The 57,671-nt window shown below is 66.9% G+C and carries 49 protein-coding genes (1 of these 49 running past the window's edge); 19 read left to right on the top strand and 30 right to left on the bottom strand.

The window, feature by feature from the left end; genetic code table 11:
- Together M3C25_RS03420 and recO are read right to left on the bottom strand one after the other, a co-directional pair.
- Positions 1–27, bottom strand: the beginning of a protein-coding gene (locus tag M3C25_RS03420; protein ID WP_259855067.1) for an isoprenyl transferase. 747 nt of this gene lie to the left of the window's left edge; only the first 27 of its 774 coding nucleotides appear in the window; it begins with the start codon at positions 25–27; its stop codon lies off the left edge, out of view.
- A complete protein-coding gene (recO, locus tag M3C25_RS03415; protein WP_165882767.1) occupies positions 24–812 on the bottom strand; it encodes a DNA repair protein RecO in 789 nt (262 codons plus the stop codon). The genes M3C25_RS03420 and recO overlap by 4 nt, the downstream gene beginning before the upstream one ends.
- 164 nt (positions 813–976) lie before the next feature.
- Between recO and M3C25_RS03410 the strand changes: the two genes are divergently transcribed.
- Positions 977–1,468, top strand: coding sequence for a hypothetical protein (locus M3C25_RS03410; protein ID WP_102160452.1), 492 nt, complete (start codon positions 977–979; stop codon positions 1,466–1,468).
- 66 nt (positions 1,469–1,534) lie between these two features.
- Here M3C25_RS03410 and leuA read toward each other — a convergent pair whose 3' ends face one another.
- A complete protein-coding gene (gene leuA / locus M3C25_RS03405) occupies positions 1,535–3,322 on the bottom strand; it encodes a 2-isopropylmalate synthase (protein WP_102160454.1) in 1,788 nt (595 codons plus the stop codon).
- Between the two features lie 218 nt (positions 3,323–3,540).
- Positions 3,541–4,833 carry a DUF6636 domain-containing protein gene (locus tag M3C25_RS03400; RefSeq protein ID WP_259855066.1) on the bottom strand — a complete coding sequence of 431 codons (1,293 nt, stop codon included), beginning with the start codon at positions 4,831–4,833 and terminating at the stop codon, positions 3,541–3,543.
- A gap of 100 nt (positions 4,834–4,933) precedes the next feature.
- On the opposite strand from M3C25_RS03400, the gene M3C25_RS03395 reads away from it, so the two are divergent.
- From M3C25_RS03395 to M3C25_RS03385, 3 genes are read left to right on the top strand one after another with little or no spacing between them, the layout of a single operon-like run.
- On the top strand, positions 4,934–5,836 hold the full coding sequence (locus M3C25_RS03395) for a L,D-transpeptidase family protein (protein WP_102160458.1): 903 nt from the start codon (positions 4,934–4,936) through the stop codon (positions 5,834–5,836).
- A 12-nt stretch (positions 5,837–5,848) separates the two neighbouring features.
- Positions 5,849–6,646, top strand: a complete 798-nt coding sequence (locus tag M3C25_RS03390; protein ID WP_102160460.1) for a dihydrofolate reductase family protein — start codon at positions 5,849–5,851, stop codon at positions 6,644–6,646.
- Between the two features lie 25 nt (positions 6,647–6,671).
- A complete protein-coding gene (locus M3C25_RS03385; protein WP_259855065.1) occupies positions 6,672–7,661 on the top strand; it encodes a malate dehydrogenase in 990 nt (329 codons plus the stop codon).
- Positions 7,662–7,685: 24 nt separating this feature from the next.
- Here M3C25_RS03385 and M3C25_RS03380 read toward each other — a convergent pair whose 3' ends face one another.
- Complete coding sequence (locus tag M3C25_RS03380; protein WP_259855064.1) at positions 7,686–9,068, bottom strand: alpha/beta hydrolase family protein; 1,383 nt, start codon at positions 9,066–9,068, stop codon at positions 7,686–7,688.
- 147 nt (positions 9,069–9,215) lie between these two features.
- On the opposite strand from M3C25_RS03380, the gene msrB reads away from it, so the two are divergent.
- On the top strand, positions 9,216–9,635 hold the full coding sequence (gene msrB / locus M3C25_RS03375) for a peptide-methionine (R)-S-oxide reductase MsrB (RefSeq protein ID WP_102160467.1): 420 nt from the start codon (positions 9,216–9,218) through the stop codon (positions 9,633–9,635).
- Positions 9,632–10,144 (top strand): GNAT family N-acetyltransferase, encoded by a 513-nt coding sequence (locus M3C25_RS03370; RefSeq protein ID WP_259796362.1) that lies wholly within the window; start codon positions 9,632–9,634, stop codon positions 10,142–10,144. Before msrB ends, M3C25_RS03370 begins: the two co-directional genes overlap by 4 nt.
- Positions 10,145–10,239: 95 nt before the next feature.
- Here the strand turns inward: M3C25_RS03370 and hemQ are convergent, their stop codons facing one another.
- The 3 genes from hemQ to hemE all read right to left on the bottom strand — a co-directional run bounded on the left by hemQ (position 10,240) and on the right by hemE (position 13,545).
- A complete protein-coding gene (hemQ, locus tag M3C25_RS03365) occupies positions 10,240–10,950 on the bottom strand; it encodes a hydrogen peroxide-dependent heme synthase (RefSeq protein ID WP_102160471.1) in 711 nt (236 codons plus the stop codon).
- A gap of 76 nt (positions 10,951–11,026) precedes the next feature.
- Positions 11,027–12,490: a protoporphyrinogen oxidase gene (gene hemG, locus M3C25_RS03360; protein WP_259796364.1), complete on the bottom strand. Its 1,464-nt coding sequence runs from the start codon at positions 12,488–12,490 to the stop codon at positions 11,027–11,029.
- Entirely contained in the window at positions 12,487–13,545 is a 1,059-nt protein-coding gene (hemE, locus tag M3C25_RS03355) for a uroporphyrinogen decarboxylase (protein WP_259796367.1), read from the bottom strand. Before hemE ends, hemG begins: the two co-directional genes overlap by 4 nt.
- Positions 13,546–13,643: 98 nt before the next feature.
- Between hemE and M3C25_RS03350 the strand changes: the two genes are divergently transcribed.
- Entirely contained in the window at positions 13,644–14,171 is a 528-nt protein-coding gene (locus M3C25_RS03350) for a HutD family protein (RefSeq protein ID WP_102160476.1), read from the top strand.
- 4 nt (positions 14,172–14,175) lie between these two features.
- Here the strand turns inward: M3C25_RS03350 and M3C25_RS03345 are convergent, their stop codons facing one another.
- Together M3C25_RS03345 and M3C25_RS03340 are read right to left on the bottom strand one after the other, a co-directional pair.
- Positions 14,176–14,652, bottom strand: coding sequence for a TspO/MBR family protein (locus M3C25_RS03345; RefSeq protein ID WP_102160478.1), 477 nt, complete (start codon positions 14,650–14,652; stop codon positions 14,176–14,178).
- 51 nt (positions 14,653–14,703) lie between these two features.
- Positions 14,704–15,195 carry a flavin reductase family protein gene (locus tag M3C25_RS03340; RefSeq protein ID WP_102160480.1) on the bottom strand — a complete coding sequence of 164 codons (492 nt, stop codon included), beginning with the start codon at positions 15,193–15,195 and terminating at the stop codon, positions 14,704–14,706.
- 144 nt (positions 15,196–15,339) lie between these two features.
- Between M3C25_RS03340 and M3C25_RS03335 the strand changes: the two genes are divergently transcribed.
- Together M3C25_RS03335 and M3C25_RS03330 are read left to right on the top strand one after the other, a co-directional pair.
- The gene (locus M3C25_RS03335) at positions 15,340–15,954 is read left to right on the top strand and encodes a DUF3000 domain-containing protein (RefSeq protein WP_259855063.1); all 615 of its coding nucleotides are present in this window, start codon (positions 15,340–15,342) and stop codon (positions 15,952–15,954) included.
- Positions 15,951–17,162 (top strand): ribonuclease D, encoded by a 1,212-nt coding sequence (locus M3C25_RS03330; protein WP_257994998.1) that lies wholly within the window; start codon positions 15,951–15,953, stop codon positions 17,160–17,162. Before M3C25_RS03335 ends, M3C25_RS03330 begins: the two co-directional genes overlap by 4 nt.
- A 48-nt stretch (positions 17,163–17,210) precedes the next feature.
- Here M3C25_RS03330 and dxs read toward each other — a convergent pair whose 3' ends face one another.
- The 4 genes from dxs to M3C25_RS03310 form a co-directional block, all read right to left on the bottom strand.
- Positions 17,211–19,151 (bottom strand): 1-deoxy-D-xylulose-5-phosphate synthase, encoded by a 1,941-nt coding sequence (gene dxs, locus M3C25_RS03325; RefSeq protein WP_259796385.1) that lies wholly within the window; start codon positions 19,149–19,151, stop codon positions 17,211–17,213.
- A 230-nt stretch (positions 19,152–19,381) separates the two neighbouring features.
- Entirely contained in the window at positions 19,382–22,066 is a 2,685-nt protein-coding gene (gene acnA, locus M3C25_RS03320; protein ID WP_102160486.1) for an aconitate hydratase AcnA, read from the bottom strand.
- A gap of 174 nt (positions 22,067–22,240) precedes the next feature.
- The gene (locus tag M3C25_RS03315; protein ID WP_259855062.1) at positions 22,241–23,635 is read right to left on the bottom strand and encodes a class I SAM-dependent RNA methyltransferase; all 1,395 of its coding nucleotides are present in this window, start codon (positions 23,633–23,635) and stop codon (positions 22,241–22,243) included.
- A complete protein-coding gene (locus M3C25_RS03310) occupies positions 23,632–25,656 on the bottom strand; it encodes an APC family permease (RefSeq protein ID WP_311200491.1) in 2,025 nt (674 codons plus the stop codon). The genes M3C25_RS03315 and M3C25_RS03310 overlap by 4 nt, the downstream gene beginning before the upstream one ends.
- A 65-nt stretch (positions 25,657–25,721) precedes the next feature.
- Here M3C25_RS03310 and M3C25_RS03305 point away from each other — a divergent pair, with 65 nt between their 5' ends.
- Both M3C25_RS03305 and M3C25_RS03300 read left to right on the top strand, forming a co-directional pair.
- On the top strand, positions 25,722–26,393 hold the full coding sequence (locus M3C25_RS03305; RefSeq protein ID WP_259855061.1) for a potassium channel family protein: 672 nt from the start codon (positions 25,722–25,724) through the stop codon (positions 26,391–26,393).
- Positions 26,390–27,103, top strand: a complete 714-nt coding sequence (locus M3C25_RS03300; protein WP_259855060.1) for a potassium channel family protein — start codon at positions 26,390–26,392, stop codon at positions 27,101–27,103. The genes M3C25_RS03305 and M3C25_RS03300 overlap by 4 nt, the downstream gene beginning before the upstream one ends.
- On the opposite strand, the gene M3C25_RS03295 is transcribed toward M3C25_RS03300, so the two are convergent.
- Genes M3C25_RS03295 through dut form a run of 3 tightly spaced genes read right to left on the bottom strand, consistent with a single transcriptional unit; the run spans position 27,081 to position 28,834 of the window.
- Complete coding sequence (locus M3C25_RS03295) at positions 27,081–27,449, bottom strand: single stranded DNA-binding domain-containing protein (protein ID WP_102160494.1); 369 nt, start codon at positions 27,447–27,449, stop codon at positions 27,081–27,083. The genes M3C25_RS03300 and M3C25_RS03295 overlap by 23 nt on opposite strands.
- Positions 27,450–27,460: 11 nt before the next feature.
- The gene (locus tag M3C25_RS03290) at positions 27,461–28,309 is read right to left on the bottom strand and encodes a DUF3710 domain-containing protein (protein WP_102160496.1); all 849 of its coding nucleotides are present in this window, start codon (positions 28,307–28,309) and stop codon (positions 27,461–27,463) included.
- Positions 28,310–28,357: 48 nt separating this feature from the next.
- Positions 28,358–28,834, bottom strand: a complete 477-nt coding sequence (dut, locus tag M3C25_RS03285; protein ID WP_102160498.1) for a dUTP diphosphatase — start codon at positions 28,832–28,834, stop codon at positions 28,358–28,360.
- 111 nt (positions 28,835–28,945) lie between these two features.
- Here dut and M3C25_RS03280 point away from each other — a divergent pair, with 111 nt between their 5' ends.
- A complete protein-coding gene (locus M3C25_RS03280) occupies positions 28,946–29,410 on the top strand; it encodes a DUF3093 domain-containing protein (RefSeq protein ID WP_102160500.1) in 465 nt (154 codons plus the stop codon).
- A 93-nt stretch (positions 29,411–29,503) separates the two neighbouring features.
- On the opposite strand, the gene M3C25_RS03275 is transcribed toward M3C25_RS03280, so the two are convergent.
- The gene (locus M3C25_RS03275; RefSeq protein WP_102160502.1) at positions 29,504–29,803 is read right to left on the bottom strand and encodes a DUF4193 domain-containing protein; all 300 of its coding nucleotides are present in this window, start codon (positions 29,801–29,803) and stop codon (positions 29,504–29,506) included.
- A 257-nt stretch (positions 29,804–30,060) separates the two neighbouring features.
- On the opposite strand from M3C25_RS03275, the gene M3C25_RS03270 reads away from it, so the two are divergent.
- Entirely contained in the window at positions 30,061–30,288 is a 228-nt protein-coding gene (locus tag M3C25_RS03270; protein ID WP_102160504.1) for a hypothetical protein, read from the top strand.
- A 164-nt stretch (positions 30,289–30,452) separates the two neighbouring features.
- On the opposite strand, the gene M3C25_RS03265 is transcribed toward M3C25_RS03270, so the two are convergent.
- The gene (locus tag M3C25_RS03265; protein ID WP_259855059.1) at positions 30,453–31,574 is read right to left on the bottom strand and encodes a ferrochelatase; all 1,122 of its coding nucleotides are present in this window, start codon (positions 31,572–31,574) and stop codon (positions 30,453–30,455) included.
- Between the two features lie 149 nt (positions 31,575–31,723).
- Between M3C25_RS03265 and sepH the strand changes: the two genes are divergently transcribed.
- Positions 31,724–33,016 (top strand): septation protein SepH, encoded by a 1,293-nt coding sequence (sepH, locus tag M3C25_RS03260; RefSeq protein WP_259855058.1) that lies wholly within the window; start codon positions 31,724–31,726, stop codon positions 33,014–33,016.
- A gap of 81 nt (positions 33,017–33,097) precedes the next feature.
- Here the strand turns inward: sepH and cydD are convergent, their stop codons facing one another.
- From cydD to M3C25_RS03245, 3 genes are read right to left on the bottom strand one after another with little or no spacing between them, the layout of a single operon-like run.
- A complete protein-coding gene (cydD, locus tag M3C25_RS03255) occupies positions 33,098–36,484 on the bottom strand; it encodes a thiol reductant ABC exporter subunit CydD (protein ID WP_259855057.1) in 3,387 nt (1,128 codons plus the stop codon).
- Positions 36,481–37,518: a cytochrome d ubiquinol oxidase subunit II gene (gene cydB / locus M3C25_RS03250; RefSeq protein ID WP_170274281.1), complete on the bottom strand. Its 1,038-nt coding sequence runs from the start codon at positions 37,516–37,518 to the stop codon at positions 36,481–36,483. The genes cydD and cydB overlap by 4 nt, the downstream gene beginning before the upstream one ends.
- Before the next feature lie 9 nt (positions 37,519–37,527).
- Positions 37,528–39,102: a cytochrome ubiquinol oxidase subunit I gene (locus tag M3C25_RS03245; protein ID WP_170274282.1), complete on the bottom strand. Its 1,575-nt coding sequence runs from the start codon at positions 39,100–39,102 to the stop codon at positions 37,528–37,530.
- A 320-nt stretch (positions 39,103–39,422) separates the two neighbouring features.
- On the opposite strand from M3C25_RS03245, the gene M3C25_RS03240 reads away from it, so the two are divergent.
- On the top strand, positions 39,423–39,782 hold the full coding sequence (locus tag M3C25_RS03240) for a BlaI/MecI/CopY family transcriptional regulator (protein ID WP_170274283.1): 360 nt from the start codon (positions 39,423–39,425) through the stop codon (positions 39,780–39,782).
- A 16-nt stretch (positions 39,783–39,798) separates the two neighbouring features.
- Positions 39,799–40,680 (top strand): M56 family metallopeptidase, encoded by an 882-nt coding sequence (locus tag M3C25_RS03235; protein ID WP_259855056.1) that lies wholly within the window; start codon positions 39,799–39,801, stop codon positions 40,678–40,680.
- A gap of 10 nt (positions 40,681–40,690) precedes the next feature.
- Here the strand turns inward: M3C25_RS03235 and M3C25_RS03230 are convergent, their stop codons facing one another.
- Positions 40,691–42,811: a DNA gyrase/topoisomerase IV subunit B gene (locus tag M3C25_RS03230; protein WP_259855055.1), complete on the bottom strand. Its 2,121-nt coding sequence runs from the start codon at positions 42,809–42,811 to the stop codon at positions 40,691–40,693.
- A 135-nt stretch (positions 42,812–42,946) separates the two neighbouring features.
- Here M3C25_RS03230 and M3C25_RS03225 point away from each other — a divergent pair, with 135 nt between their 5' ends.
- Positions 42,947–43,801: an N-acetylmuramoyl-L-alanine amidase gene (locus M3C25_RS03225; protein ID WP_259855054.1), complete on the top strand. Its 855-nt coding sequence runs from the start codon at positions 42,947–42,949 to the stop codon at positions 43,799–43,801.
- Between the two features lie 87 nt (positions 43,802–43,888).
- Here M3C25_RS03225 and M3C25_RS03220 read toward each other — a convergent pair whose 3' ends face one another.
- Together M3C25_RS03220 and M3C25_RS03215 are read right to left on the bottom strand one after the other, a co-directional pair.
- On the bottom strand, positions 43,889–45,550 hold the full coding sequence (locus tag M3C25_RS03220) for an RNA polymerase sigma factor (RefSeq protein ID WP_259855053.1): 1,662 nt from the start codon (positions 45,548–45,550) through the stop codon (positions 43,889–43,891).
- Positions 45,551–45,786: 236 nt separating this feature from the next.
- Positions 45,787–47,070 carry a DUF4192 family protein gene (locus M3C25_RS03215; protein WP_259855052.1) on the bottom strand — a complete coding sequence of 428 codons (1,284 nt, stop codon included), beginning with the start codon at positions 47,068–47,070 and terminating at the stop codon, positions 45,787–45,789.
- A gap of 139 nt (positions 47,071–47,209) precedes the next feature.
- Here M3C25_RS03215 and M3C25_RS03210 point away from each other — a divergent pair, with 139 nt between their 5' ends.
- Positions 47,210–48,019, top strand: coding sequence for a spermidine synthase (locus M3C25_RS03210; RefSeq protein ID WP_170274289.1), 810 nt, complete (start codon positions 47,210–47,212; stop codon positions 48,017–48,019).
- A 90-nt stretch (positions 48,020–48,109) separates the two neighbouring features.
- Positions 48,110–50,353, top strand: a complete 2,244-nt coding sequence (locus M3C25_RS03205) for a HelD family protein (RefSeq protein ID WP_259855051.1) — start codon at positions 48,110–48,112, stop codon at positions 50,351–50,353.
- A 209-nt stretch (positions 50,354–50,562) separates the two neighbouring features.
- On the opposite strand, the gene nrdR is transcribed toward M3C25_RS03205, so the two are convergent.
- From nrdR to lspA, 5 genes are all read right to left on the bottom strand, one after another.
- The gene (nrdR, locus tag M3C25_RS03200) at positions 50,563–51,021 is read right to left on the bottom strand and encodes a transcriptional regulator NrdR (protein ID WP_102160528.1); all 459 of its coding nucleotides are present in this window, start codon (positions 51,019–51,021) and stop codon (positions 50,563–50,565) included.
- A complete protein-coding gene (gene hisD, locus M3C25_RS03195; protein WP_259855050.1) occupies positions 51,021–52,361 on the bottom strand; it encodes a histidinol dehydrogenase in 1,341 nt (446 codons plus the stop codon). Before hisD ends, nrdR begins: the two co-directional genes overlap by 1 nt.
- A gap of 67 nt (positions 52,362–52,428) precedes the next feature.
- Positions 52,429–55,956 carry a DNA polymerase III subunit alpha gene (gene dnaE, locus M3C25_RS03190; protein ID WP_375545093.1) on the bottom strand — a complete coding sequence of 1,176 codons (3,528 nt, stop codon included), beginning with the start codon at positions 55,954–55,956 and terminating at the stop codon, positions 52,429–52,431.
- Between the two features lie 149 nt (positions 55,957–56,105).
- On the bottom strand, positions 56,106–57,035 hold the full coding sequence (locus M3C25_RS03185) for an RluA family pseudouridine synthase (protein ID WP_259855049.1): 930 nt from the start codon (positions 57,033–57,035) through the stop codon (positions 56,106–56,108).
- On the bottom strand, positions 57,032–57,586 hold the full coding sequence (gene lspA / locus M3C25_RS03180) for a signal peptidase II (RefSeq protein WP_243743507.1): 555 nt from the start codon (positions 57,584–57,586) through the stop codon (positions 57,032–57,034). The genes M3C25_RS03185 and lspA overlap by 4 nt, the downstream gene beginning before the upstream one ends.
- Positions 57,587–57,671: the final 85 nt, after the last annotated feature.

Here is a 57,671-nt window from a genome sequence, read left to right as displayed (position 1 = left end):
GTGGGGCGGCGGTGCGGGATAGGTCATGTGGTCTCCACAGAAGCTGACGGGGCGGGCGGGTGTGAGGCCGGCTGGACGGGTGCCGGCTGGCTGGCGAGCACGGCCAGGGACTTGACCTTGCGCTCCAGATGCCATTGGACATAGGTGACGATGAGGCGGGAGGCCTCCGCCTGCTGGTAGGCGCTGCTGGCCTCGACCCGCTGCCAGTCACGGGACATGAGCGCGGTGAGGTGGTCCATCGTCTCCGAACTCGGCAGCGCAGTGCCGTGCGGGCGGCAGGAGTGGCAGACAGCACCGCCGAGGGCTGGTGAGAACGCCCGATGCGGGCCAGGTGTCCCGCACTGGGCGCAGTCATCAAGGCTCGGCGCCCAGCCGGCCAGCGACATCGCCCGCAGCAGATAGGCATCCCGGCTCAGGCCCGGGGCGTGCTCGCCGTTGCACAGGGAGCGGATGGCGGCCAGAAGCAGCAGGAACTGGGCGCGAGCCTGCGGTTCGTCCTCGGTCAGGCGGATCGCAGTTTCGGCCATGCCGGTGGCTGCTGCGTAGGTGTCGTAGTCGGACATGATCCCGCGGGCGAAGGGCTCGAGCAGCTCGACTTGGGTGATGATGTCGAGGCTGCGGCCGATGTGGCACTGCACGTCGACGAACATGAACGGCTCCAGCCGGGAGCCGAACCGGGATTTGGTGCGGCGGATGCCCTTGGCGACCGCGCGGATGAGGCCGTGGTTGCGGGTGAGGATGATGACGATGCGATCAGCCTCGCCGAGCTTGTGCCCGCCGAGGACGATGCCGACATCACGATAGAACCTCACCAGCCGATTATCTCACTCCCGGCCCGCTGCCGCTGCGAGGTGCTGTCTGGGCGTGCCGCCAGCCCACACTCCACCGATGTCTCTCATCTGCGTCTCAGGATCGCCTCAGAAGCCAGATCTACGATGAAAGTTCGATCTCTGATGCGAACACCTGGAGCCCCGTCATGATGACCGCTGTTCATCCCACTCAGACCCATCAGCCGGCTGCCTCGAATCCTGCCCGCGGGGTCTTCTCCGCCCTGCCGGCCACCGCATGGATCGCAACCGTCCCCATCGCAGCGGCCACCCTTGCCGTCGTCTCCCAGGCGCTGGCCTTCCGCCCGGAGTATCCGGGTCTGAGCACCGCCTTGGATCTCTACGCGATCGCCTTTGCCCTTGGTGGCATCTCTGCTGTCGCGTGTGCGGCTGCACTCGGCATCGCCCTGCGCGCCTGTGCCCGTGATCGCACGGGTTCAGCGGCTGCAGCCGTGCGCATCGCGGCACTGGCGGCGGCGGTGACGACCGGCATTGTGGCGCTCATGCTCCTCTCGGCATTCTTCGTCCCCGGCGGCGGGCCGCTGTTCGCCCCGGCCCTGCTGTGCCTGACGCTCATCGGCACGACACTGACGACAGCGCTGCGCCGCTGGGCGCGCCTGCTGCATCAGCAGGCTGGCTGAAGCACGACTGAAGACGGAACAGGGCGCTGGGATGATCGTCCCAGCGCCCTGTCGGCTCTCAGCGTGTCACTGCTGTCCGTCGAAGCTCGTCTCATCCCGCATATAGCGGTTGATCGCCGAGATGACGGCCTTGAGTGAGGCCTTCGTGATATTCGGGTGGATGCCAGCACCCCACAACACGCGGTCGCCGATAGCGATCTCGACGTAGGCCGCTGCGGTCGTGTCTGCTCCGGCGCCGATCGCGTGCTCGGTGTAGTCCTGGACTCGCACGTCGACGCCGAAGTTCTCGTTCATGACGTTGACGAGTGCGTTCAGCGGGCCGGTGCCGTGGCCTTCGTAGGAGCGCTCTTGGCCATCGGTCTCCAGGGTCACTTCGAGGCGCTCGGCGTTCTTGCCAGCGGCATCGTCATCGACGTGAGCCGATTCGGTGCGCAGTGCTGTGACTCGGAAGCGGCCCCAGCTCTTGCTGGCCTCTTCTGCCGGCAGGTACTCATCGGAGAAGATCTGCCAGATCTCCGATGCCGGGATCTCGCCGCCGGATTCGCTGTGCTGCTGGACGACCTTGGAGAACTCCACCTGCATGCGCCGGGGCATGTCGAGGCCGTACTCGCTCTTGAGCAGGTAGGTGACCCCGCCCTTTCCGGACTGGGAGTTGACGCGGATGATCGCCTCATAGGTGCGGCCGAGGTCCTTGGGGTCGACCGGGAGGTAGGGCATGTCCCATTCCATCTCGTCGGTCGGCACGCCGGCCTCTTTGGCCTTCTTCTCCCGGTCGGCGAAGGCCTTGTTGATCGCGTCCTGGTGCGAACCGGAGAACGAGGTGAACACGAGATCGCCGCCGTAAGGGTGGCGTTCGTGCACACCGATCTGGTTGCAGTACTCGACGGTGCGGATGACCTCGTCGATGTCGGAGAAGTCGAGTTCGGGATCGACTCCCTGGGAGTACAGATTCAGTGCGGTGGTGACGAGGTCGAGGTTGCCGGTGCGCTCGCCGTTGCCGAACAGGCAGCCTTCGATGCGGTCGGCACCAGCCATGATGCCGAGCTCAGCGGCTGCGACACCGGTGCCGCGGTCGTTGTGCGGGTGCAGGGAGATGGCGATGGCCTCCCGGTAGGGCACGTGACGGCAGAACCATTCGATCTGGTCGGCGTACGTGTTCGGGGTGCCGCGTTCGACGGTGGCCGGCAGGTTGACGACGGTCTCGCGGCCGTCTGCCGGCTGCCACATGTCGAGGACGTTGCCGACGATGTCGAGGGCGAACTCCGGTTCGGTGTCGACGAAGATCTCCGGCGAGTACTGGTAGCCGAAGTCGGCATCCCCGAGCAGCGACTCGGCGTGCTTCATGACCGCCTGGGTGCCGCGCATCGCGATGTCGCGGGTCTGGTCGTAGCCTTCGCCGTCGAAGCCGAAGACGACCTTGCGGAAGACCGGGGCGGTGGCGTTGTACAGGTGCACCGTCGGCTTCTTGGCGCCGACGAGGCTCTCGACGGTGCGCTCGATGAGGTCCTCACGTGCCTGGGTCAGCACCGAGATGCGCACATCATCAGGGATCGCGTCCTCTTCGATGATCTGGCGGACGAAGTCGAAGTCCGGCTGGCTGGCAGCCGGGAAGCCGACCTCGATCTCCTTGAACCCGAGGCGGACGAGCAGGTCGAACATCGCGCGCTTGCGGTCGGGTGTCATCGGGTCGATGAGTGCCTGGTTGCCGTCGCGCAGGTCGGTTGAGAGCCAGCGCGGGGCCTTGGTGATCCGCTGGTCTGGCCAGGTCCTGTCGCGCATGTCGAGGGAGATGCGGTCGAAGAAGGACTTGTACTTCGCAAAGGGCATGGGGGTCGGCTGTTGCAGTTTCGCCATGGTGTTTCATCCTCTGTGGTGTGCTCAGAGCCCGGGAGTATCGCAGGTGGGCGAGTGACCCGGCGGGTGTGTCAGCGACCGGCAGCACGGACTCCGCGGCGAGGATGCGGCCTGTGTCAGGCCTCGCCGCGGCACGGAAGGAGGAGGATGTGCCTAGCCATGCTCCCACCCTAGAACGCAGCTGCTGGCATCCATAGCCGCGTCCGAGGTGTGAGATGTCAGTTCGTGAAGTTTGCTGCAGCCCGGGCGATCTTGAAGCCCTTGCCCGACTCCATGTGCGAGCATTCGACGCCGTCCTCGTTCGAGGTACAGCGCATCCCGTGAGCCTCGAGGCTCTGGCCGTAGGCGAGCTCCTGGGCCTCACCGCTGCTCGGCGGTGCTTCGGCACACGAGAAGCCGGCACCCTCGGCATTGGCAACGACAACGGATCCCCACGGGTCGACCTTGCAGTTCTCGGGCTTGTCGGCCGGTGGGTCGTAGTCGAAGCTGGCGATCGCGCAGCGGGCGCGTTCGTTGCTGATCGTGCACGAGATGTTGCCCGAAGGCGTGGTGAAGGACTCAGCGACCTGCTCACCGGAGGTCTCGGTCGGCTCCTGGCTCGCCTCGCCCGTCGGCTCGGTGGTGTCAGCCGGTGGCGGCGGGGGCGTGTCTCCCTGGACGTCGTCGCTGCGGGTGCTGACATCCCAGACGATGTAGCCGATGCTGCCGGCGACGATGAGCGCGGCGAGGATGATGGCGATGATGGCCGGGACCGGCAGGCCGCCCTTCTTGCGCGGCGGCTGTGCCGGTGGCTGCGGGACCGATCCGGTCGGCACGCCCGGCGGCTGCCCGAAACCGGCAGACTGTCCGGGGCTCGGCGCTCCATGCCCGGGCGCATAGCCAGGTGCCGCTCCATGGCTCTGCACGGGGCTGTGACCCTGGGCGGCGGCGTAACCGGGCTGGACTGCACCGTAACCGGGCGGGGTGGCGCCGTAGGCCTGCGAGGCGGCCGGGCTGACGACCGGCGGCTGTGCCGGCGGTGGCGGTGCATCGGACGGCTGACGTGCCGGCCACACCGAGGGTGCTGCCTGCTGTTCGGCGAATGCCTCATCAGCCTTGGTCGCCTTCGGCAGGTGATCGCGCGGGATGTCCTGCTCACGGGTGCCGTCGAGCCGGTCGTCGCGGGTCTCCGCAGCGAGTTCGCGCAGCTCTTCGAGGCTGAGCATCTTCGTCGACTCCGCACTGTCTCCGGCGGCGCCGACAGGCTCCGGCGAAGGCTGGCCGGCAGGCGCTGCCTGCGGCTGAGATGGGGCGGTTGGTGTTCCGGTCACCGGCGGCATCGCAGCGGTGGCATCGGCCTGCGGCTGGTTTCCGGAGGGCCCGCTGGCTCCCGGGCCGGCGGGGTCGGCAGAGCGGTCGGCGCCCGGCTTGGGCTGGCCGACGAAGAGCTGGGTCGTCAGCGACTCCTCGGGTTCGGAGTCGGCGCGGCGGCGCGGCTGCGGCCGGTGCGACGGCGGTGGTGGCAGGGTCATAGTGCTCCCAGTTTAGTCTGCTGCTCACAGCCGCGTACTCAGGAGGTGGCCAGGCGCGCCGGATCCTGCACTGCCTGCTCAAGCATGGAATAATGGCAGTATGCCCATCGCGCCGAAGACAGTCCTGCCGGCTGCTGTGCTGACAGCGGCCGCACTGCTCGTCTCCGGATGCGGCGCAGCCGGCAGCGCCAACGCGCAGGCAGCCGGTGACGGCGCTCCGGTCGCTGCCGAGAGTGTCGGCTCCAGCCTCAGCGCTCCGCAGCTGCAGGCTCCCGGTGATTTCCCGGCCCCAGCCGTCCAGGCGCCCATCGAGCCCAACGCCGCCGATTCCACCGCAGACGACGAAGCGGCCAGCACCCCGGATGCTGACAAGGTCATGCCTGCCGATGACATCTCCGCCGGTCAGACGTTCCCATCCCTGCCCGGTGTCGGACCCGAGACGCGCAGCGATGTGCCCGATTCGGCCCGCCAGGTGCTGGTGGCCATCGGTGAGGACGAGAAGGACACGCAGAACCAACTGGTGCTCTACCAGCGTGCTGATGCCGACTCCGAATGGGAGGCGGTCAAGGTCTTCACCGCCCACAACGGCCGCAGCGGCTGGGCAGAGGAACGCCGCGAGGGCGACGGCACCACGCCGGTCGGCGTGTTCGCTCTCACCGACGCCGGTGGGGCCAAGGCAGACCCGAACTCGAAGCTGCCCTACACCCAGGACAGCGGCCTGCGCGATGGCGCCGCCCAGGTCTACGGTGAGGACTGGCGCGATGTGTTCGACTACGTCATCGCCATCAACTACAACCGCAAGCCCGGCACTGCCCCGACGGACAACACCCGCCCGATGGGCTGGGACGCAGGCGGCAAGATCTGGCTCCACGTCGACCACGACTCCCCCACCCGCGGCTGTGTGACCGTGCCGACCGATGAGATGCAGTATCTGCTGCAGACCATCGATCCTGAGCTCGATCCGCACATCGTCATGGGTCCTGCGGACATCCTCGGCCGGTGAGTCGGGCAGCGCATGGCGGCACGAGCTGACTTCCCCACCCGCACGACACTGCGCGAGCTGACCCCGCAGGCCCGGCTGCTGCCCTATGAGCTCGGCGAGCCGACGCTGACCGCTCTCTATGATTCCGGCCCGCTGACTGGCCCGCACGGCATGCGGGTGCAGGCGAACATGGTCACCACTCTCGACGGGGCGGTCACCGGCGCCCACGGCAGCTCCCGGGAGATCTCCTCCCCTGCCGATATGCGGGTCTTCTCCGTGCTGCGCGCCCTGGCCGATGCCGTCGTCGTCGGAGCCGGCACCGCCCGCGCCGAAGGCTACACCCGGCTTGCCGCCAAGCGCGCCCACCTCGCCCAGCGCCGCCGCCGCGGCCAGGCCGACGTTCCCGCACTCGTCCTCATCACCGCCTCCGGAAACATCGACACCGACCGTCTCGATGCCGCCGGCAACTCCGATGTCATCGTCCACACCTCATGTGCGGATGAGGCGACGCTGGATCGCCTGCGCGGCTACTTCGGGGACGGCAACGTCGTCACCCATGCAGACGATGTCACCCCAGCAGCGGTGCTCGCTGACCTCCGCGCCCGAGGGATGCGCCGGGTGCTGTGCGAAGGGGGGCCCGCCCTGCTCGGCACGTGGCTCCAGGCCGGTGTCATCGACGAGCTGTGCCTGACCGTCAGCCCCCTCATCACTGGCACGGGCCCAGGCCTGGTGTCCGGGCCCACCTTCGACCCGCCGCTGCGAGCCCGCCCGCTGTCCCAGCTGACCGACGGTTCGGCGACCATCCACCGCCTGCAGCTGGACTCTCCCTGAACCACCCCACCGATAGGAGCACATCATGACCCGCACCATCGCCGTCACCGGGGCCGCCGGACAGATCGGCTACAGCCTCCTCTTCCGTCTGGCAGCAGGATTCGTCTACGGCGATGAGCCGATCCGCCTGCGCCTGCTCGAGATCCCGCAGGCGATGCAGGCCCTCGAAGGCGGCGTGATGGAACTCGACGACTGCGCCTTCACCCAGCTCGAAGCCGTCGAGATCACCGACGACCCCGCTACCGCGTTCGACGGTGTCGATGCCGCGCTGCTCATCGGTTCGATGCCGCGGAAGAAGGGCATGGAGCGTGCTGATCTGCTGCAGAAGAACGGTGAGATCTTCTCCACCCAGGGCCGTGCGCTGGAGAATGCCGCCGGCCATGTCAAGGTCGTCGTGACCGGCAACCCGGCCAATACGAATGCGCTCATCGCCTCCCACCACGCCCCGGATATCCCGAAGACGCAGTTCACCGCTCTCACCCGGCTCGATCACAACCGGGCGCTGTCCCAGCTGGCGGCAAAGGCCACCGAGGTCACCGGTGAGCCGGTGCAGGTCCAGAACCTTGAACGGGTCGCCATCTGGGGCAACCACTCCGCCACCCAGTACCCCGACATCTCCCACGCCCGGCTGACCGGCCGGCCGCTGGCCGAGGTCATCGGCGATGAGGCGTGGGTGGCAGATGAGTTCGTGCCGACGGTCGCCAAGCGCGGCGCGGCGATCATCGCCGCCCGCGGAGCCTCCTCAGCAGCCTCGGCAGCGCACGCGACGCTGGAGCACCTGCGCGACTGGGAGCACGGCAGCAACGGCGGCTGGGTGTCGATGGCGGTGCATTCACAGGGTGAGTACGACGTGCCGGCAGGCCTCGTCTCCTCGTTCCCCGTCGTGTGTGCCGACGGCGGCTATGAGATCGTCACCGGCCTGGAGGTCGATGCGTTCTCCCGCAAGCACATCGATACCTCGGTCGCTGAGCTGCAGGCCGAGCGGGAGACCGCCCAGGAGCTCGGCGTCCTGTGAACCGGTGGCCTGCCGGCCGCTGAATCAGCGGTCGACAGGCAGGTCCAGGCAGCCGTCGCCGCGCCCGAGCTGCCGGTTGCTCAGATCGAGCAGCCGCGAGTTCTCCTGCGCGACAGTGTCACCTGATGATGCTGCGTGAGTCGGCTGCGTCGGTGACGCGCTTGCCAGTCGGGCCGGTTCTGCTGGCTGCCGGCGGCTGGGCAGCGGGCTGCGCAGCACCTTCGATTCGAGGAAGTTCGCCACATCATCCGACCAGCGCTCCGGGTCGGTGTTCCACTCCTTGGTGTGCCGGCCCTTGGTGTAGCTGGGCATCGTCACGAGGTCGCGGCGCACATTCGCCAGGGCATGTGAGGGACCGGTGGGGACGAATTCGTCGCTTTCGGAGTGGATGAGCAGCAGCGGCTTGTCCAGTTCGGCGGCTCGGGTCAGCCAGTCCATCCGGTCGAGGTCGAGCGGGGTCTCCAGCCCGGTGATCCGCCGGGCCCACGGGCGGGTGATCATATCGAGGGTCAAACGTGCGATCGGGGTGGGCAGGAAGTTGAGCTTGGCCTGATGGTCGAGCACGTTGTACCAGTCGACGACCGGCCCGTCGAGGACGAGGGCGCGGATGTGGTCGCGGTTGCGGCCGCGGGAGGCGGCCTGGAAGGCGATCGCCCCGCCCATCGACCAGCCGAAGAGCACGACGTTCTTCGCACCTCGGGCCAGGGCGTAGTCGATGGCGACATCGACGTCGAGCCACTCGGTGTCTCCCAGCCCGTAGCGGGCAGACCGGCCGACCCGCACCTCGGCGTCGTTGCGGTAGGCCATCGCCAGGGCCGGCATGCTCAGCGAATCGAGCACGGGGCCTGCGCGCAGGCATTCGGCGCGGGTCGCACCGCGACCGTGGATGAGGATCGCCCACGTGTCACTGGGCTTCTCAGCGGTCGTCGGCAGATACCAGGCCGGCAGCTCGCCGACATCGGAGACGAGCGCGATGTCCTCATACGGTAGGTTGAGCTGGTCGGGATGTGAGTAGAACTGGCCGGTCCAGCGGCCCCAGCGGGCGGTGCGCAGGTTGCCGGAGGTGACGGCGAGGACTTCCCGCGAGACGGTCTGGGAGACTGGGTCGTATTCGATGATATCGCCGAGCTGGGCGTGGCCGGTCGCCGAATCGAAGTACAGGCCGTAGCGGCCGTTGACGAGGGTGTCGTCGGTGGCCGGCAGGTGGACGCGCATATCGTCGTCGAAGCCGTCGACGTGCAGGATCTCCAGGTCCTCAGGGGCGTGTTCGGGGACGACGATGCGGCGGGCGAAGTAGGCGGCCAGCCCTGATGAGGCGACCGAGACGACCGCCCCGGCGGCCAGGCCCGCCCCGAGTCCGGCCACGGTGGCCCGCAGCGCCCGGTTCTTGAAGTCCGCGTGAGTCATCTGTGTCCCTCCTGGCTCTCATCCTACTCATCTCACCTGGGGTGGGATTCCAGGAAGCACGGAGGATTTCAGCTGGTGTTCACCTGGCTCACGGAGCCTGCGTGCCTGGTAGCGTGAGCACATCCGCATCAGGGAGGAGCCAGACGCATGACCGAACCGACCCACGCTCCCGGCGCTGCCGAGCGCAGCGAACGGCAGTGGCAGGAGATCCTCTCCCCTGCCGAATACCAGGTGCTGCGCAAGGGCGGCACCGAACGGCCGTTCACCGGCGAGTACACCGACCACACCGCCACCGGCGTCTACTCGTGCCGGGCCTGCGGGGCCGCGCTGTTCCGCTCGGAGACGAAGTTCGACGCCCACTGCGGGTGGCCTGCCTTCTACGCACCCCTGGCCGAGGACCGGGTGCGCTACATCGAAGACCGGACGCTGGGCATGGTGCGCACCGAGGTGCGCTGCGCAGCCTGCGACTCCCACCTCGGGCACGTGTTCTACGGGGAGGGCTTCTCCACCCCGACCGACGCCCGCTTCTGCATCAACTCGATCTGCCTGGACTTCGACGACGCATGAGCGGCGACCTGATCGTCAAACCCTTTGCCGAGCTGACGACGACAGAGCTGTACGGGATCCTGCAGTTGCGCTCAGCGGTCTTCGTCGTCGAGCAGGACTGCGTGTTCCTCGACCTCGACGGCGTCGACACTGTGCCCGAGACGCTGCATGCGTTCTTCCCGCAGCCGGCTCGCGCCTCCCGCGACTCCCACGGCAACGACACCGGTGTCTCGGTCATGCCGGCCGCCTATGCGCGCGTGCTGCCGCTGGGCTTCCCGGATGGCCCGGCAGGTGCCGACGACGCCTATTCTATCGGCCGGGTGGTGACCGATCCCGAGGTGCGGGGCACCGGTGCAGGCGGGCGCCTGCTGGCGGCCCTGGTCGCGCAGCTGGGCCGTGAGCCGCTGGTGATGAATGCGCAGAGCCACCTGGAGGGCTTCTACGGCCGGTACGGATTCGTGCCCTCGGGCCCGCGGTTCATGGAAGACGGCATCGAGCACACCCCGCTGCGCCGCGAAGCAGGACTGTGATCAGATGACTGTGCCGGCCCACGCGGATGCGGGGGCCGGCACAGTGTCGTTTCAGGCGCTCAGCGCCGCTCAGATGGTGAGCGCTACTCAGCCGGTCAGCGCCACAGGGCGATGATGTCGGCCAGGTCCTTACGCGGGCCGGTGAAGAACGGGATCTCCTCACGCACGTGCAGGCGGGCCTCGGTGTCGCGCAGGTCGCGCATGAGGCTGATGATGCGGTCGAGGTCGTCGGCTTCGAAGCCGAGCAGCCACTCGTAGTCGTTCAGCGCGAAAGCGGCGATGGTGTTGGCCTTGACGTCCTTATAACCGGCGGCGGCCTTGCCGTGGTCGCGCAGCATGGTGGCCCGTTCCTTCGGATCGAGCAGGTACCAGTCGTAGGAGCGGACGAACGGGTAGACGCACAGGTAGTCGCCGGGGTTCGGGTCGGTGAGGAAGGCCGGCAGGTGGGACTTGTTGAACTCAGCCGGTCGGTGCTGGCCGATGCATGACCAGACCGGTTCGAGCAGTCCGCCCAGCAGCGAGCGGCGCACAACGGAGTAGGCCTCCTGCAGCACCTCGACTGAGGGGGCGTGCCACCAGAACATCAGGTCGGCATCAGCGCGCATGGCAGAGATGTCGTAGGTGCCGCGAACGACGAGGTCCTTATCAGCCAGTGCTGCCAGGCCCTCGTTCAGCTCGGCTGCCAGTTCGGCCCGGTCGGCTTCGCCGAGCTCACCGGCGACGGCGAAGACGCTGTAGCCGGCGTAGCGGATCTCGCTGTTGTACTTCTCGATCTGTTCGGGAGTGGGCTGAACGTAGTCAGACATTCCTTCGTTCCTCTCTGCGGCCGTGGCGGCCATGTCTGTTCGGGGTGGGTGGTCTCAGGGTCGGCGGGTCATCGGTTCAGGTGCTGGTGGCGGCGGTGAGGCCGGTGGCGATCCGGTTCGCCTCTGCTGCTGCGCGTTTGAGGCACACCGGGATGCCGACGCCGTCATAGGCGGCACCGGTGAGTCCGAGACCGGCGTGCCGGGTCAACGCGGTGTCGATGGCGGCGCTGCGGTCCAGGTGGCCGGGCCGGTACTGGGGCAGCGACTGGGTCCAGCGCTGGACTTCCATGTGCCGGCATTCGGCGTTGCTGCCCGTGATGTCACGCCAGTCGGCGAGCGCCCGGGCGGCGAGCTGCTCGTCGTCGAGGACGGCCCAGGTGTTCGGGTCATCGCCATAGCGTCCGACGCTCATCCGCACGACAGCGGTGCCGGCTGGCAGTGCGTCTTTGAGCCACGGCCATTTGTTCGAGGCGAAGGTCGAGGCCTTGATGAACCGGCCTTCGGTCGGCGGGATGAGGAACCCGGAACCGGACATCGGCTGGTCACCGGTCTCAAGCACGGCAGTGACGACGGCGGAGTCGGCGTAGTCGAGGTCGCTGAGGATGCCTGCGATCTCAGCATCGATGTCAGCGAGAATCGGTGCGGCTGCATAGGCCGGAACGGCAAGGACGACGGCCTCAGCCGGCAGCAGCTGCTCCCCTGCCGCCACCGTCCAAGCAGCCTCACCGCAGGCCTCATCGCCGGCAGCCGTACCCGGCTGCAGAGCGGTGACGGGGGTGTTGAGGTTGATGCGCACGCCATGGGCGCGCAGGTCATCGGCAAGGGCGGTGATGAGGCGTCCGATGCCGCCGGGCAGGGTCATGAACACCGGCGGGGCGTCCTTCGACTTGGTGCCGGGGATGTTGGCACCGGAAGCCGCACTGCGCTGGGCGCGCACCTCGCTCACCGCCTCGAGCACAGACGTGCCGGCGTGGGCGGCTGGCAGCAGCGCGGGAATGGTGGCAGCCATCGACAGGTCGCGGCAGCGCCCGGCGTAGACTCCGCCGAGCAGCGGGTCGACGATGACATCGGCGACCGCATCGCCTAACCGGGAGGCGATGAACTCACCGACCGACACGTCGCCGTCGGCAGGATCGGTGAGCGTCTCTGCCTGGGCGCGGTCCACCTCGGGCGCGGTGAGGATCCCGGCCAGGCTGCCCGGGTCGCTCGGCACGCCCATGAGTGTGTCCGTGGGCATCGGGTGCATCGCATCGCGGACGAACAGCTGCGAGGAGTGCTCCCGGGAGGGGAACTCCAGATCGAGGCCGAGCTCAGCGCACAGCTCCTTCGTCTCAGGCCGAACGAACAGGCTGGCCTCAGCACCGACATCGGCGCCGAAGGGCGCCTGCCCACCGAGAGTCGAGGTTTTGAGGCACCCGCCGAGCCGCTCGGAGGCCTCGCACACCGTGATCTGGGCATCCGGCAGCGCCCGGGTCAGCCGGTAGGCGGTGGCGAGCCCCGAGATCCCGGCCCCGGCGATGACGATGCGCGGGGCCCTCACTTCGGGTCGTCTCCGCTCAGCAGCGCGGCGGAGATGCGGTGGACCTCGTCGACGATGCGGCCGGGCACCTCGGGGTCGGTGGCCGGCAGCACGCCGTGGCCGAGGTTGAAGATGTGGCCGCCGCTGTGGGCCAGGCCGTCGCGCACGATCTGCTCGATGCGCGGCTGGAGGGCCTCCCAGGGGGCGAAGAGCAGGGCTGGGTCGAGGTTGCCCTGCAGCGCCTGGCCGGGCTTGATGCGGGTGGACGCGTCAGTGAGTTCGACTCGGAAGTCCGCACCGACGACGTTCGAACCGGCCTCGGACATCGCCGGCAGCAGCTCACCGGTCTGCACGCCGAAGTGGATGCTGGGCACGTCGTGGTGAGCGAGGTCTGAGAAGACGCGCTGGGAGTGCGGCAGCACATGGGTGCGGTAGTCGCGCGGGCTGAGGTAGCCGGCCCACGAGTCGAAGAGCTGGAAGGCCTGAGCACCAGCCGACAGCTGCACGTCGATGAACGTCGTCGACATGGCCGCAAGCTTGGCCAGCAGTTGGGAGAACATCTCCGGGGCGCCTGCCATCATCGCCTTGGTCTTCTCATGATTGCGGCTCGGGCCGCCTTCGATGAGATAGCTGGCAAGCGTGAACGGGGCGCCGGCGAAGCCGATGAGGGCGGTGTCCTCGCGGGTGGCGAGCTCGGCTGCGATGCGCGAGATCGACTCGGTGATGTCGGGCATCGTCTCTGCGGTGAGCTCCGGCAGGTTGTCGATATCAGCCTGCGTGCGCACCGGATGGGCGATGACCGGGCCGACGCCGGGTTCGATGACGACGTCGATGCCGGCGGCCTGGAGCGGGACGACGATGTCGGAGAAGAAGATCGCGGCGTCGACGTTGTGGCGGCGCACCGGCTGCAGGGTGATCTCGGTGACGAGGTCGGGTGTGCGGCAGGCTTCGAGCATCTGGTTGCCCTGACGCAGTTCGCGGTACTCGGGAAGGGAGCGGCCGGCCTGACGCATGAACCAGACAGGGGTACGGTCTACCGGCTGAGAGCGCGCTGCACGCACAAGAGTCGTCGTCATGGACCTATCGTCTCATCTGTGGCTGGCGGGGAGAAAACCGTTCGCCCTCCAGAACAGCCCGTCTCACGGGCACCGGTACCGGCGTCTAGGCTGGCGGTATGACACGTGAGCTGACACCGATCGCTACCTATGCCGACCAGCCGGCCGCCCCCTGGGCCAATGGGGCCGGTTCGACCGTCGAGCTCGTCTCCCTCGATGCTTCCGCGGCACTGACGCCCGGGCTTCCTGCCTGGCGGCTGTCGATCGCATCCTTGGAGCGGCCCGCTGCGTTCTCAGCGCTGCCAGGCATGCGCCGGATCTTCCGGCCGATCGGCGCCGATGTCGTCCTCGACATCGACCGCACCCGGTTCGCCCTAGCCGACGGTCAGGCGTGCGTCTTCGACGGTGCCGCAGTGACGGAGCTCGTCGAGCTGCCCCGACCGTGTCACGCCGTCAACCTCATGATCACCACCGCCGAGGCGGTGGCCGCCTCCGCTGGCGAGCCACCTGACCCCGTGGTCGACGGGACCTTCCTCCTCACCCTCGGTGGCTCCCGCCTCGGGCCCGGTTTCACGCTGCTGCGCACAGACGAACCGGCACCCAGTGGCATGACGGATCATGCCGGGGTGCAGGTGCTGCGGTTCTGAGAGTTCAGTCGTTGCGGGCGGCGACCGAGGCGCACAGCACGGTGGCGAAGGCGCACCACGCCGGGTACGGGGCCAGCGCACAGCCAGCTGCCGGTTCCTGCTTGCCGACCTGGCGGGCGAGGGAGACCGAGGATGCCGTGAGCGCGACAGCGACACCGGTGGCCGTCCAGCGGCGCTTGCCGCCGAAGAACGCCATCGACCAGCCGGCGTTGAGCCCGAGGTTGAAGACCAGTTCGCCGACGAGACGGCGGCGCTCCTTCTCGGTGCGGGCCTTCTTCAGCGCGTGGGCGGTGGTGGCGGCGATATCGGCGTACAGCGTCGTCCAGGCGATCGGGAAGACCTCACTGGGCGGAGTGAAGTCCGGCTTGTCGAGCTTGTCGTAGTCATCGAGACCGGCGCGTGTCGCGACCGAGCCGGCGACGGCGGCGGCAGCGGTGAGTGCACCGGTGAAGGCGAGCTGGGGCAGGAACTTCCGGGACATGGTCCCCTCCCTGCAGTGGCGGTGTCAGTGACGGGTCGTGCGCAGGTCAGTTCAGATCCGGTCGGCGGCGTCGAGGGCGTAGAACTCGCGGTCGACGTAGACGAGTGCCCGGCCGGGCTCTGCGGTGATGATGTCGGTGATCTCTCCGACGCAGACGGTTGAGTCGCCTGCCGGCGTCTGGGAGGCGAAGCGGCAGTGCAGCACAGCGTGGGCGCCGGGCAGGTACGGGTCGCCGCCTTCCAGGGTCGCAAAGCCCTGTTCAGGGGTGAAGCGCGGGCCATCGGAGCGGGCGAAGGCGCGGGCGATCTCGGCGTGTTCAGCACCGAGGGTGTTGACGACGAAGGTCTCGGCACCGAGCAGCCGGGAGGCTGAGTAGCGGGCGGTGGAGACGGAGAAGTGCAGCATCGGCGGCTGCAGGGTGACGCTGGCGAGGCTGGAGACCGTCAGGCCGATCGGCCCGTCTGGTGACTGTGCGGTGATGACGGCGACTCCGGCGGGGTGGTGCCGGAAGGCGTGCTTGAAATCCTCAGGGTCTGCGCTCATCGGCAGCGGTCTCCTTTCGTCCTGTCTGCCGTAACATTCCTTGCCGCCACTTTAGTCCCGGCTCCGGTGGTCGATGCCATTCAGCCGCGACGTGCCCGGCGTGGACGCTCGCTGTTGTCAGTGCCTCGACCTACAGTGTGAAGTGTGATAGCCCCATCACCGCTCAACCGGATCCCGCAGGTCTTCGCCCGCGCAGCCGATGTGCTGCGCTCACCGCGCGAGGATGCGCGCATCGAAGTCAGCGAGATCCCCGCCCCCTCGAAGCTGGCCCCCTACGCGATCGCCCTCGGTGCCGAGGTTCGTGCCGATGAGGCCTTCCAGGCGGCCACCGGCGAGGACATCGAGGAGCTGGCCACCGGCCGGATCGTGCTGCTCTACGACCCCGCCCGCCCTGAGGAGTGGGAAGGGGAGTTCCGGCTGGTGAGCTACATCCGCGCGGAGCTTGAGGCTGAGATGGGCAATGAGGCGATGCTCGGCCCGGTCGCCTGGTCATGGCTGACCGAGGCGCTGGAGACCCACGACTGCGAGATCGCCAAGGCAGGCGGCACCACAACGCGTGTGATGTCCGAGAGCTTCGGAACCCTGGCCGGCCGGCCGTGGACGGTCGATCTGGAGCTGCGCGCCTCCTGGACCCCGGTCGTTGAGGATCCCGAGGAGATGGGCAACCACGTCGATGCCTGGATCGACCTCATCGGCATGGTCGCCGGTCTGCCCCCTGTTCCCGAAGGCGTGACGCCGCTGCCGGGGCGACGCCGGTGAGCTCACGCCACGTCGACGAGAATCTGCCCCTGCTCGCCCGCCCTGCCGGCGGTGTTCCTGAGGTCATCGACACCACGACCTCCCTTGACGAGGTCGCCCATCTGCTGGCTTCGGGCACCGGACCGGTGGCTGTCGATGCCGAACGCGCTTCCGGCATCCGCTACGGGGATCGGGCGTTTCTCATCCAGCTCAAGCGCACCGACAGTGGGATCGTGCTCATCGACCCCGAGGCGCTGCCGGACCTCAGGCAGGTCGATGCCGCGCTCAGCGGTGTCGAGTGGATCCTGCATGCTGCGACCCAGGACCTGCCGTGCCTGGCCGATCGCGGGATGACGCCCTCGGCGCTGTTCGACACCGAGCTGGCCGCCCGGCTGCTCGGTGCCGAGCGTTTCGGGCTTGCCGCGCTGGTCGGCAATGAGCTCGGTGTGCGCCTGGCCAAGGAGCACTCCTATGTCGACTGGTCGAAGCGCCCTCTGCCCTTGGATTGGCTCAACTATGCCGCCCTTGATGTCGAGGTGCTCATCGAGCTGCGCGAATCTCTGGCGCGCCAGCTGCGTGAGACCGGCAAGGACGAGTTCGCCCGGCAGGAGTTCGAGCATCTGCTCGGTTTCCAGCGGCGCGTCCATGCCGAACCGTGGCGGCGGATCAGCGGTCTGGGAACGGTGAAGTCACGCCGCGCTCTCGCCCGGGCCCGGCAGCTGTGGCTCGACCGGGATGCGGCAGCCTCCAGCCGCGACATCGCACCGACCCGGCTGCTGCGCGATCGGCTGCTCGTGGCCCTGACGGATCCGAAGGTGCGCACGATCGATGACATCTACCGGCTGCCTGGTGGCAAGGAGCTCTCCGGACGGGCGGCGGCGAATGTGCTGCATTCCCTGCAGCGTGCCGATGCGCTGCCGGATTCTGAGCTGCCGCCGCGCCGTCAGCCGCAGCCCAAGACGGGTCCGCGCGCCGACCGGGAGGTCGCCAAGGCGCGATCGGAGAAGATGCGCGCTGCCGTGGGAGCTGTCGCAGATGAGCTGGAGATGCCCCATGACGTGCTGCTGACCCCGCGGATCGTGAAGTCGCTGGCGTCTGAGCGGACGGTCGGCGATGTCACCGATGTCGAAGCCTATCTGGCGGCCAACTCAGCTAGGCCGTGGCAGATCGAGCGCACCGCCGAGGTGCTCGCCGAGGCGGCACACGCAGCCGGCAACGCCACCAGCTGAGATCTGACTCAGCACAACCCGTCATCTGATGCGATGACGGCTGGTTCCTCACATGGCGCGGCGGCTGGCCCGATGGGCGCGCTCAGCCAGATGCGGGGGCAGCATGTGCAGAGTGTTGTCGAGCATGTCCGGCACCGACAGGCCGGCGTATTCGAGGATCTCTTCACGCGTGCCGTGCGGCAGGAACTCATCGGGCACACCGAGTTCGACCACACCGGTGCGCGAATCCTCATCGCGCAGATCCTGGCGGATCTGCGAACCGATGCCGCCGATCTTCACACCGTCCTCGACGACGGCGACGAGCGCATGGTCCTTGCCCATCGTCAGTACCGAATCCGGTACCGGCAGCACCCAGCGCGGGTCGATGACCGTCGCGCCGATCGCACGCTGCCGCAGCTCCTCGGCCAGCGCCAGGGCACGATCGGCCAGCGCGCCGACAGAGACGATAAGCACGTCGCGATCAAGGCCGTCAGCGGGTTCGGCGAGGATGTCGACACCGTCCTCGGTCCGCGACAGCGCCTCGATGTCGTTGCCGACCGAACCGCGGGAGAACCGCACGACGGTCGGGGCGTCTTCGATCGCGACTGCTTCGTTGAACTCCTCGACGAGCCGGGTGGCATCGCGCGGAGCGGCCAGCTGCAGGCCGGGCACGACCTGGAGCATCGCGATGTCCCAGATGCCGTGGTGGCTGGCACCGTCAGGGCCGGTGATGCCGGCGCGATCGAGGACGAAGGTGACTCCCTGCTTGTGCAGGGCCACATCCATGAGCAGCTGGTCGAAGGCGCGGTTGAGGAAGGTGGCATACAGGCACACGACCGGGTGCAGTCCGCCGTAGGACAGTCCGGCGGCCGAGGCGACGGCGTGCTGTTCGGCGATGCCGACGTCGAAGACACGCTCGGGGAACTCCTCAGCGAAGCGCTTGAGGCCGACCGGGATGAGCATGGCCGCGGTGATCGCGACGATGTCCTTGCGCTCGCGGGCGATGCGGGTGATCTCGTCTCCGAACACCGACGTCCACGACGTCGACTTCGACGGCTGTGAGCGGCCGGTCTCGGCGTCGATGACGCCCACGGCATGGAACTGATCGTCCATGTCGGCCATCGCCGGGGCGTACCCGTAGCCCTTCTGGGTCAGTGCGTGGACGATGACCGGGCCCTGATCGTAGTCCTTGGCCTTGGCCAGGGCGCGTTCGAGGCTGTCGAGGTCGTGCCCGTCGACAGGTCCGACGTATTTGATGCCGAGTTCGTCGAACATGCCGGTCTCGGCTGGGGCCATCATGTCTTTGAGGCCCTTCTTCATGCCGTGCATCGCCGAATAGGCGGCCCGGCCGGGAGGCCCGGACTGCTGCAGGCGCTCTTTGCCCCAGGAGAGGAACTTCTCGTACTGCGATGAGGTGCGCAGCGAGTCGAGATGCTCGGCGAAGCCGCCGACGGTCGGGGCATACGAGCGGCCGTTGTCGTTGACAACGATGATGAGCTTGCGCGGCGGCTGGGACTTATCAGCCGCGATCGTATTCAGCGCCTCCCAGGCCATGCCGCCGGTGAGTGCACCGTCGCCGATGACGGTGACGACGTGCCGGTCCTGCTCCCCTGTCAGCTGGCGGGCCTTGGCGATGCCGTCGGCCCAGGACAGCGAGCTGGAGGCGTGCGAGTTCTCGATGACGTCGTGTTCGGATTCGGCTCGGGACGGGTAGCCGGAGATGCCGCCGCGCTGGCGCAGTGTGGAGAACTCCGGGTAGCGGCCGGTGAGCAGTTTGTGGACGTAGCTCTGATGGCCGACGTCGAAGAGGATCGTGTCACGCGGGGACTCGAAGACCCGGTGGATTGCGGTGGTCAGCTCGACGACGCCGAGATTGGGGCCGAGGTGGCCTCCGGTCTGCGCCACGGTGGTGATGAGGCAGTCACGGATCTCCTTCGTCAGCACCTGGCACTCGGCGGTGCTGAGCTGTCTGACATCCGCTGGCGAAGTGATGTTCTCCAGGAAGGTCATACGGTTGTCGGCTCCTTTACGCTGCTCCTCATCGGCAGCTGACACACATGCGTCATATCCGATTTCATACGGTCAGAACGTCAAGTCTACTCTTTTGGACGCTCGTATCCAGGTGGACACGAGACGCGTTCACACAGAACGGCCGGAGCACCTGGTGGTGCTCCGGCCGTTGCTGTGCCGGTTCAAGCGCTGCAGGTCAGGCCTGCTGCACTGTCATCCTGCGGTTGGCGTCACTGACGCACGAGCGAGCGCAGCACGTACTGCAGGATGCCGCCGTTGCGGTAGTAGTCGGCTTCACCCGGGGTGTCGATGCGCACGACAGCGTCGAAGTCGACGGTCTCGCCGCTGTCCTTCTTCGCGGTGACCTTGACGGTCTTCGGGATGTCGCCGTCGTTGATGGCCGACACTCCGGAGATGTCGTAGGTCTCGGTGCCGTCGAGTCCGAGGGACTCTGCCGACTCACCGGCCGGGAACTGCAGCGGCAGCACGCCCATGCCGATGAGGTTCGAGCGGTGGATGCGCTCGAAGCTCTGGGCGATGACGGCCGAGACGCCGAGCAGCTTGGTGCCCTTGGCAGCCCAGTCGCGCGAGGAGCCGGTGCCGTATTCGGCGCCGCCGATGACGACGAGCGGGATGCCCTGCTCTTGGTAGTTGACCGAGGCGTCGTAGATCGTCGTCTGCGGTCCGCCCTCCTGGGTGAAGTCGCGGGTGAATCCGCCCTGCACGCCGTCGAGCAGCAGGTTCTGCAGACGGATGTTGGCGAAGGTTCCGCGGATCATGACCTCGTGGTTGCCGCGGCGCGAGCCGTAGGAGTTGAAGTCCTTGCGCTCAACACCGTGCTCCTGCAGGTACTTGCCGGCCGGGGTGTCGGCCTTGAAGGAACCTGCCGGGGAGATGTGGTCGGTCGTGACCGAGTCGCCGAGCAGCGCGAGCACGCGGGCACCGGAGATGTCCTCGATGGGCTCCGGGTCCATCGTCATGCCGTCGAAGTAGGTCGGCTTGCGCACGTAGGTGGACTCGTCGTCCCACTCGAACAGGTCGCCCGAGGGGGTCTCGAGCTGCTGCCAGCGCTCGTCGCCATCGAAGATGGTGCCGTATTCCTTGGTGAACATGCTGGTGTCGATCGACTCGTCGATCGTGCGCTCGATCTCCTCGGGAGTCGGCCAGATGTCCTTGAGGAACACGTCGACGCCGTCTTCGTCCTTGCCCAGCGGCTGGTTCTCGAAGTCGAAGTCCATCGTGCCGGCCAGCGCGTAGGCGATGACGAGCGGCGGCGAGGCCAGGTAGTTCATCTTGACGTCAGGGCTGATGCGGCCCTCGAAGTTGCGGTTGCCCGAGAGCACTGCGGTGACCGAGAGGTCGTTGTCCTGGATCGCCTCGGAGATCTCCGACTCCAGCGGACCGGAGTTGCCGATGCAGGTGGTGCAGCCGTAGCCGACGGTGTAGAAGTTCAGCGCTTCGAGGTCCTCCATGACGCCGGACTTCTCGTAGTAGTCGGTGACGACCTTCGAGCCCGGTGCGACCGAGGTCTTGACCCACGGCTTGGTGTTGAGGCCGCGCTTGCGGGCGTTGCGGGCCAGCAGGCCGGCAGCCATCATGACCGACGGGTTCGAGGTGTTGGTGCACGAGGTGATCGACGCGATCGCCACGGCACCGTTGGCCAGCTCGAAGTTGCGTCCGTCGCCCATGGCGACACTGGCGGACTTGTCCTCTTCGCCGGGCTTGGCGTAGTTGTGGATGTCCTTGCGGAACTGCTCCTTCGAATCCGACAGCTCGATGCGGTCCTGCGGACGCTTCGGGCCGGAGATCGAGGGCACCACCGTCGAGAGGTCGAGCTCGAGGTACTCGGAGTACTCCACCTCGTTCGACGGGTCGTGCCAGAGTCCCTGCTCCTTGGCGTAGGTTTCGACGAGGTTGATCTGGTCCTCGTCGCGGCCGGTCAGGCGCAGGTAGTCGACGGTGACCTCGTCGATCGGGAACATCGCAGCAGTCGAGCCGAACTCGGGGCTCATGTTGCCGATGGTCGCACGGTTGGCCAGCGGCACAGCGCCGACGCCCTCACCGTAGAACTCGACGAACTTGCCGACCACGCCGTGCTGGCGCAGCATGTCGGTGATCGTGAGGACGACGTCGGTGGCGGTGACACCGGAGGGGATCTCACCGGTGAGCTTGAAGCCGACGACGCGCGGGATGAGCATCGAGACCGGCTGGCCGAGCATCGCGGCCTCCGCTTCGATGCCGCCCACACCCCAGCCGAGCACGCCGAGGCCGTTGACCATCGTCGTGTGCGAGTCGGTGCCGACGAGCGTGTCGGGGTAGGCGCGGGTGACACCGTCGACCTCGCGGGCCATGACGACGCGGGCCAGGTACTCGATGTTGACCTGGTGGACGATGCCCATACCGGGCGGGACGACCTTGAAGTCGTCGAAGGCGGTCTGGCCCCAGCGCAGGAACTGGTAGCGCTCACCGTTGCGCTCGTACTCGATGTCCATGTTGCGCTCGATGGCGTCTTCGAAGCCGAAGGCGTCGATCTGCACGGAGTGGTCGATGACAAGCTCAGCCGGGGCGAGTGGGTTGATCTTCGACGGATCGCCGCCGAGGTCCTTGACGGCCTCGCGCATGGTGGCGAGGTCGACGATGCAGGGCACACCGGTGAAGTCCTGCATGACGACGCGTGCCGGGGTGAACTGGATCTCGGTGCTCGGCTCAGCCGAGGCGTCCCAGTTGGCCAGTGCGTTGATGTGGTCCTTGGTGATGTTGGCGCCGTCCTCGGTGCGGAGCAGGTTCTCCAGCAGCACCTTGAGGCTGAACGGCAGCTTCTGAGAGCCCTCGACCGAGTTCAGGCGGTAGATCTCATAGGACTTGCCGCCGACCTCCAGGGTGCCCTTCGAGCCGAAACTGTCAACGTTACTCATCGTGACTCTCCTCTTCCGTGGCACACGACTTGCTGATCCGCGGCGAGCCGCACGGACTGGCCCGCCACGCGATTACGTCACAGAACTGTGCCGTAATTTATCTTGATATCAAGATAAATCTTACCGCATCCGCACACGCGTTTCCACCAGCTCGGAGGCTTTCCGGACACCTGCTCACCGGGTGAAGACGGAGACGAATTCGGCGTGCGCGGTCAGCGGGAACAGGTCGAATCCGCGGCAGCTGGCCAGTGTGAACCCGCCGGCGGTCAGCGCCCGGGCGTCGCGGGCGAAGGTGCCGGCGTCACAGGAGACGTAGACGATCCGTTCCGCGCCCGAGGCGGTCAGCGCGTCGGTCACGGCAGGTCCGGCCCCGGCGCGGGGCGGGTCGAGGACGATGACGTCGGCCGCGGGCAGTTCGCGCAGCCGATCGATGCGGGCGACGGCGAAATCGGCGTCGAGGTCGGCGCTGTTGGCCCGGGCGGCGGCGATCGCCTCCGGCGAACCCTCCAGACCGGTGACCGGGACGTCGTGGGCTGCGCCGACAGCGCAGGCGAGCAGGCCGGCGCCGCAGTACAGGTCGAGCACCCGGCTGGCGCCTGCGGCAGCCTCGACGACCTGACCGGCGAGCACGGCTGCGGCATCGACGTGGACCTGCCAGAACCCATCGGCGCGCAGCCGGAAGTCCCGCCTCAGCCTCCCGCCGGGCGTGTCGAGGTGCAGGCGCTCGGTGACTTCACCGCTGCCGGTGAGCACCTCCAGCCGGCTGCCGCCACCGCGGTTGCGGGCCGACTTGCTGCCAACCCGCCCACCGCGGCGGACCGGCTGGCCGCTGCGGTGCAGCAGCGACCACTGCCCGTCCTGCTCCCCCAGCCGGGCGGCGACGGATTCGACCGCGCGCGGGTCGAGTTCGGCTCCGGGCCGGGTGTGCAGGACGACCGCGCCTGAGGCGTGGGAGGCAGTGAGTTCGATGCGCTCGAGTCCCGGCAGGCGCAGGGTGTGCAGTCCGAGGTCGTCGAGGACCGGCACGGCAAGGGGCACCGTGTCCACCGGGATGACCGTGTGGGAGCCGGCCGCCCGCATGCCCGGTGTGCCATCGGCTTCGACGGCCAGCTGCACGCGGGTCCGCCAGGCGGTGCCGGCCGTCGTCGCCGCCGCACCTGGATCGGCTGCTTCGGCTGCCTGTTCACTTGGGGCTGCCGCGATGCTCAGCCCGGTGTCCTCAAGCCCGCCGAGGCGGGCGAGCTGCTCGGCGGCGGCATCGGTCTTGAGCTGCCGTGAGTGGGGCAGGTCGACGTGGGCGAACTCAACGCCGCCGACCCCGGCGGCACCCCAGGCCAGCCGGCGGTCGGGAACCCGGTGCGGGCTGGGCTGGAGCACCTCGGTGGTGCGGGCGTAGGCCATGCGCTTCTTGACCTGGGTGAGTTCGGCGCGGACCTGTTCGCCGGGGATGGCACCGGAGACGAAGACGACGCGGCCGTCGTGGCGGGCCAGCCCGTAGCCCTCCCCCACCTGCTTGTCGACGGTGAGCTCGACTGCATCGCCGGCCACCGACTCGGCGGCGGGGCTCATCGCTGCTCCCGGCCGATGACGTCGTGGTCGATGTCGCCGACCCGGCGGATGAGGACGTCCTGGTTGCGGGTGAAGGAGCGCAGCCGCCAGGGCACGATCGAGACGACGACATTGGGCACGATGAGCAGCCGCGACTTCAGCCGCAGCACCGTCTGGTTGTGCAGGATGTTCTCCCAGCGGCGGCCGACGATGTACTGCGGGATGTAGACGTCGATGAGGTCGTTGGGGTGGTGCCGGCGCATGTCGGCGATGTGGTTCATGACCGGGCGGACGAGTTCGCGATACGGCGAGTCGAGGATCGTCAGCGGCACCGGCAGGTTCATCTCGTCCCATTCGCGCTGCAGCGCCTCGGCGGCATCCTCGTCGACGGCGACGGTGATCGCCTGCACCGAGGTCGGGCGGCTGGCCCTCGCATAGCTGAGCGCGCGCAGTGCCGGCTTGTGGATCTGGGTGATGATGACGACCGCGCGGGTGTTCGGCGGCAGGGTGGTGTCCGAGGCGTCCTCTTCGGGGGCGAGTTCGGAGGCGACACGGCCGTAGTGGCGGTGGATGAGGCCCATGAGCGCGTAGAGCACGGCGATCGCGGCGACGGCGATCCAGGCGCCGCCGGCGAACTTCGTGATGATGACGACGACGAGGACTAGGGTGACGAGGACGAATCCGACGGTGTTGATGACGCGGTTGGCCTGCATCCGCCGGCGCGTCGGGGAGGTGACCATCGTGCGGATCCGGTCGGTCCAGTGCCGGATCATGCCCAGCTGGCCGAGGCTGAAGGCGAAGAACACGCCGACGAGATAGAGCTCGATGAGGTCGGGCACCCGGGCGCGGAAGGCGACGACGAGGACGATCGCAGCCCCGGAGAGCAGCAGGATGCCGTTGGAGAAGGTCAGCCGGTCACCGCGGGTAGCCAGCTGGCGGGGCAGGAAGCTGTCTCGGGCCAGCCGCGAGGCCAGCCCGGGGAATCCCTCGACGGCGGTGTTGGCTGCCGCCATGAGCACAAGCGCTGCCACTGCGGCCACGATCGAGGGCAGCACGGGCACGTCGTCGAACACCGCGTGGGCGAGCTGGCCGAGAACCGGGTCCTGGACGTAGTCGGCGCTGATGGGGGTGCCGGCCCGGTTGAGCAGGTAGATGTGGGGTTCGGCGACGAATTTGATACCGATGACCGAACTGAGCCAGGTGATGCCGATGAGCATCGTGGCCGACAGCGCACCGGTCAGCAGCAGGGTGCGGCCGGCATTGTGCCCGCGCGGGGAGGTGAAGCGGGGCACGGCGGTGGCGACGGTCTGCACACCTGCCAGGGCGACCGAACCGGAGGTGAAGGCACGCAGCACGATGAACACGGCAGCCAGCCCGAACAGCGGCGTGTCGAAGTCCGTCCGCGGCAGCACCCAGTAGTCACTCGTGACAGCGATCGGCGTGTCGCCGGTGAGGACCCGGTAGGCGCCGACGATGAGGGTGAGGAAGACTGCGGCGAGGAAAAGGTAGGTTGGGATGGCAAGCAGCTTCGGGGCGGTGCGGGTTCCGCGCAGGGCCAGCACGGTGACGACGACGATGCCGATGACGGAGACGATGATGCGGTGAGGTTTGAGCTCCGGGACGATCGAGCCGACATAGGAGGCGAACATCGTCATCGACACCGCCAGGGTCAGCACGTAGTCGATGAGCAGGGAGGCCGCGACGGCCCGGCCGGCGCGCACGCCGAGGTTCTTGCCGGCGACCTCGTAGTCGCCTCCGCCGCCGGGGTAGGCGCGCAGGTTGAGGCGGTAGCACCAGACGATGACGAGGATGACGACGCCGACGGCCAGGCCGATCCACGGCGAGACGGTCAGCGCGACGAGACCGGACAGTGAGAGGGCCAGCAGGATCTCGTCAGGCGCATAGGCCACCGACGACAGCATGTCGGAGGCGAAGACCGGCATCGCCAGGCGCTTGCGCAGCGGCACAGGCCTGCGCCGGTCACTGCGGAAGGGCCGTCCAACGAGTAGTCTTTTGACGGCAGACGAAATATTACGTGCCACGTGCTCAATCGTAGAGCACGGCCGGGCTTCAACCGCACGGCCGCAGGCGCAGGAAGAGGTCAGGGATGCACTTCGTCGTCATGGGATGCGGGCGCGTCGGCGCCTCACTCGCACGCGCCCTCGACGCCAGCGGCCACACGGTTGCCGTCGTCGACCGCGACCCCGATTCCTTCCGCGCGCTCGGCCAGGACTTCTCCGGTTCGACGATCACCGGCCTCGGCTTCGACCGCGACACGCTCGAGCGTGCCCGCACCGGCGAGGCGTATGCCTTCGCGGCGGTCTCCAGCGGCGACAACTCCAATATCCTCGCCGCGCGTGTGGCGCGTGAGACCTTCGGGGTGCGCAATGTCGCCGCCCGCATCTACGATCCGCTGCGCGCCGAGGTGTTCGAGCGCCTCGGCATCCCGACGGTGGCCACCGTGCGCTGGACGGCCGACCGGATGATGCGCAAGCTCATCCCGCAGGGCGCAGCCACGGAGTTCCGCGACCCGTCTGGCCGGATGGTGCTCGCCGAGGTGCACCTGCACCCGGACTGGATCGCGCGCCCCGTCGCCGAGGTGGAAGACGCGATCCCCGGCCGGGTCGCCTACATCACGCGGCTGGGTGAGGGGATGCTCGCACGCCCCGAGACCCTCATCCAGGATGGGGACCTTGTGCACATCATGTGCGAGCACGCAGTCCTCGACCGTGTCACGCAGATTCTCGACGAGCCGATCACCGAGGAGGAAGAAGAGTGAAGATCCTCATCGCCGGAGCCGGCTCAGTCGGCCGTTCGGTCGCCCGGGAGCTGCTCGACAACGGTCATGACGTGCTGCTCGTCGACAAGAACAAGGACGCCGTGCGCCACGACAAGGTGCCCGGTGCCTCGTGGCTGCTCACCGATGCCTGCGAGCTCAGCGGCCTGGCAGAGGCCGGGCTGGAGGAGACTGATGTCGTCGTCGCCGCCACCGGTGATGACAAGACGAATCTCGTGCTCAGCCTCATCGCGAAGATGGAGTTCGGGGTCCCGCGCACGATCGGGCGGGTGAACAACCCGCGCAATGAGTGGCTGTTCGACTCGAACTGGGGCGTCGATGTCGCCGTGTCGACCCCGCGGCTCATGACCGCGCTCGTCGAGGAGGCCGTCGAGGTCGGCGGCCTCGTCCACCTCATGAGCTTCGAGCGCGGGCAGGCCACGCTCATGGAGTTCACCGTGCACGAGAAGTCGGCGGCGGTCGGCAAGCGGATCGGGGCGATCTCCTGGCCGCCGGACACCGCATTGGTGGCGATCGTGCGCAATGAGAAGGCCTTCGCCCCGTCGTTTGACGATGTCGTCGATGACGGCGATGAGCTGTTCTTCATCACCTCACCGGATCAGCACGACCGTCTGCAGAATCTGCTGCGCACCGATGACGGCCACACCATGAGCGCGAGACGGCTGAGGATCAGTCCGACTGAGTGTCGATGAGCTCGTAGCGCGGATTGAGCGCTGTCAGCACCGTCGAGTCGCTGAGGGTGAAGCAGCCGGTCAGCAGCAGGGTGCGTCCGGCGGTGATGCCGGGGATGTCGCGCATGCCCAGGAAGCGGGCATGGACGATCCCGGTGCCGTCGGAGACGCTGATGTCCAGGCGCGGGCTGGACTGCGGCACAGACCGGGTGAGTGCGACGACGACCCCGCCGACGGTCACCTCACGGCGCGCGGTGATCTCAGCGATCGGGGTCGTGCCCTCCAGATGGGACAGCCGGCGGTGGACGTCCTCGGCGTCAGTCGAGTCCGTTGAGCCGAATCGTTCGAGGAAGCGCGTGAGCAGCATGGGCGTGGGGGTCAGCGGACTTCCGTGATCTCGGGGCCGCGTTCGAAGGGATTGATGTCGTCCTTCTTCTCGGCTTCCTCGGCTGAGTCTTCGGCCTTCTGCATCTGCGGTGCGGTCAGCGGCAGCAGCTCGCGCGGCGGCATCGGCTCGGTGCCGCGGTGGACGACGATGTTGCGGAACTGCTCGACGAACAGTGCACGCACCTCCTCATCGTCGATCGCCTTGCCGGAGAACACGCCGCGGATGAACCAGCGCGGTCCGTCGACGCCGGCGAACCGGGCGATGCGCAGTCCCTTGCGGCCATCGGGTGCGGTGGCCGGGATGCGGGTGAGCAGCTCACGGCCGAGTTCGGTGTAGAGCTCATCGGTCTGCCCGCCGCGCTGGCTGATGTTGTCCTCGATCTGGCCGCGCACGGAGTTCCACACGCCTTCGGAGGTGGGTGCGGCGAAGACCTGCAGCTGCAGGGCGCCGCCGCTGTGCTGGATCGTCACGGCGACGATCTTGTTGGTCTTCTCTTCGGCGTCCAGGCGCATCTGCATGCCGTCGCGCACCGGCACCTGGAGGGCGCCGAGGTCGATGCGGTGGACGTCGGGGAACTCCTCTTCCGAGTCGAAGGGGCCCTTCTCATCGCGGTCGAGCGGAGCGGCCTTGGCGAACTCCTCGTCTTCGTCGTCGTCATCCTCGGCTGCTTCGGCTGCGGCGAAGGGGCCTTCCGGCTCGTCGCTGTCGTCAGAGCTGTCGGCGACGGTGGGCTCGTCGTCTGCGACGTCGTCGTCGGTGACGGTCTCAGCGGTGGTGTCGAGTTCCTCGTCGGTGTCGTCGCTGCGCTTCTTCTTGGAGAAAATGTCGAACAGTCCCATGGTTCCTTCCTCAGCGGATGGTCGTCGGTGTAGTCCTCTGACGGATGGTCAGTGCCGCGGATCGTGCTCGCCGGCGGTGAAGCCTCCGGTGGATCCGAAGCCGCGGTCGCTGCGCTCGGAGTCCTCCAGGCTGTCGACGAGGCAGAAGTCGGCGTGGATGACCCGCTGGATGATGAGCTGGGCGATGCGGTCGCCGCGGCGGATCGTGTAGGCGGCGTGCGGGTCGACGTTGATGAGCGGCACCTTGATCTCTCCGCGGTACCCGGCGTCGATGGTGCCGGGGCTGTTGACGACGGTGATCCCGTGCTTGGTGGAGAGGCCGGAGCGCGGGTGCACGAATCCGGCATAGCCCTCTGGCAGGGCGATCGCGATGCCGGTGCCCACTGCGCGGCGCTGGCCCGGTTCGAGCACGACGTCCTCGGTTGCGCACAGGTCAGCCCCGGCGTCGCCGCGGTGTCCGTAGCAGGGCAGGGCGATGTCCGGGTCGAGCTGTCTGATCTCTATCCGCAGTTCTTCATATGCCACATTGACGCACTTTAGCCCGGTACCCGAGCCAGTGCCACCGTCTCGCGGCGTCCGGTTCTGCCCGACCTGCCCTGACTGCTGCCGGTCGCTGGTCTGTGGGATACTTGAGGCATGCCCGCCACGACTGATTCCTCGAACACTGTGCGCTACCGTGAACGGCTCTGGCCGACCTTCGGCTGGTGGTTCGTTGCTGCGTTTCTGTCCGCGATGACTGCAGCGATCGTCTTCCCCGTCTGGAGCTGGGGTGCGATCGTGGTTCCCATCGTCGTCTTCGCACTCGTGGCCGTGTGGCTGCGGTCGGCGTCGGCTGTCATCATCGTCAGCGACACGGAGTTCATCGCCGGTCCGGCGCATATCGAGCGCAGCTTCATCGCTGAGGCTCAGCCGTGTGACAAGGCGCAGTCGTTCGCCGAGCGCGGGCCGCTGCTCGATGCGCTTGCCTTCCTCATGCTCCGGCCGTGGGAGCCGCTGCTGGTCAAGGTCATCATCGACGACCCAGACGACCCGACGCCGTACTGGCTGGTCTCATCGAAGGATCCGCAGGCGCTTGCTGCTGCACTGAACTCCCAGCGCTGATGCAGCGCCACTGCAGCGACTGAATGCGAAAGAGCACCGGCAATCCCGCAGGATTCCGGTGCTCCTATCGTCTGTTCTCAGCTCGCTCGCTGCTCAGCCGGCACAGTCGGTGCAGATCGGCACGCCGCCTTCATCGGTGGCCAGCTGCGAGTGATGCCGCACAAGGAAGCACTCCATGCAGGTGAACTCGTCGTTCTGCTTCGGCAGAACGCGCACCGACAGCTCCTCGTTGGACAGATCGGCACCCGGGAGTTCGAACCCTTCTGCTGCAACCGCCTCGTCTTCATCGACCTGGCTGGCCTGCTGCTGATTTCGCTGAGCCTTCAGCTCTTCAAGGGAGTCACTGCTGAGTTCGTCTTCCTGCTTACGAGGTGCGTCGTAGTCTGTCGCCATCTGGCCTGATCACTCTCCGCTGATATGTGAATTGGAGTGGACGGTCGCCATAGAGTACCACTCATGCCTATGTCGTGACACCGTTTTGTATCTCATGGAATTGTGCCCGCCATCGGGTCATTTCGCAACAGGAAGCCAGCAAAGACACTTGTGATTCACCACATCGATACTCAGACGATGCCGGTGTGCGGCACAAAGGGAAGACGATGGGTAAGCTGAGACCTTATCCACCGATGTCGAAACGAGAAGGAAACTGTATGAGCGAATTCGAGAATGAGCTTGATAAGCGCGTCAGTGAACTGCAGGAGCAGCTCGCACAGGCACGCCGCGAGGACAATGAGCATCTCGTCGAATCCCTCGTCGGGCAGCTCGAAGGAATCGTCGACCTGGCCGATGCCAATGATGTCGACACCGGTGAGATGAAGCGCGTCCTGGCCACCGAGACCGGGCAGATCCCGATCATCGAGGATCCGAACGACAGCTGAGTCCCCCTCCCCTGAGCCACCGTTCATCCCCGACCAGCATCGGAGCTCGGCTCCAGCGCTGAGATCCCGCTCTCAGACGAGTCAGGCACCGCGCTCGCACCGCTGAACGCTCATGCCCTCACCTGTCAGCAGGTGAGGGCATGAGTGTGCAGCAGCGGGAGAGGTCAGCCTGCGACGGATTCCCACTGCGGGAGAACAGGCTTGTCGCGCGTGCCGCGGCAGCATTCGATCGAGCAGGCACCGCTGCCGGGAACCAGCGGACCCTCTGGGGTGACCGCCGGAGACTCGACGTCCTCACCGCGGCGCTGGGCGGCTCGTTCTTCGACGAGATCGACAAGACCGGAGACGAAGGCCTCATGCGTACCGACGGTGGCGGCACGGGTGAAGGCCATCCCGAGCTCGTCGGCTGTCTCCTTCGCCTCGGTGTCAAGGTCGAACTTGACCTCCATGTGGTCGGAGACGAATCCGATCGGCACGAGGATGACGCCTTCGACGCCGTCTGCCTTGAGCTCTTCCATCCGATCGTTGACGTCGGGTTCGAGCCACGGCACATGAGGCGGGCCGGAACGGGAGCAGTAGACGAGTTCGGAATCGAGCGTCAGCTCGTCGCCGAGCTGGCCGGCGATCCAGTCAATGAGCTGCTGGTGCTGACCCTGGTAGCCGGCGGTGCGGACCTCCGATGCCGACTGCATGGCGTTCGGGATCGAATGGGTGACGTAGAGCAGCCGGTGCTTGGCGGGGTCGATCTCGCCGGCCTGTGCACGGAAGTCAGTCAGGGCAGCGCGCACCGCATCGAGTTCGGCTTGGGCGAATCCCGGGTGGTTGTAGTATTGGCGGATCTTGTCGATCTCGACCTCGATGCCTTCCTCAGCGAGCTGCGCCGTCACTCCAGCGAAGTCTTCGCGGTACTGGCGGCACGAGGAGTAGGAGGAGTACGCCGAGGTGTCGATGGCAAGGAAGGTTCGCGCTCCTTCTTCTGCCTGCTCGCGCAGCACATCAGCCAGGAATGGGTCCCAGTTGCGGTTGCCCCACAGCACTGGGGCGTCGATTCCGCGTGCGGCGAAGGCCTCTTCGAGTGCAGATCTGAGTGCGCGGTTCTGGTCGTTGATCGGTGAGCGGCCGCCGAAGGAGTAGTAGTGCTCTCCGACTTCGTTGAGACGTTCGTCTGGGATGCCGCGCCCGCGCGTGACGTTCTGGAGGAACGGCAGCACGTCTTCGGGGCGTTCCGGCCCGCCGAAGGACATGAGCACGACTGCGTCAAAGGGTTTGAGATTCGAAGTGGTCACGGGCTCCATTCTAGGACCTCGGCTGCCCCTCGCCACGGCGGTCAGGCTGGTGGGAGCGTCTGTCTCACGACTCGCCCGCATATCTGCGCGGTTTGCCGCCGACGGTGTGACACGATCAGATTCAACTGGATTATGTGGAAGGTGAGGCAATGACGGAGCTGACGTTTCGCGGTGTGCACAGCGACGGCGAGCACCTGCAGCTGAGCGACGCCGCCGGCAATGACTATCTCCTCCCGATCGACGAAAGCCTCTACGCCGCCATCCGCGCCCACCGGATCGATTCGGCTGCGCAGAAGCAGCAGCGTCACGGCCAGCACGTCCGTCCGCGAGACATCCAGGCGATGATCCGCTCGGGCATGACGGCCGAGGAGGTCGCTGATACCACCGGGGAATCCCTGGAGCACATCCGCCGCTACGAGCATCCGGTGCTCGCTGAGCGCGGGCACATCTCCCGGCAGGCTCGTGAAACCCTCGTCTACCCGGACAGCTCCCCCGATGATTCGCCCTCCCCGCTCGTCCGCCTGTGCGAAGAGCGCCTGAAGCTGCGTGATGTCGATATCGAGACGATGTCCTGGGATGCCTGGAAGCAGAATTCCGGCAGCTGGTACGTCGAGCTGTCCTTCATCGCCGCCGATCGCCGGCGCCGCGCCGGCTGGGAGTACTCACGTGGATCGATGATCCCGCTCGACGATGAGGCCCGTTGGCTGGCTGATTCCGGTCCGACGGATTCGGGGCCGATTCCGAACTACGGTTCCGGCAGCGAACGTGCCTACAACGCCGAGCACCAGGACTCCTCCGGCTCGGATGCGACGCCGCTGCGCGACCACCAGGCCGAGACCGGCCGCATTCTTGAGAGCCTCCGCCGCCGTCGCAGCCGCAGTGCTGAGAACGGCGTGCTCGGTTCGCAGGGTCCGCGCACCGGTGAGTCAGCTCCCGGCGTCGATCCGGTCGACGCTGCTGCCGACGCACCGGTGCAGCCGGCTCCCCAGCAGCAGAGCCGTGGTCGCCTGCACGCCGTTGCCGATGCGCCGGCCGCCCGGCCCGATGGTGCCCATACCGCGCTCAGTGCCCCAGACGAGGCCGATGATGCCGGCCGTCTTCCGCTGCCGGCCGAGCAGCCCAGCAGCGGCCAGTCGAATGCTGCACCGGCCGGTGCTGCGCAGTCGACATTCGACATCTTCGATGATCAGCCCTCGCTTCTCGATGAGCCCGGTGTCAGCGATGGCCGCAATTCGACGCAGCCGATCATGACGTCGCAGCCGGACGCTCCACAAACGGGAAGCACGGCCGCAGCCGAACCGCAGAGCGGCGCGTCCACCTCGGGTATCGAGGCTGATGCCGGTGAGAGCGCAGAGCCAGCCGGTGAGGAGCCGAAGAAGAAGAACGGCAGGTCCTCGGTTCCCAGCTGGGACGAGATCATGTTCGGAACCAAGCGCGACTGACCTTCTGAGAAGAGCCGGTTGAGCAGGAGATCTCCTGTTCAGCCGGCTCTTATCATGCCCGTGTCAGAGATGGGCAGGGGTTCAGCCTGCCAGCTGGACGGGGACGTCGGTCTCGGTGATGAGGGACGGATCATGGGTGACGAGGACGACGAGTTCCTCGGCCAGTCCCCCGCGCAGGTCGGCCATGAGTGCGGCTGCCATCTCCTCGTCGAGGTGCGCGGTCGGCTCATCGAGAACCACCACCTCGGCGTCGGCAAGCAGGGTGCGTGCCACGGCGAGGCGCTGCCGCTGACCGCCGGACAGATGCCCGCCGCCGGCACCGATGCGCTCGTCGAGTCCGATGTCTGCGGCGAGCTCGCCGAGCCCGACGCGTTCGAGCGCGGAGAGCAGCTCGGCATCGCTGGGTTTGTCCTCGCGCGGCCGGGCGATGAGCAGGTTCGCGCGCAGCGTCGAGTCGAAGACATGCGCCTCCTGCGGGCACCAGGAGATCCGCCCGGCCAAGTCCATCGGCAGGCAGGTCAGGGCGTCGGTGTCGTTGAGCTGGTAGCGGCCGGTGCGCGGGTCGAGGAAGCGCAGCAGCACGCTGACCAGGGTCGTCTTACCGGATCCTGACGGCCCGGTGACAGCAGCCACTCCGCCGCGGGGCAGCACGGCGCTCAGGCCGGTGAAGACGTCGGACTGGGTGCCCGGCCAGCGCGCCGAGACGTCCGACAGGGTCAGCTGCGTGATCTGCTCGGGCCTCACACCTGTGGCGAGCCCGCCTTCTTCACCTGCCGGGTCGAGGCCGTCGACGCGGGCGAGGATGCGGGCCAGCCCCGGCCACTGCTGGACCGCGGTCAACGAGTCGGCGAAGGCGTCGATGAGTGCCAGCGGCAGCAGCACGGTGACGGCGAGGAGTTCGCCGCTGAGCTCACCGGCTGCGACCTGTCCGGCGAGCACCGGGATCATGATGATGCCGGTGAGCACGCCGACTGCGGTGATGATGCCCTCTCCGAGGCCCGTGGCGCGGATCGCTGCTGATTCGTAGGCCGCCGCCGAGGTATCGGCGTGCGCGAACTGTGCGGCTGCCGGTTCGGTGCGGCCTGCAGCGATGAGGTCCTCGCGGGCATAGAGCAGGCGCGAGAGCACACCGAGAGCGCGCTGCCGGGCGGCCAGGGTTGCGCTGCTGGCTGTGCGGTCGGCGCGCAGGGTCACCCACGGTGCGGCGCACAGGCACAGCAGGCCGCCGGCGAGCATGATGAGTGCGGCTTCCCAGGCGATGACAGCCAGGGTTCCGACAGCGGCGATCGTCACGCCGAGGGCGACGACTGGGGGCAGCACGACACGGGGTGCGATGTCGCGGATGTCGTCGACATCGGCGATGAATCGCGTGAGTGCGATATCGCCGCGCAGCAGGGTGCGGTTGGCGGTGCCGGTGCGGGCGAAACCGGTCCACATCCGCTCGCGCAGGTCGATGAGGGCGCGCAGCACTGCATCGTGCAGCGCCAGTCGCTGCAGGTAGGTGAACACCGCGCGCGACAGTCCGAAGAATCGCACGCCGACGATCGCGACGAGCAGGTACATGATCGGCGGCTGGGCCGAGGCGCGGACGATGAGCCAGGCAGACACGCCGGTGAGTGCGGCACCGGCGGCAACTGCGGCGACTCCGTAGAAGACTGCCAGCCAGAACTTCACCGAGCGCATGTCGACTGCCGCTGCCAGGCGACGCAGCAGCGTGCCCGTCGGCACTGCGTCCACAGCCGTCTGCTCGTCGGCTGGAGCCGTCACCCGGGTGCTCGCCGGAGCGGCTACATCACCGGCCGTGGTGTCGACCGCAGAAGCCGCGGGGACTGACCGATCGGTGACAGCCGGTCGCGAGGCAGGGGTGAGGCGGATGTGTGCATCAGCTTCGGAGACGAGGGTCGAGTCGTGGGTCGCGGCGATGACCGGCCGAGTGCGCGCGAGTCGGTGAAGGGTCTGCCGGACGGCGGCTGCCGCTGCTGCGTCGAGATGGGCAGTCGGTTCGTCGACGAGGATGAGTTCGGCGTCGCCTTGGGCGCGCACACGGGCAATGGCCAGTCGGCGCTGCTCCCCTGGGCTCAGCGCAGCGCACGGCATCTCAGGGTCGACATCGAGAGCTGCCGCGGCTGAGATCTCGGCGGCCTCCTCGGCGCTGAGCTGCCGGCCGGCGTACAGCGAGAGCTCTTCGATGACAGTCGGTTCGAACATCCGCGGACCCTGCCCGGCGTAGGCCACGCGGGCGGGGACACCGGTCAGGCTGCCGGTGATGCGGCACTCCCCTGCCTCAGTGCTGCGGACTAAGCCTGCGAGCACGCCGAGCAGTGTGCTCTTGCCCGAGCCTGAGGTGCCGGTGACCGCGGTGAGGCCGGTGCTCGGCACCTCGGCGGTCAGCGGCGGCAGCGCCGGCTGCTGGCGGGAGGCGTAGGAGACGCTGAGCTCATCGAAGGTAATCGGTGCACCGGCAGGGGCGGTCTGCGAGATTTCAGATGCTGATTCCTGTCCGATGCGCTCGGCGACAGGGTGATCGGTCATCTCGGTGACACGGTCGTAGGCGGCCACACCGTTTTCAGTCGAGTGGAATGCAGCACCCAGGCGGCGCAGCGGCAGGAAGCACTCCGGGGCAAGGATGAGGGCGAAGAGCCCGGCTTCCAAGCCCATGTGCCCGTAGACAAGGCGCACGCCGATGAAGACCGCGACGACCGCGACGGAGATCGTGGCGATGAGCTCCAATGCCAGTGCGCTGATGAAGGCCACGCGCAGGGTCTGCATCGTCGTGGCGCGGTAGCTGGTGCTCATGCGCCGCAGTGCAGCCGTCTGGGCGGTGACCCGGCCGAGACCGACGAGGACGGGCAGGCCGCGGGCGAGTTCGACGATGTTGGTCGAGAGCTGGTCGAGGGCGCGCGTGGCGTCGGCGACGCGGTTCTCGGTGTAGCGGCCGATGAGGATCATGAACATCGGCACGAGCGGCAGGGTCAGGATGAGGATGAGGGAGCTGACCCAGTCGGTGAAGAGGACCCGGACGATGATGAGGCCGGGGATGAGCGCACTTGCAAGCAGAGCGGGCAGCACCCCGGTGAAGTAGTCGTCGAGATCATCGAGGGTGCGGGTCGCGGTGAGCGCGAGGGCACCGTCTGAGGCCGGCAGGTCTCGACCCGAGCCGGCGAGGCTGCGGTCAACGAGGCGGGAGCGCAGCGTGGTCTTGAATCCCACGGCAGCGCGCGCACCGGCAGTCTTCGAAGCCCAGGTGGCCAGCCCGCGGATGAGGGCGCCGATGATGCCGAGCGCTGCGGCCATCGTGATTGGCCGACCTTCCATCGCTGCGACGATGCCGCGGGCGATGCCGTCAGCGACGAGGATGAGGCCGAGTGCTTGGGCTGCCGCGATGAGGCCGAGCAGCCATAGCGCCCGCCGGCCCTGTGGGGCCGCGAGCGCTATGGCGACAGGCGATCGGCGCTGTGTCCGGGTCACTGATGGTGACTGCGGATTGCGACCGGCACCTGGTGGGCTGGCGGGATGTGCTCGGTCTTCAGACGCTTGGCGAAGACCGAGTAGCTCCAGATCTGGTAGGCCAGCACGATCGGCACGAAGACGATCGCGACGATGAGCATGACGGTGAGCGTGTATCCCGAGGAGGAGGCGTTCGAGACCGTCAGCGAGAAGCTGTCATCGACCGTCGACGGCAGAACCTTGGGGTAGATCGCCAGGAAAACGGTGGTGACACCGACGGCGAGGAAGAGGCTCTGGGCGAAGAAGGCCGACTTCTCGGAACCGCGGCGGATCTGCACCCACATGAGGGCGGCCATTGCCGCGGCGACGACGATGAGGACCCAGCCGAGGAGTCCTCCGTGCATGACCTGGACGATGATGACCCAGGCGACCAGCGGCAGCAGGAACACCGGGGCCAGCTTGGCGGCCAGTGCGCGTGCCCGGAAGCGGACTTCTCCATCGGTCTTGAGCGAGATGAACAGCAGGCCGTGCAGCAGGCAGAACCCGACGACGCCGAGTCCGCCGATGATGGCGTAGATGTTGACCCAGGCGAAGGCACCGCCGATGTTGTCACCGTTCTCGTTGAGCGGCAGACCGGTGGTGGTCAGCGCCAGCATCGCACCGACGCAGAAAGCTGCGAGGGCGGAACCGCCAGACAGACACCAGGTCCAGCCGTTGCGCCAGGCCTCTGTGTGGACCTTGCCGCGGTACTCGATGGCGACAGCGCGCAGGATGAGTGCCAGCAGCGCGAGCGTCAGCGGCAGATACAGCGCTGAGAACAGCGATGCGTACCACATGGGGAAAGCTGCGAAGGTCGCACCGCCAGCGGTGAGCAGCCACACCTCGTTGCCGTCCCAGACGGGCCCGATGGTGTTGAGCAGCACGCGGCGCTCCTTCTCGTCGCGGGAGAAGCCCTTGAGGAGCATCCCGACGCCGAGGTCGAATCCTTCGAGGAACAGGTAGCCGAGCCAGAGAACGGCGATGAGAATGAACCAGATTGTCGGCAGAAGATCCATGTTCTCCCCTTAGTACGCGAACGACAGTACGTCGTCGTCACTCTTGTCGACTGTGGGTTTGTAGTTGGCCTTGTCGATCTCCGGCATGGCTGAGACGACGCCACCGCGGGAGTAAACCATGATGAGCCTGAGCTCGAAGACCATGAGCACTCCGTAGATGAGCGTGAGCGCGATGAGTGAGAAGAGCATCTCCGCTGCGCTGACCGATGGTGAGATCGCAGCCGCCGTGTAGAGGAACACCCCGTCGACTCCCGACGGGTCGGGGTTCGGCGCGACGACGAACGGCTGACGGCCCATCTCGGTGAACACCCAGCCGGCAGAGTTCGCGATGAACGGTGCCGCGATTCCCCACAGCGCCAGGCGTGAGAGGAACGTCGAGCGCGGCACGGTGCCCTTGCGGGTGACGATCAGCGCGTAGGCTGCCGCAGCTGCGCCGAGAACGCCGAAGCCGATCATGAGGCGGAAGCCCCAGTAGGTGACGATCATGAGCGGCTGGTAATCGACTTCCTGCCCGGAGTAGGGGCCGTACATCTCACCTTCCGGCAGCGTCGTGCCGTATTTCTCCTGGTACTCAGGGATGAGGGTGTTGACGCCGGGCACCTCGGTGTTGAAGTCGCCGTTGGCCAGGAAGGACAGCAGTCCGGGGACCTCGATGACCGGGGTGACGTCGTCACACTGATTCGACGCCAGGTTGCCGATCGTGAGCACGGAGAACTCGCTCCCGTCGTGGCAGGCGCCCTCTGCCGACGCCATCTTCATCGGCTGCTGTTCGTACATGAGCTTGGCCTGGATGTCGCCGGTGATGGCGACGAAGACGAAGGCAATGACTGCAGCCCAGGCGCCGATGCGCAGGGACTTGTACCACACGGTGTGGTCCTTCTCGTCGCGGCCAGGCACCTCGGGAGCAGAGCCGACGATGACGCGGCCGGTCTTCTCGTCAACGGTGTCGATGCCGTCGACCCGCCGGCGCCACAGGTGGTACCAGGCGATGCCGAGCAGGAAGGCGCCACCGACTGCAACTGATCCGGCGAGGGTGTGGGTATATGCAGCCCAGGCGGTGTTGTTCATCAGCACTGCGCCGACATCGACCATCTGCGGTCGTCCGTCGATGATCTCAACGCCGACTGGGTGCTGCATCCAGGAGTTGGCCACGATGATGAAGTAGGCCGAAATCCACGAGCCGATGACAGCAGCCCACAGCACGCCGAGGTGGACCTTGCGGTTGAGGCGGCCCCAGCCGAAGATCCACAGACCGAGGAATGTCGATTCGAGGAAGAAGGCGATGAGCGCCTCCATCGCCAGCGGAGCTCCGAAGACGTCGCCGACGAAGCGCGAGTACTCCGACCACGCCATGCCGAACTGGAACTCCTGGACGATGCCGGTGGCAACACCCATGATGAAGTTGATGAGGTACAGCTTGCCCCAGAACTTCGTGGCACGCAGCCACATCTCGTTGCCGGTGCGGTGATACATGGTCTGCAGGATCGCAACCAGCAGACCCAATCCGAGGGTCAGCGGCACCATCCAGAAGTGGTACACCGTAGTGATGCCGAACTGCCATCGGCCGATCAGTACCGGATCCACCTTTTCCTCCTGTCTCCGCGCAGGCTGGGGAATTCCTGCCTGCGGGCTGGGAAATCTACCTGCAAGTAGAGTATCGGCTTGGCCGCGCCAGCGTTCGAAAGCCCACATCGCACGCCCTGCCGTCTCATTAGCTGAACTGTGCGCGAGACGGGCCCGAAGCGCTCGCTGGCGAGATTTTCCTTGACCCTGCTGTGCCCCTGAGCTTTACTGGGAGGTGGCCTGAAACGGACACGCCGTTTTGGACTATGTCAGGTGCTCATCATTATCAGCACTAAACTTTTGCTAAAAGCAGGCGAAACCACGACAGGGAGAGTACGTAGGTGGCAACTCTGGGTGAACTCGAGCGCAGTGTCATGAATGCGCTGTGGAACTCAGTCGACGGGATGACCGCTGCCGAGCTCCGGATCGCGCTGGCTGACCGCGACCTCGCGCTGACGACCGTGCATACTGTTCTCACGCGCCTGGAGAAGAAGGGCTTCGCTCGTCGAGACCGCTCCGAGCGCCCGCACCGCTATCTTGCGCTCTCCACTCGCGAGGAGCACGTCGCCGAGCTCATGAATGAGGTCCTCGACCAGGCGTCGGACCGCCAGGCTGTGCTCGCGCGCTTCCTCGGCACTGTCTCCGATTCCGACACGGCATTCCTCAGCCGGCTCCTCCAGCGCCGCGGCGCCGACAGCTGACAGTCCCACTTCCCTGATGCTCTTCAGCGCAGTGCTGCTCACAGCGCTCGCGGTAGTCCTTGCCTGGCCGATCCCCCGGCTCTTCGCCCGTTACCCCGGAAGCCGTGACCCGGCGGCGCGTCTGCTGCTGTGGCAGGCCATCGGCCTGGCCGGCGGGGTGTCGCTGACGTCGGCGGTCCTCATCCTCGCATTCATGCCCTTCACCCGAACCCCGGGACCGGCAGATGAGCGCAGCCTCAGCGCTCTCAGCTGGTGGAACTGGCTGCTCGTCGGCCTGGGGGTTGCACTGCTGCTGCGTCTGCTCAGCAGCTTGGTGATCCACTGGATCAGGGTGCGGCGTCAGCGTCGTCGGCATGCGGAACTTGTCGCGGTGCTCACCGAGCCGTCGCAGGAGCTGCCGAATACGAGGATCCTCAAGGTCGATGAGCTCGTCGCCTACTGCCTGCCGCAGGGCCAACACGGCACCACGGTGCTCTCAACGGGATTGATCGCCGCCCTCAGCCCTGCTGAACGCGATGCTGTCGTCGCGCATGAGCGCGCCCACCTGCGCAGCCGACACGAACTCGTCGTGCTGCCCTTCGCCGCTTGGCAGCATGCACTTCCCTTTCTGCCGGCCGCGCGCCAGGCGCTCGACCAGGTGACCCGGCTCATCGAGGTGATGGCCGATGATGTGGCCCGCCGCGAGGTGCCGGCTGATGACCTTGCGGCCGCTGTCCGGGAGATGAGCCGCATGCAGGCCGGACATTACAGCCGGACTCTGAGCGCTGAGCGGCTCGCCCGGTTGGAGCATCCGCTGCCGCAGCCGTCTGGGGCGCTGCGCTCGGCAGTCGTCATCGTCTCGGCAGCGCTGGTCGTCAGTCCGCCGGTGGTCGCGCTGGTCGAACTGCTCAGCGTCTGAGCAGCCGTGATCAGGCGTCGATCTTCTCGGCGTCGAGGACTGCGGCACCGGAGACGATGAACTGCTTGCGGGGTGCGACCTCAGAGCCCATCAGCAGTCCGAACGTCGTCTCCGCGGCTTCTGCATCGGCCATCGTCACACGCCTGAGCGAACGCAGCTGCGGATCCATCGTCGTCTCGGCCAGCTGGTCGGCGTCCATCTCGCCCAAGCCCTTGTATCGCTGAGGGGTCTTGTAGGCCTTCTTCAACCGGTCGAGCTTGCGCAGCTCGCGGGTGAGCTCCTTCTCCGAATACGTGTAGATGTAGTCGTTGGCCTTGCCGCGGTTGATCACCTCGATGCGGTGCAGCGGCGGCACGGCGGCGTAGACGCGGCCGGCCTCGACGAGCGGGCGCATGTAGCGGAAGAACAGCGTCAGCAGCAACGTGCGGATGTGCGCGCCGTCGACGTCGGCGTCGGTCATGATGATGATCTTGCCGTAGCGGGCGGCATCGACGTCGAAGGTGCGGCCGGTGCCGGCGCCGATCACCTGGATGAGGGCCGAGCATTCGACGTTGGCAAGCATGTCACCGACCGAAGCCTTCTGCACGTTGAGGATCTTGCCGCGGATGGGGAACAGCGCCTGGAACTCAGAGTCCCGGGCCTGCTTGGCGGTGCCCATCGCCGAGTCACCCTCGACGATGAACAGCTCGGATCGCTCGAGGTCGTTCTTGCGGCAGTCGTAGAGCTTGGCGGGCAGGGACGAGGATTCCAGCGCAGTCTTGCGCCGCTGATTCTCCTTGTGCGTGCGCGCCGAGATCCGGGACTTCATCTCGGAGACGACCTTCTCCATCAGCAGCATCGCCTGCTGCTTCTGCGGGCGCTTCGTCGAGGTCAGGATCTCCCCGAGCTGCCGGTCGACGGCCCGGGCCACGATCTGACGCACGGCCGAGGTGCCGAGCACCTCCTTCGTCTGGCCCTCGAACTGCGGTTCGGCCATCCGCACCGTGACGACAGCTGTCAGGCCGGCGAGCACATCGTCCTTCTCCAGCTTGTCTTTGCCGACCTTGAGCTTGCGGGCGTTGGCCTCCACGGCCTTGCGCACGGTGCGCAGCAACGCGGTTTCGAAGCCGGCGACGTGGGTGCCGCCCTTGGGTGTCGCGATAATGTTGACGAAGCTCTTGACCCGGGTCTCGTAGTCCCGGCCCCAGCGCAGCGCGATGTCGACGCCGACCTCGCGTTCGACTTCGGTCGAGACCATATGGCCCTGATCGTCGAGGACGGGCACGGTCTCCTTGAAGGTCTCCGAACCTGTCAGCCGCCAGGTGTCGGTCAGCGCTTCGTCATGGGCGAGGTGGTCGACGAACTCGGAGATGCCGCCGTCGAAGCGGAACTCCTCGGCCCGGGATTCGATGATCTCGCCGGTCTCGTCGCGGGCGATCCCCCGGTTGTCGGTCACGCGGATCGCCAGGCCCGGAACGAGGAACGCCGTCTGGCGGGCGCGGTCGATGAGCGCGCCGTAGGTGAAGTCGGCGTCCTTGAGGAAGATTTGCGGGTCAGCCCAGTAGCGCACGCGGGTGCCGGTCACGCCGCGCTTGGCCTTGCCGACGATGTCGAGTTCGGAGGCCTTCTTGAAGGGGGTGAAGGGGTTGTCCGGGGACGGCTCGCCGCTGCTGTCATCGAAGCGGCCGGGCTTGCCGCGCTGAAACGACATCCGGTAGATCTTCGAGGCGCGGGTGACCTCGACGTCGAGACGCGCCGAGAGCGCGTTGACGACGGAGGCGCCGACACCGTGCAGTCCGCCGACGGCAGCGTAGGATCCGCCGCCGAACTTCCCGCCGGCGTGCAGCTTCGTCATGACGACCTCAACGCCGGTCAGCCCGGTCTTGGGTTCGATGTCGACGGGGATGCCGCGGCCGTTGTCGGCGACGGTGACGGAACCATCCGGGTGCAAGGTGATGTCGATGTCCTCGCCGTGGCCGCCGAGGGCCTCGTCGACGGAGTTGTCGATGATCTCCCACAGGCAGTGCATGAGCCCGCGCGAATCGGTCGAGCCGATGTACATTCCCGGGCGTTTGCGCACGGCATCAAGCCCTTCGAGGACGGAGAGCTGACGCGCTCCGTATTCCTTGTCCGAGGCCTTCTTGACTGCCACGCTTCCACCCTTTCGTCGTCGCTGGTGCTCTGCGGTCACGGCGTGCCGCCATCAGAGTCTATGCGCTCAAGCGGCCGATCGCCTGCTGCCATGCCGTGCACCGCAGGATCGGCGCTCCGCTACGCTGGACGAGTGATGACCTCCCTTCCCCTGGCGCGTGCGACCGGCGCAGTGTCAGCCGTGCTGTTCAGCGCTGGCATTCTGCTCACCGGCTGCGGCAGCGACCCAGCCTCGGCGCCCGAGACGCCAGCCACCTCGGCGCCGGTGACGACGCCGGTGGCAGGCGAGACGGTCGGCTCCGGCTCGCCGGGACCGTCTGCGACTCCGGAGGTGCTCGACGGCCTCACGATTGCGCTGGATCCCGGCCACAACGGCAAGAACAGCAGGAACCCCTCGGAGATCAACCGCAAGGTGCCCGACGGCAGGGGCGGCACGAAAGCCTGCAACACCACCGGTACCGCCACGGCCGGTGACTATCCGGAGCACGCCTTCACCTTCGACGTCGCAGAACGTGCCAAGCAGCTGCTCGAAGACGCCGGCGCCGAGGTGGTGATGTCGCGTTCCGATGATGACGGCGTCGGCCCGTGCGTCGATGAGCGCGGCCAGTTCGCCGGTGAGGCTGATGCCGATGCGCTCGTGAGCATCCATGCCAACGGCACCGAAGACACCTCGGCCAAGGGATTCCATGTCATTGTCGTCAACGATGCCGTCCACGACGGTGTCGAGGAGCCCAGCCGGGCCATCGCCGAGCAGATGGTGACCTCATTCGAAGATGCCGAGTTCGCTCCGAATCCCGCCTACGGCAAGGACGGGATCGTCGCCCGCACCGACATCGCCGGGCTCAACCACGCCGAGGTGCCGGCGGTGATGATCGAATGCGGTGAGATGCGCAACCGGGACGAAGCCAAGCTCATGGAGTCCGAAGATGGCCGGCAGCGCTACGCCGAGGCGATTGTCACCGGGCTCGAAGACTACTTCGCCCAGCAGTGACACCGGGAGCCGGTCGGACGTCGGGTCGCTGATGACAGGAGCCGGGTCCCAGAGGGAACCCGGCTCCGTGCATCTCTGCCCGATGTGTCAGTCGAGGTAGTCGCGCAGGACCTGCGAGCGCGAGGGGTGGCGCAGCTTGGCCATCGTCTTCGATTCGATCTGGCGGATGCGCTCACGGGTGACCCCGTAGACCTTGCCGATCTCATCGAGGGTCTTCGGCTGGCCGTCGTTGAGGCCGAACCGCATCGACACAACGCCGGCTTCGCGCTCGGAGAGCGTGTCGAGCACCGAGTGCAGCTGCTCCTGCAGCAGGGTGAAGCTCACCGAGTCAGCCGGGACGACGGCTTCGGAGTCCTCGATGAGGTCGCCGAACTCGGAGTCGCCGTCCTCGCCGAGCGGGGTGTGCAGGGAGATCGGCTCGCGGCCGTACTTCTGCACCTCGATGACCCGCTCCGGGGTCATGTCGAGTTCCTTGGCGAGCTCTTCCGGGGTCGGTTCGCGACCGAGGTCCTGCAGCATCTGGCGCTGCACGCGGGCGAGCTTGTTGATGACCTCGACCATGTGCACCGGGATGCGGATGGTGCGTGCCTGGTCGGCCATCGCACGGGTGATCGCCTGGCGGATCCACCAGGTGGCGTAGGTCGAGAACTTGAAGCCCTTGGTGTAGTCGAACTTCTCGACTGCGCGGATGAGGCCGAGGTTGCCTTCCTGGATGAGGTCGAGGAAGAGCATGCCGCGGCCGGTGTAGCGCTTGGCGAGGGAGACGACGAGGCGCAGGTTGGCTTCGAGCAGGTGGTTCTTGGCCAGCCGTCCGTCGTGGATGATCCACTTGTAATCGCGGACGTCCTTGGCTTCGGCGACCTCTCCGGCGTTGAGCAGGTGCTCGGCGTACATGCCGGCTTCGATCCGCTTGGCGAGGTCGACCTCCTCTGCGGCGTTGAGCAGCGCGACCTTGCCGATGAGCTTGAGGTAGTCCTTGACCGGGTCGGCGGTCGCACCTGCGGACACGACCTGCTGGGCCGGCTGGTCATCGTCGTCGGTGTCGGAGACGACGAAGCCTCCGGCCTCCTTTACGGCCTCGTCCTTCTTCTCTTCCTGAGCGTTCTTCGTCTCAGTCTCGCTAGCCAGGGCTTCTGCCTCGAGCTGCTCGACAGGTGCCTCAGGTGCTGCACCGTCGGCGCCCTTGGCGGCAGCTGCGGCGTCCTTGACCTCAGCGTCGAGTTCGGCGTCCTTGGCCGTGGTCTTCTTCGCCGCCGTCTTCTTGGCGGTGGTCTTCTTCGCAGCTGTCGACTTCGCGGTGGTCTTCTTGGCTGCCGTCGTCGAGGTGGTCGACTTCTTGGCCGCAGGCTTCTTCTCGGCTGCTGTGGTCTTCTTCTCTGCGTCCTCAGACTTCTTGGCGGCAGTCGTCTTCTTGGTCGCGGTGGTCTTCTTCGCCGTCGACGTCGTATTCTTCTCAGCAGTCGGCTTGGCAGTCGTGGTCTTCTTGGCACCGGCGGAGGAGGACGCGGCCGTTTCCTTCTTGGCGGTGGTGGTCTTCTTGGCCGCTGGCTTCTTCGCAGCGGTCGTCTTCGCAGCCGTGGTCGACTTCGCGGTGCTCGTCTTCTTCGCAGCGGTGCTCTTCGCTGCGGGTTTCTTCGAAGCGGCCGATGCCTTCGCCGTGGTCGTTGCCGACTTCTTCGATGCGGTTGACTTCGACGAAGTGTCCGTCGATGCGGCAGTGGTGCTCGAACCCTTGGCGTCTGTCGGCACTGGATCACCTTTCGGAGGAGTCGTGTCTGGCCCAGCTGACACTCTTCGAGCATCAGTAAGACCCTTGTCAAGCAGGGCGAGCCTGTGGACAGCTCGTCCGCCTGACCGGGTCAACACGCCATTCTGGCACGATATTCCCCACTGCGCTAATCACACGCACGCAGCGGACCGATTGACAAGACCTGTCTCGGGTGATGTCTGCCACATCATGTGGCAGGTGCGGCTGATCCGACAGTTCAGCCCTCCAGCACGGGAGGATCATCTCTGTCGAACGAAAGCTCCTGCGGCTCAGGCTCCTTGCGGCGCGGCAGTGCCGCAACAGGGGCGGATCCGGATCTCAACGTCGCAGGCTCATCACCCAGGATCTGTTCGGGCACCGGTTCATGCGCCCACAGCGGCAGGGTGGGAGTCATGACCGCGCGGGAGACGAGCCTGGCGAGCGTGCACGTGCTGTCGATGGTCAGCGCATTGCGGGCGAAGCACAAGGCGAAAGATGCACGCCCGATCGACCATTCCATCCAGGCGATCATCGACAGCACCGCAGGCAGGTGCTCCATCCGCACGTAGGTGGCCATCATCTTGAGCAGCAGGATCCCGTAGGCGGACGCGCGGGCGTTCGGTCGCCGTGAGCTCAAGCCCGGCAGCTCGGCGGTAGCTTCCGCCAGCGGGGCGACCGCCTCGGCGTAGGCGGCGAACTCGCCAAGTTCCAGGCGCCGCATGTCCTCGGGCAGAAACGCGCTGTGTTCGAAGCTCACGAGCATCAGCACCGCATCGCGACCCCACTTCTCCTGACACAGAGCCTCCAGTCCGAGCACCGCCTTCGGATCCGGAGCCGGAAGCGTGTTGAGGCTGTGCTGCTGACCGGATTCGATGAGCTCGGCATAGCGCAGCACCTCAGCCAGCCACGCCTCGAACAGCTCATCCCGATCGTGGGTCACTCCCCGGGTGCCGGTGATGACGCTCTCGAGGGCCAGGTCGCATTCCGGCAGGGCGGTGGCGGCTGAGAAGCTTGCGAAGGGGTCACCGTTGGCGCGGCTGAGCTGGCGGAAGGACTGGGTGCGCTCAAGCTCGCAGACCGTCCCCGAGCGCATGCCCGCTGTGAAGGAGCCGTACCCGAGCTGTGAGACCCACCATGCGCTGTGGGCGGTGAAGCCGGTGCACTCCAGTGCTTCGCCGATGAGCTTCAGGGGCACCGCATAGTGATCGAAGACATTGTCGAGCAGATCATCTGCCCAGCGCCCTCGCGCCGCTCCGTCCATGTCAGCGGAGAAGAGCACCGGGATGACGTACTGCGATGCCGAGACCCGGGCTAAGGCACAGACCGGTTCGAGCAGGTCCGTCTCGGTCGCAGCGGCGACGGCCTCGAAACCGAAGTCGATGCGCAGGGCCGGACCGAAGCTGATGCGTCCGCAGTCATGGTCGTAGCTGACCAGCACCAGGGACTCGGTCGGCTGATAGGTCAGCAGGTGCGGGACCGCGCTGATGAGTTCAGGGGCGAGGTGTTCAGGAGCAGCATTCATGTCCTCACTGTGTGCCGTGCCGCCGCTGCGGGCAGCGGGCCGTGCCCCGGCTGTGGACAGCGGCAGGCTGTGCACACCGACGCCGACCAGTCGTGCCCGGCTGGCGTGCAGCAGTCGCCGGCAGTCTACAGTAAGGCGCATGGGACGCAGACGGGCCAGGGACGAGGCACAGCAGCGCGAGTACGTCATCTCCACCGGCACCGCACGCATCGAACCGGTGCCAGCCGAACCCGATTCGTGGGTCCTCTACGTCAACGGCGTGCCGAGCTCGTGCATCACGCTCAGCGACCCGACCCGCCTGGACTTCGAGTACCTCGACTGGATGGCCCGCGCGATCGATGCGCTCTTCGGCACAGGTCAGACCCTGCGTGCTGTGCACATCGGGGCGGCCGGCTGCTCGCTGGCCCGCTACATCGACGCGACCCGGCCCGGGTCCCGGCAGACCGCCATCGACATCGACCAGAAGCTCCTCGAATACGTCCGCGAGTGGTTCGACCTGCCCCGCTCCCCTGCGCTCAAGCTGCGCGCAGGCGACGGTGCGGTCGAGATCGCCACGTTTCGCGACGACGCCCTCAGCCTCGTCGTCCGTGACGCGTTCAGCGCCGATGAGACGCCGGGCCAGCTTGCCGACGACACGTTCTTCTCCCATGCCGCGCGCACGCTTGGACCCAAGGGCATCTACCTCGCCAACATCGCCGACTGTCCCCCGCACGCCAGCGCCCGCGGAGAGCTGACACGGATGCGGCAGCACTTTGCGCACATCGTGCTCATCGCCGATCCCAGCCAGCTGCGCGGCCGGCGATTCGGCAATCTCATCGCCCTCGCCTCGGGAACGGACATCGACGACATCGCACTGGCCAAGACGCTGCGCGCCGGCCCTGCCGTCGCCTCGGTGCTGGCGGGCCGGAAGCTCGCTGACTTCTGCGGATGGCCGGCAACAGGCAGGTGAACTCCTCCTCAATTCTGTGCAGCCGACATGCCTGTGGTGACGGGGGCGTAAGAACACGGCATAATTGATTGCCGACCAGAAAGGCGGAAGGTGAGCGAAGAGACCGAGATCAGCCACGAACAGCAGCACCTCAACACCGTCTACGCGCGTCTCGACGCGTTGCGAGAGGAGACCGCTGCCAGCCTTAACCACGTGCGCCGGACGCATGTCGGGGGCAACCACCAGAACCGTTCCGAACGCGATGCCTTCGCAAGCATGTATGAGGATCAGCTCATCCGCCTGCGCAATGCCGAAGAGGGGCTGTGCTTCGGCCGCATCGACACCGTCACCGGCGCCACAACCTACATCGGGCGCATCGGGATCTCCGCTCAGGACCGCACCCAGCTGCTGATGGACTGGCGGGCCCCGGCCAGCGAGCCGTTCTACCGCGCGACTGCCGAGAACCCAGGTGACCTCACCCGCCGCCGGCACATCGCTACGCGACGCCGCCGAGTCATCAGCGTCGAGGACGATGTCCTCGACCTGTCGGCGCTCAGTGCCCAACAGCGCGCCGGGCTGCACGGCGAAGGCGCTCTCATCGCCTCCCTCGACGCCCATCGCACCGGCCGGATGGGCGACATCGTCGCAACTATCCAGTCCGAACAGGACCGCATCATCCGCCGTCCCCTCGATCGGCTCGTGGTCGTACAGGGCGGACCGGGGACCGGCAAGACCGCAGTCGCGCTGCACCGCGCGGCCTACCTGCTGTACCAGCACCGGGAGCGCATCGCAAAGTCCGGTGTGCTGCTCATCGGGCCCTCGCCGGTATTCCTCAAGTACATCGAGCAGGTGCTGCCCAGCCTCGGTGAGACCGGTGCCGTGCTGCTGACCCCCGGTCAGCTCATGCCCGAGGTCAACGCCACCGCCCACGACACCGCGCCAACGGCTGCGGTCAAGGGCGACCTGCGGATGGTTGAGGTCATCAAGCGGGCGGTGCGCGCCTACCAGCGGGTGCCCGACGAGCCGCAGCAGCTCAAGACGATCAGCCACACGATCACCATGACCCCGGCGATGGTCAAGGAGGCCCAAGACCGGGCACGCCGCAGCGGCAAGCCGCACAACGGGGCGCGCCTGACCTTCGTCAAGCATCTGCTCAGCCTCCTCGCCGGAGCGCTGGCAGCTGCCAAGCACTACGAGCCCACGCCCGAGGTGCTCGCTGAGCTGACCGACGAGCTGCGCCGGGCCCGCGACGTGCGGGTGGCGATCAACCTGTGCTGGCTGCCGCTGAGCCCGCGCGGAGTGCTCGATGCCCTGCTGAGCAAACCGCACCGGCTGGTGTCTGCCGCCGATGGGATCCTCCGTATCGAGGAGATGGCCCTCATCCGCCGTGCCCGCGGCGGGAAGATCACCGTTGAGGATGTGCCGCTGCTCGACGAGATCGCTGAGCTCATCGGGCCCAGCACCGAGGTGCTCGAGGCCCAGGAGCAGGCCGGAACTCCGAATGCGGAGCTGGAGTACGCCCAGGCGGTCCTCGAGATGACCGGCACCGGTGACATGGTCTCAGCTGAGACGATCGCCCAGCGCTACCAGCAGGACACCGATGAGCGCACGCTGGCCGAACGGGCCGCCCAGGACCGCGAGTGGACCTATGGGCACCTCGTGGTCGACGAGGCGCAGGAGCTCAGCCCCATGCAGTGGCGGGTGCTGTTCCGGCGTGTGCCGAGCAAGTCGGCGACGGTCGTCGGCGATCTTGCCCAGGCGTCGACGATGGATGCGACCCGCACCTGGTCCTCAGTGCTCGCTCCGCATGTCGGCGATCGCTTCGAGATGGAGGAGTTGACGGTCTCCTACCGCACACCGGGGCGCATCATGACGGTGGCCAACGAGCTGCTGCAGGAGTACTTTCCGCAGCTCTCCGTGCCCTCACCGGTGCGTGAGGGCACCTATGATCCGCTGGCGGAGGGCTTCGCCGACATCGAGACGCTGTGCCGTCAGCTGCCCGAGATCGTGCGCAGCGAACGCACCGAACTCGGCGGCGGACAGCTGGCTGTCATCGCGATGCCTGAGCACGTCGATCGTGTCGTGGCGGCGCTGGCATCTGATCCTGATGTCGACTTCGCTGCAGGTCCCGCCGGAATCGATCACGCCGTCGCGGTCCTCGATCCCAGTGAGGTCCGCGGCCTCGAATTCGACAGCGTCATCATCGTCGATCCGGCCTCGATCGCCCCGGCTGGCAGCGCGGCGGGTGTGGGCCAGCTGTATGTGTCGCTGACCCGTTCGACAGCCCGGCTGAGGATCCTCAGCATCGGTGATTCGGTCCTCGCACCCTTCATCGCAGCAGAGAACCGCACATAAGGTTTGTCAGCGCCTCGGCAGCCGCATCGGCTGCTGAGGCGCATGATCTTTGGGGCAAATTAAAAGCCGCCTGTGGCGTCGGCTTCCCCTCCGATGCCACAGGCGGCGTGCGCCTTGGGCGCACGTTTTATCTTACACATACTTCCGGTCGTTTCACGAACCGGATCCAGCTTCTTCTCACAATTCGTTCAGCCGGGTGAGCGGGATGCTCATGCTTCTTCGTCGCGCTCGGCGCGCAGCGATTCGATCGCTGCTTCGAAGTCCTCCAGAGAGTCGAAGCTCTGGTAGACGCTGGCGAACCGCAGGTAGGCGACCTGGTCGAGTTCGCGCAGCGGTTCCAGGATCGCCAGGCCGACCTCGTCAGCTTCGATCTCGGCGATGCCCTGAGAGCGGATCTTCTCCTCGACCTGCTGGGCGAGCTTGGCCAGATCGTCCTCCCCGACCGGTCGGCCCTGGCATGCCTTGCGCACGCCGGCAACGACTTTCTGCCGGGAGAACTCCTCGGACACGCCTGAGCGCTTGACGACCGACAGGCTGGTGGCCTCCATGGTGGTGAACCGGCGGGAGCACTGCGGACACTGGCGGCGCCGGCGGATCGACGAGCCGTCCTCAGCCGTGCGCGAGTCGACGACGCGTGAATCAGGGTGGCGGCAGAACGGGCAGTGCATCAGGCCTCCATTCCCGGCTTGCCGCGGCGCAGCCGGACGGCCTCGCCGTGGGCGGGCAGGTCCTCGGCAGCGGCCAGCGTTTCGATGTGGTCGGCGACCTCGGCCAGTGCTGCGGCTGGGTAGTCGATGACCTGGCTGCCCTTGAGGAAGGACTGCACGCCGAGTACCGAGGCGTAGGCGGCGGTTCCGCTGGTGGGCAGCACGTGGTTCGACCCGGCGCAGTAGTCGCCGAGGGCCACCGGTGAGAACGGGCCGATGAACACAGCACCGGCGTTGGTGATGTGCTCGGCTGCTGCCTGCGGGTCGCTGACGAGCACTTCGACGTGCTCACCGGCGTAGGCGTTGACGACGGCCAGCCCGGCCTGCCGGGAGGCGACCTTGAGGATCGCGGACTGCTCCCCGGTCAGTGCGGTGCGGATGCGCTCGGCGTGGGCGGCAGCGTCTGCCTGGCGAGCGATCTCCTCCTGCACGGCGTCGATGAGGTCTTGGCTCTCGGTGACGAGCACGGAGGCGGCCATCGGGTCGTGTTCGGCCTGGCTGATGAGATCGGCTGCCACAAATGCCGGGTCTGCGGTGTCGTCGGCGAGGATGATGATCTCAGTCGGGCCGGCGATGGTGTCGATGCCGACGACCGAGCGCACCCGCGCCTTGGCGGCTGCGACGAAGGCATTGCCGGGCCCCGTGATGAGGTCGACCGGTTCGAGTTCTTCTCCGTCGTCGAACCCGAAGGCCAGAGCGGCGACTGACTGGGCTCCTCCCATGGCCCACACTTCGTCGATGCCGAGCAGAGCGGCAGCGGCGAGCACTGTTGGGTGGGGCAGTCCATTGGCCTGCGGGGGCGAGACGATGGCGATCGAGTCGACGCCGGCGGCTTGGGCGGGAACGGTGTTCATGATGACGGTCGAGGGGTAGACGGCCAATCCCCCTGGGATGTAGAGGCCGACGCGTTCGACCGGCATCCAGCGCGATGTCACGGAGCCGCCACCGGAGAATGTCGTCGTGGCCGACGAGCGCCGGTCGTTCTCAGCGACTTCCCGGCAGCGGCGGATGGTCTCCTCCAGTGCTGCGCGCAGTCCGGCATCGAGGTTCTCGCAGGCAGCGGTGAGCTCCTCGGCGGGCACGCGCAGCAGGTCCGGGCTGACGGAGTCGAACTTCTGTGTGTACTCCAGCACGGCAGCGCGGCCGCGGGTCTCGACGTCGTCGACGATCGGGATGACCGCCTCGGCTGCGGAGGCTGAATCGAGGCGGGCACGCGGCACGGACCGGCGCAGCGTGCGGCGGTCGAGCGGCGTGTCGGTGAGGTCGAGGACATTCATGAGCGCGTGAGTCACGCGCTCCATTCTACGTCCTCTGCTTTCCTGCCGTCCGGTGCCCCAAGCTGCGAGAAGGTGCGGCCGCTGCTGTCGATCAGAAGATCGACGTGGTTGCTGGGGTGGTGAGGCAGCTGGGTCCGAGCAGGCCCTTGAGATCGCCGAACAGGCTCGGGTCTGCTGTCACCCGCAGGCCGCGGTCGAGACGCATGATCGTCGTGCGGTCGCGGTTCGTCAGGCACAGCCGCACCTCGGTCTGTCCGGGGTTGGCCTGCAGGATCATCTTGAGGTTCTCGACGAGGTCCGGTGTGCAGCGTTCGACCGGCATCGACACGTACAGCGGCCGGTCGGCGCGGTCGGTGACGTCCGGGATCGTCATCGACATCGCCATGAGCGAGGTCGGCCGGTCATCGGAGCGGCGGATGCGGCCGGTGACGGTGATGACGAGGTCATTGGTCAGCAGGGTGGCCACCGGCTCGTAGGTGTCGCCGAAGAACATCACCTCCATGCTCGCTTCGAGGTCTTCGATCGTGACGATCGCGTACGGGCGACCGGAGTTCTTCGAGACCTTCCGCGAGACCTGGGTGATCATGCCGCAGATCTTTGTCTGGGATCCATCCTGGCGCTTATTCTCCGGGTCGAGCAGCTGCGCGATCGAACCCTCGGATTCTGACTGCAGGATGTCCTCGAGCCCGTTGAGCGGATGGTCGGAGACGTAGAGACCGAGCATCTCGCGCTCGAAGGCCAGCAGCTCCTTCTTCTCCCACTCGGTGCGCTCGGGGATCTTGACGGCAAAGCTCGACTCGTCCTCTTCGCCGAGGCCGGCGAACAGGTCGAACTGGCCTGCGGCCTCCTGGCGCTTGACGCCGATGACAGCATCGACTGCTTCTTCGTGGATCTCAACAAGGCTGCGCCGGTTGTGGTCGAGGGAGTCGAAAGCGCCGGCCTTGATGAGCGATTCGATGGTGCGCTTGTTGCACACCTGGCTGGGCACCTTGTCGAGGAAGTCGTTGAAGGAGGTGAACTTCCCCTTCTCCTGCCGGGCGTCGACGATGCCTTGGACAACGTTGGTGCCGACATTGCGGACTGCTCCCATGCCGAAGCGGATGTCGTCGCCGACTGGGGTGAAGTTGTTGGCTGATTCGTTGACGTCCGGTGGCAGCACGGTGATGTGCATGCGCCGGCACTCGCTGAGGTAGAGAGCCAGCTTGTCCTTGTTGTCCCCGACTGAGGTCAGCAGGGCTGCCATGTACTCGGCCGGGTAGTGGGCCTTGAGGTAGGCCGTCCAGTAGGACACGAGCCCGTAGGCGGCCGAGTGGGCCTTGTTGAAGGCGTAGTCGGAGAAGGGCAGCAGGATGTCCCACAGTGCTTGCGCAGCCTCTTCGGAGTAGCCGCGTTCCTTCATGCCGCCGAAGAACCCGACCTGCTGCTTGTCCAGCTCGGCTTTCTTCTTCTTGCCCATCGCGCGACGCAGAATGTCTGCCTGACCGAGTGAGTAGCCGGCCACCTTCTGCGCGATCGCCATCACCTGCTCCTGATAGATGATGAGGCCGTAGGTGGTGTCGAGGATCTCGGCCAGCGGTTCGGCGAGCTCAGGGTGGATCGGAGTGATCTCCTGCAGGCCGTTCTTGCGCAGCGCGAAGTTCGTGTGCGAGTCGGCACCCATCGGGCCGGGACGGTACAGCGCGATCGTTGCGGAGATGTCTTCGAAGTTGTCCGGGCGCATCATGCGCAGCAGGCCGCGCAGTCCACCGCCGTCGAGCTGGAAGACTCCCAGCGTGTCACCACGGGAGAGCAGCTTGTACGACTCCGCATCGTCAAGGGCCAGATGTTCGAGGTCGAGATCGAAGTCCTTGTTCAGCCGGATGTTCTCGATCGCATCGGAGATGATCGTGAGGTTGCGCAGGCCGAGGAAGTCCATCTTGATGAGGCCGAGGCCCTCACAGGTGGGGTAGTCGAACTGCGTAATGACCTGGCCGTCCTGGAACCGGCGCATGATCGGGATGACGTCGATGATCGGGTCAGAGGACATGATGACCCCGGCGGCGTGCACGCCCCACCCGCGCTTGAGGCCTTCAAGGCCCTTGGCGGTCTCGAAGGTCTCCCGCGCCTCGGGGTCGGTTTCCAGCAGCTCGCGGAACTCCCCTGCCTCGCCGTAGCGCGGTGCTTTGGGCTCTTCGATATCGGCCAGCGGGATGTCCTTGGCCATGACTGCCGGTGGCAGCGCCTTCGTCAGCTTCTCGCCGAGGGAGAACGGCTTGCCCATGATGCGGGCGGAGTCCTTGAGCGCCTGCTTGGTCTTGATGGTGCCGTAGGTGACGATCATCGCTACGCGCTCGTCGCCGTACTTCTCGGTGACGTAGTCGATGACTTCGCCGCGGCGGCGATCATCGAAGTCGACGTCGAAGTCGGGCATCGACACACGGTCGGGGTTGAGGAACCGCTCGAAGATCAGTCCGTGCTCCAGCGGGTCGAGGTCGGTGATGCGCAGGGCGTAGGCGACCATCGAACCGGCACCCGAACCGCGGCCGGGGCCCACGCGGATGCCGTTCTCCTTCGACCAGTTGATGAAGTCGGCGACGACGAGGAAGTAGCCGGGGAAGCCCATCGAGATGATGACGTCGAGCTCGTAGTCGGCCTGTTTGCGCACATCGTCGGAGATGCCGTTGGGGTAGCGGTAGTGCAGGCCCTTCTCGACTTCCTTGACCAGCCATGAGGTCTCGTCCTCACCGGGCGGGCAGGGGAACTGGGGCATGTAGTTGGCGCTGGTGTCGAAGGAGATCTCGCAGCGTTCGGCGATCTCGAGGGTGTTGTTGCACGCCTCGGGCATCTCCTTGAACAGTGCGCGCATCTCCGCTGGCGTCTTGAGGTAGTAGCCGGAGCCGGAGAAGGCGAAGCGGCTGCCGCCCTGGTCGTAGGTCGGTTCGATGAGCTTCGAACCCGACTGCAGGGCCAGCAGCGCTTCGTGGGCCTTGGCGTCGGATTCGTGGGTGTAGTGCAGGTCGTTGGTGGCCACCAGCGGCAGGCCGAGATCCTTCGACAGGCGCAGCAGATCCTTGACCACACGGCGCTCGATCGTCAGGCCGTGGTCCATGATCTCGCAATAGTAGTTGTCCTTGCCGAAGATGTCGCGGAACTCCGATGCGGCCTTGACGGCTTCGTCGTACTGGCCCAGCCGCAGTCGCGTCTGCACCTCGCCTGAGGGGCAGCCGGTGGTGGCGATGAGGCCCTCGGAGTAGGTGTTGAGCAGTTCGCGGTCCAGGCGCGGGTACTTGGCGAATGCGGAGTCGAGGCTGGCCAGCGAGGATGCTTTGAAGAGGTTGCGCATGCCGGTGTTGTTCTCCGCCAGCAGCGTCTTGTGCGTGTAGGCGCCGCCGCCGGAAACGTCGTCGCCGCGCTGGCTCTCATCGGTGCGCCACTTCACACGGGTTTTGTCGGTGCGTGCGGTGCCGGGAGTCAGGTACGCCTCGACGCCGATGATCGGCTTGATGCCGGCGTCGGTGGCCTGCTTCCAGAAGTCGAAGGCGCCGAAGAGGTACCCGTGGTCAGTCGTGGCGATCGCGTTCATTCCCGAGGCTTTCGTCGCCTGCATCAGGTCGCCCAGGCGGGCGGCTCCATCGAGCATCGAGTACTCGGTGTGCACGTGCAGGTGTACGAAGTCCTCAGCCACGGATCCTCTTTCTCACAGTCGGCATGTCCCGCTTCCGGCGACGCACACCAGTCTAGCGACCGTCAGGGACATCGCGGCTGTGAGGCGGACCCGATTTCGCTCGTTCAGCCCTGCGCCGCGCGCAGCCGGTCGAGGGCGGTCTGCAGATCCTCGGGATAGTCGCTGGTGAACTCGACCCACTCCCCTGTCTCCGGGTGCGTGAATCCGAGTTCGACAGCGTGCAGCCACTGGCGTTCGAGTCCGAGCTTCTTCGCCAGCACCGGGTCGGCGCCGTAGGGCAGGTCACCGCAGCATGGGTGCTTGGTGGCGGCCATGTGGACGCGGATCTGGTGGGTGCGGCCGGTCTCCAACTGGACTTCGAGCAGGGTTGCCGAGCGGTACGCTTCGATGACTTCGTAGTGGGTCACGGCGTGTTTGCCGTCGGTGCGCACGGCGTAGAGCCCGTCGCGGCGCAGGTTGCGTCCGATCGGCGCTTCGATCGTGCCGATGACAGGATCGGGAAGTCCCTGGACGAGCGCGTGGTAGGTCTTCTTGACGGTGCGCTGCTTGAACGCCCGCTTAAGCACGGAGTAGGCGTGTTCACCTTTGGCCACGACCATGACACCGGAGGTGCCGACGTCGAGGCGGTGGACGATGCCCTGGCGTTCGGCCGCGCCCGAGGTGGCGATGTCGTATCCGGCGGCGACGAGACCGCCGATGACGGTCGGGCCGTGCCATCCTGCCGCTGAGTGGGCGGCGACACCGATCGGCTTGTCGACGACGACGAACGCGTCGTCATCGTAGATGATCTTCATGCCCGGCACCGGTTCGGCGTCGATGCCCAGCGGTTCGGGCTCGGCTGGCATCTGCACGTCGATGCGGGAGCCGGCGATGAGGCGCTCGGACTTGCCGACGACGGTGTCGTTGACGCGCACGCCGTCATCGGCGGCGATGGCAGCTGCTGCCGACCGGGACAGGCCAAGCAGCCGGCTGAGGGCCACGTCGACCCGTTCGCCTTCGAGACCTTCGGGAACGAGGAATGATCGCTCGGTCATGGCTGCGCTCGCGCCTCCTCTGTAGGGGTGTCGTAGTCGCCGCCGGATGACTGGTCGTCTCCGGCGGCGGTGCCGTCGACGCCGATGTTCCGCAGGGTCGTGAGCACGATGGTCACAGCGGCAGCCGAGATTGCGATGTCGGCGACGTTGCAGACGAAGAAGTACAGGTCGATGAAGTCGACGACGGCGCCGTGGAAGAAGCCCGGTGGCCGAAACAGCCGGTCGACGAGGTTTCCGGTCAGGCCGCCGAGCAGCATTCCCAGGCCGGCCGTCCATGCGCGGGAGCCGAGCTTGCGGCTGACGACGAGGATGGCGATGAAGACGCCGATGGCGATGAGAGCGAACAGCCAGGTGGTGTTCTCTCCCATGCCGAGGGCGGCACCGGGATTGCGGTAGAACGTGAAGCCGGCGAGTTCGCCGATGACCGGGATGCGCTCCCGGCCTTCGAGGGTCTGGACGGCGATGAATTTCGTCAGCTGGTCGACGGCGAGCACGGCGATGGCGATGGCGAACAGCACGATGCGCAGACGTCGGTTGCTCGTCTGCGGCACGGGTGTCCTCCTCGGTTCGGCGATACAGCTGTCCATCATACCGATGACCGGCAGCTTCGCACACGCGCAACGGCCGGCCGCCTCA

It is taken from the genome of Brevibacterium luteolum (genome assembly GCF_025147615.1).
GTDB lineage: Bacteria > Actinomycetota > Actinomycetes > Actinomycetales > Brevibacteriaceae > Brevibacterium > Brevibacterium luteolum.
This window is presented reverse-complemented; position numbering and strand designations above follow the sequence as displayed.

Bases quoted from the DNA above. Each gene is read 5' to 3' on its own strand.
- M3C25_RS03350 (WP_102160476.1), top strand. From the start codon at position 13,644: ATGACACGTGAGCTGACACCGATCGCTACCTATGCCGACCAGCCGGCC.
- acnA (WP_102160486.1), bottom strand. From the start codon at position 22,066: ATGAGTAACGTTGACAGTTTCGGCTCGAAGGGCACCCTGGAGGTCGGC.
- M3C25_RS03345 (WP_102160478.1), bottom strand. From the start codon at position 14,652: ATGTCCCGGAAGTTCCTGCCCCAGCTCGCCTTCACCGGTGCACTCACC.
- nrdR (WP_102160528.1), bottom strand. From the start codon at position 51,021: ATGCACTGCCCGTTCTGCCGCCACCCTGATTCACGCGTCGTCGACTCG.
- M3C25_RS03235 (WP_259855056.1), top strand. From the start codon at position 39,799: ATGCTCTTCAGCGCAGTGCTGCTCACAGCGCTCGCGGTAGTCCTTGCC.
- M3C25_RS03225 (WP_259855054.1), top strand. From the start codon at position 42,947: ATGACCTCCCTTCCCCTGGCGCGTGCGACCGGCGCAGTGTCAGCCGTG.
- sepH (WP_259855058.1), top strand. From the start codon at position 31,724: ATGACGGAGCTGACGTTTCGCGGTGTGCACAGCGACGGCGAGCACCTG.
- dxs (WP_259796385.1), bottom strand. From the start codon at position 19,151: ATGACCTTCCTGGAGAACATCACTTCGCCAGCGGATGTCAGACAGCTC.
- M3C25_RS03270 (WP_102160504.1), top strand. From the start codon at position 30,061: ATGAGCGAATTCGAGAATGAGCTTGATAAGCGCGTCAGTGAACTGCAG.
- hemE (WP_259796367.1), bottom strand. From the start codon at position 13,545: ATGACGACGACTCTTGTGCGTGCAGCGCGCTCTCAGCCGGTAGACCGT.
- M3C25_RS03385 (WP_259855065.1), top strand. From the start codon at position 6,672: ATGACCCGCACCATCGCCGTCACCGGGGCCGCCGGACAGATCGGCTAC.
- M3C25_RS03340 (WP_102160480.1), bottom strand. From the start codon at position 15,195: ATGAGCGCAGACCCTGAGGATTTCAAGCACGCCTTCCGGCACCACCCC.
- M3C25_RS03185 (WP_259855049.1), bottom strand. From the start codon at position 57,035: ATGACCGAGCGATCATTCCTCGTTCCCGAAGGTCTCGAAGGCGAACGG.
- cydB (WP_170274281.1), bottom strand. From the start codon at position 37,518: ATGGATCTTCTGCCGACAATCTGGTTCATTCTCATCGCCGTTCTCTGG.
- M3C25_RS03395 (WP_102160458.1), top strand. From the start codon at position 4,934: ATGCCCATCGCGCCGAAGACAGTCCTGCCGGCTGCTGTGCTGACAGCG.
- M3C25_RS03210 (WP_170274289.1), top strand. From the start codon at position 47,210: ATGGGACGCAGACGGGCCAGGGACGAGGCACAGCAGCGCGAGTACGTC.
- dnaE (WP_375545093.1), bottom strand. From the start codon at position 55,956: ATGCTCGATGGAGCCGCCCGCCTGGGCGACCTGATGCAGGCGACGAAA.
- M3C25_RS03380 (WP_259855064.1), bottom strand. From the start codon at position 9,068: ATGACTCACGCGGACTTCAAGAACCGGGCGCTGCGGGCCACCGTGGCC.
- hemQ (WP_102160471.1), bottom strand. From the start codon at position 10,950: ATGTCTGACTACGTTCAGCCCACTCCCGAACAGATCGAGAAGTACAAC.
- M3C25_RS03280 (WP_102160500.1), top strand. From the start codon at position 28,946: ATGCCCGCCACGACTGATTCCTCGAACACTGTGCGCTACCGTGAACGG.
- M3C25_RS03290 (WP_102160496.1), bottom strand. From the start codon at position 28,309: ATGGGACTGTTCGACATTTTCTCCAAGAAGAAGCGCAGCGACGACACC.
- M3C25_RS03370 (WP_259796362.1), top strand. From the start codon at position 9,632: ATGAGCGGCGACCTGATCGTCAAACCCTTTGCCGAGCTGACGACGACA.
- M3C25_RS03400 (WP_259855066.1), bottom strand. From the start codon at position 4,833: ATGACCCTGCCACCACCGCCGTCGCACCGGCCGCAGCCGCGCCGCCGC.
- M3C25_RS03215 (WP_259855052.1), bottom strand. From the start codon at position 47,070: ATGAATGCTGCTCCTGAACACCTCGCCCCTGAACTCATCAGCGCGGTC.
- M3C25_RS03295 (WP_102160494.1), bottom strand. From the start codon at position 27,449: ATGCTGCTCACGCGCTTCCTCGAACGATTCGGCTCAACGGACTCGACT.
- M3C25_RS03315 (WP_259855062.1), bottom strand. From the start codon at position 23,635: ATGAGCCCCGCCGCCGAGTCGGTGGCCGGCGATGCAGTCGAGCTCACC.
- hisD (WP_259855050.1), bottom strand. From the start codon at position 52,361: ATGGAGCGCGTGACTCACGCGCTCATGAATGTCCTCGACCTCACCGAC.
- M3C25_RS03305 (WP_259855061.1), top strand. From the start codon at position 25,722: ATGCACTTCGTCGTCATGGGATGCGGGCGCGTCGGCGCCTCACTCGCA.
- msrB (WP_102160467.1), top strand. From the start codon at position 9,216: ATGACCGAACCGACCCACGCTCCCGGCGCTGCCGAGCGCAGCGAACGG.
- M3C25_RS03275 (WP_102160502.1), bottom strand. From the start codon at position 29,803: ATGGCGACAGACTACGACGCACCTCGTAAGCAGGAAGACGAACTCAGC.
- M3C25_RS03390 (WP_102160460.1), top strand. From the start codon at position 5,849: ATGGCGGCACGAGCTGACTTCCCCACCCGCACGACACTGCGCGAGCTG.
- M3C25_RS03410 (WP_102160452.1), top strand. From the start codon at position 977: ATGATGACCGCTGTTCATCCCACTCAGACCCATCAGCCGGCTGCCTCG.
- leuA (WP_102160454.1), bottom strand. From the start codon at position 3,322: ATGGCGAAACTGCAACAGCCGACCCCCATGCCCTTTGCGAAGTACAAG.